Annotated in this window: 39 protein-coding genes (1 of these 39 running past the window's edge); 29 read left to right on the forward strand and 10 right to left on the reverse strand. The window is 40.1% G+C overall.

Translation table 11 applies throughout. The features are described 5' to 3' along the window. The 3 genes from ACTHN6_RS01650 to ACTHN6_RS01660 form a co-directional block, all read right to left on the reverse strand. Positions 1 to 260: class I SAM-dependent DNA methyltransferase (locus tag ACTHN6_RS01650; RefSeq protein WP_440433968.1), on the reverse strand; the 260-nt coding region annotated here is incomplete at its 3' end. Positions 261 to 722: 462 nt separating this feature from the next. Next, entirely contained in the window at positions 723 to 1,337 is a 615-nt protein-coding gene (locus ACTHN6_RS01655) for a response regulator (protein WP_440433969.1), read from the reverse strand. Between the two features lie 27 nt (positions 1,338 to 1,364). Then, positions 1,365 to 3,305: a tetratricopeptide repeat-containing sensor histidine kinase gene (locus tag ACTHN6_RS01660; protein ID WP_440433970.1), complete on the reverse strand. Its 1,941-nt coding sequence runs from the start codon at positions 3,303 to 3,305 to the stop codon at positions 1,365 to 1,367. Between the two features lie 691 nt (positions 3,306 to 3,996). On the opposite strand from ACTHN6_RS01660, the gene ACTHN6_RS01665 reads away from it, so the two are divergent. The 20 genes from ACTHN6_RS01665 to ACTHN6_RS01760 all read left to right on the forward strand — a co-directional run bounded on the left by ACTHN6_RS01665 (position 3,997) and on the right by ACTHN6_RS01760 (position 37,933). Further along, positions 3,997 to 7,185 carry a SusC/RagA family TonB-linked outer membrane protein gene (locus tag ACTHN6_RS01665; protein ID WP_440433971.1) on the forward strand — a complete coding sequence of 1,063 codons (3,189 nt, stop codon included), beginning with the start codon at positions 3,997 to 3,999 and terminating at the stop codon, positions 7,183 to 7,185. A 53-nt stretch (positions 7,186 to 7,238) separates the two neighbouring features. After that, positions 7,239 to 8,978, forward strand: a complete 1,740-nt coding sequence (locus ACTHN6_RS01670) for a RagB/SusD family nutrient uptake outer membrane protein (protein WP_440433972.1) — start codon at positions 7,239 to 7,241, stop codon at positions 8,976 to 8,978. A gap of 93 nt (positions 8,979 to 9,071) precedes the next feature. Further along, positions 9,072 to 10,235, forward strand: coding sequence for a hypothetical protein (locus ACTHN6_RS01675; protein WP_440433973.1), 1,164 nt, complete (start codon positions 9,072 to 9,074; stop codon positions 10,233 to 10,235). Positions 10,236 to 10,332: 97 nt separating this feature from the next. Beyond that, positions 10,333 to 11,490, forward strand: a complete 1,158-nt coding sequence (locus ACTHN6_RS01680) for a glycoside hydrolase family 172 protein (protein ID WP_440433974.1) — start codon at positions 10,333 to 10,335, stop codon at positions 11,488 to 11,490. A 69-nt stretch (positions 11,491 to 11,559) separates the two neighbouring features. After that, positions 11,560 to 12,033: a TlpA family protein disulfide reductase gene (locus tag ACTHN6_RS01685; RefSeq protein ID WP_440433975.1), complete on the forward strand. Its 474-nt coding sequence runs from the start codon at positions 11,560 to 11,562 to the stop codon at positions 12,031 to 12,033. A gap of 47 nt (positions 12,034 to 12,080) precedes the next feature. Beyond that, on the forward strand, positions 12,081 to 13,103 hold the full coding sequence (locus ACTHN6_RS01690) for a LacI family DNA-binding transcriptional regulator (protein WP_440433976.1): 1,023 nt from the start codon (positions 12,081 to 12,083) through the stop codon (positions 13,101 to 13,103). Positions 13,104 to 13,204: 101 nt separating this feature from the next. Next, on the forward strand, positions 13,205 to 15,202 hold the full coding sequence (locus ACTHN6_RS01695) for a glycoside hydrolase family 97 protein (RefSeq protein ID WP_440433977.1): 1,998 nt from the start codon (positions 13,205 to 13,207) through the stop codon (positions 15,200 to 15,202). Positions 15,203 to 15,380: 178 nt separating this feature from the next. Further along, positions 15,381 to 16,589: a DUF6786 family protein gene (locus ACTHN6_RS01700; RefSeq protein WP_440433978.1), complete on the forward strand. Its 1,209-nt coding sequence runs from the start codon at positions 15,381 to 15,383 to the stop codon at positions 16,587 to 16,589. A gap of 101 nt (positions 16,590 to 16,690) precedes the next feature. Then, positions 16,691 to 18,463 (forward strand): L-fucose isomerase, encoded by a 1,773-nt coding sequence (locus ACTHN6_RS01705; RefSeq protein ID WP_440433979.1) that lies wholly within the window; start codon positions 16,691 to 16,693, stop codon positions 18,461 to 18,463. A gap of 105 nt (positions 18,464 to 18,568) precedes the next feature. Further along, complete coding sequence (locus tag ACTHN6_RS01710; protein ID WP_440433980.1) at positions 18,569 to 19,858, forward strand: sugar MFS transporter; 1,290 nt, start codon at positions 18,569 to 18,571, stop codon at positions 19,856 to 19,858. 215 nt (positions 19,859 to 20,073) lie between these two features. Beyond that, positions 20,074 to 22,020 carry a glycoside hydrolase family 172 protein gene (locus tag ACTHN6_RS01715; RefSeq protein WP_440433981.1) on the forward strand — a complete coding sequence of 649 codons (1,947 nt, stop codon included), beginning with the start codon at positions 20,074 to 20,076 and terminating at the stop codon, positions 22,018 to 22,020. Between the two features lie 405 nt (positions 22,021 to 22,425). Next, positions 22,426 to 25,410, forward strand: coding sequence for a SusC/RagA family TonB-linked outer membrane protein (locus tag ACTHN6_RS01720; protein ID WP_440433982.1), 2,985 nt, complete (start codon positions 22,426 to 22,428; stop codon positions 25,408 to 25,410). 19 nt (positions 25,411 to 25,429) lie between these two features. Beyond that, complete coding sequence (locus tag ACTHN6_RS01725; protein ID WP_440433983.1) at positions 25,430 to 27,025, forward strand: RagB/SusD family nutrient uptake outer membrane protein; 1,596 nt, start codon at positions 25,430 to 25,432, stop codon at positions 27,023 to 27,025. A gap of 353 nt (positions 27,026 to 27,378) precedes the next feature. Beyond that, positions 27,379 to 30,501, forward strand: a complete 3,123-nt coding sequence (locus ACTHN6_RS01730; RefSeq protein WP_440433984.1) for a GH116 family glycosyl hydrolase — start codon at positions 27,379 to 27,381, stop codon at positions 30,499 to 30,501. 29 nt (positions 30,502 to 30,530) lie between these two features. Beyond that, a complete protein-coding gene (locus ACTHN6_RS01735; RefSeq protein ID WP_440433985.1) occupies positions 30,531 to 32,198 on the forward strand; it encodes a ribulokinase in 1,668 nt (555 codons plus the stop codon). A gap of 35 nt (positions 32,199 to 32,233) precedes the next feature. After that, positions 32,234 to 34,861: a GH116 family glycosyl hydrolase gene (locus ACTHN6_RS01740; RefSeq protein WP_440433986.1), complete on the forward strand. Its 2,628-nt coding sequence runs from the start codon at positions 32,234 to 32,236 to the stop codon at positions 34,859 to 34,861. Next, complete coding sequence (locus tag ACTHN6_RS01745) at positions 34,861 to 35,220, forward strand: hypothetical protein (RefSeq protein WP_440433987.1); 360 nt, start codon at positions 34,861 to 34,863, stop codon at positions 35,218 to 35,220. Before ACTHN6_RS01740 ends, ACTHN6_RS01745 begins: the two co-directional genes overlap by 1 nt. A gap of 65 nt (positions 35,221 to 35,285) precedes the next feature. Then, positions 35,286 to 36,362 (forward strand): GTP-binding protein, encoded by a 1,077-nt coding sequence (locus tag ACTHN6_RS01750; protein ID WP_440433988.1) that lies wholly within the window; start codon positions 35,286 to 35,288, stop codon positions 36,360 to 36,362. Further along, complete coding sequence (locus ACTHN6_RS01755; RefSeq protein WP_440433989.1) at positions 36,359 to 37,018, forward strand: MIP/aquaporin family protein; 660 nt, start codon at positions 36,359 to 36,361, stop codon at positions 37,016 to 37,018. The genes ACTHN6_RS01750 and ACTHN6_RS01755 overlap by 4 nt, the downstream gene beginning before the upstream one ends. A gap of 135 nt (positions 37,019 to 37,153) precedes the next feature. Further along, positions 37,154 to 37,933, forward strand: coding sequence for an SDR family oxidoreductase (locus ACTHN6_RS01760; RefSeq protein WP_440433990.1), 780 nt, complete (start codon positions 37,154 to 37,156; stop codon positions 37,931 to 37,933). Between the two features lie 74 nt (positions 37,934 to 38,007). On the opposite strand, the gene ACTHN6_RS01765 is transcribed toward ACTHN6_RS01760, so the two are convergent. Beyond that, positions 38,008 to 39,480: a M28 family peptidase gene (locus tag ACTHN6_RS01765; protein WP_440433991.1), complete on the reverse strand. Its 1,473-nt coding sequence runs from the start codon at positions 39,478 to 39,480 to the stop codon at positions 38,008 to 38,010. Positions 39,481 to 39,773: 293 nt separating this feature from the next. Here ACTHN6_RS01765 and nhaA point away from each other — a divergent pair, with 293 nt between their 5' ends. From nhaA to ACTHN6_RS01780, 3 genes are all read left to right on the forward strand, one after another. Beyond that, positions 39,774 to 40,928 (forward strand): Na+/H+ antiporter NhaA, encoded by a 1,155-nt coding sequence (nhaA, locus tag ACTHN6_RS01770; protein ID WP_440433992.1) that lies wholly within the window; start codon positions 39,774 to 39,776, stop codon positions 40,926 to 40,928. A 126-nt stretch (positions 40,929 to 41,054) separates the two neighbouring features. Further along, on the forward strand, positions 41,055 to 42,464 hold the full coding sequence (gene lpdA, locus ACTHN6_RS01775; RefSeq protein ID WP_440433993.1) for a dihydrolipoyl dehydrogenase: 1,410 nt from the start codon (positions 41,055 to 41,057) through the stop codon (positions 42,462 to 42,464). A 175-nt stretch (positions 42,465 to 42,639) separates the two neighbouring features. Further along, positions 42,640 to 43,023 carry a response regulator gene (locus ACTHN6_RS01780; protein ID WP_440433994.1) on the forward strand — a complete coding sequence of 128 codons (384 nt, stop codon included), beginning with the start codon at positions 42,640 to 42,642 and terminating at the stop codon, positions 43,021 to 43,023. 72 nt (positions 43,024 to 43,095) lie between these two features. On the opposite strand, the gene ACTHN6_RS01785 is transcribed toward ACTHN6_RS01780, so the two are convergent. Further along, complete coding sequence (locus tag ACTHN6_RS01785; RefSeq protein WP_440433995.1) at positions 43,096 to 43,512, reverse strand: hypothetical protein; 417 nt, start codon at positions 43,510 to 43,512, stop codon at positions 43,096 to 43,098. Between the two features lie 302 nt (positions 43,513 to 43,814). Between ACTHN6_RS01785 and ACTHN6_RS01790 the strand changes: the two genes are divergently transcribed. Together ACTHN6_RS01790 and ACTHN6_RS01795 are read left to right on the forward strand one after the other, a co-directional pair. After that, positions 43,815 to 44,993 (forward strand): galactokinase, encoded by a 1,179-nt coding sequence (locus ACTHN6_RS01790; protein ID WP_440433996.1) that lies wholly within the window; start codon positions 43,815 to 43,817, stop codon positions 44,991 to 44,993. Positions 44,994 to 45,141: 148 nt separating this feature from the next. After that, on the forward strand, positions 45,142 to 48,312 hold the full coding sequence (locus ACTHN6_RS01795; RefSeq protein ID WP_440433997.1) for a glycoside hydrolase family 2 TIM barrel-domain containing protein: 3,171 nt from the start codon (positions 45,142 to 45,144) through the stop codon (positions 48,310 to 48,312). Between the two features lie 102 nt (positions 48,313 to 48,414). On the opposite strand, the gene ACTHN6_RS01800 is transcribed toward ACTHN6_RS01795, so the two are convergent. Together ACTHN6_RS01800 and ACTHN6_RS01805 are read right to left on the reverse strand one after the other, a co-directional pair. Continuing rightward, a complete protein-coding gene (locus tag ACTHN6_RS01800) occupies positions 48,415 to 49,197 on the reverse strand; it encodes an alpha/beta fold hydrolase (RefSeq protein WP_440433998.1) in 783 nt (260 codons plus the stop codon). Between the two features lie 51 nt (positions 49,198 to 49,248). Then, positions 49,249 to 50,091: an N-acetylglucosamine kinase gene (locus ACTHN6_RS01805; RefSeq protein ID WP_440433999.1), complete on the reverse strand. Its 843-nt coding sequence runs from the start codon at positions 50,089 to 50,091 to the stop codon at positions 49,249 to 49,251. A 77-nt stretch (positions 50,092 to 50,168) separates the two neighbouring features. Between ACTHN6_RS01805 and ACTHN6_RS01810 the strand changes: the two genes are divergently transcribed. Then, the gene (locus ACTHN6_RS01810) at positions 50,169 to 51,785 is read left to right on the forward strand and encodes a S41 family peptidase (protein ID WP_440434000.1); all 1,617 of its coding nucleotides are present in this window, start codon (positions 50,169 to 50,171) and stop codon (positions 51,783 to 51,785) included. A gap of 98 nt (positions 51,786 to 51,883) precedes the next feature. On the opposite strand, the gene ACTHN6_RS01815 is transcribed toward ACTHN6_RS01810, so the two are convergent. Continuing rightward, positions 51,884 to 53,746, reverse strand: a complete 1,863-nt coding sequence (locus tag ACTHN6_RS01815; protein WP_440434001.1) for a CocE/NonD family hydrolase — start codon at positions 53,744 to 53,746, stop codon at positions 51,884 to 51,886. Positions 53,747 to 53,902: 156 nt separating this feature from the next. Here ACTHN6_RS01815 and ACTHN6_RS01820 point away from each other — a divergent pair, with 156 nt between their 5' ends. Then, a complete protein-coding gene (locus tag ACTHN6_RS01820; protein ID WP_440434002.1) occupies positions 53,903 to 54,280 on the forward strand; it encodes a Dabb family protein in 378 nt (125 codons plus the stop codon). 84 nt (positions 54,281 to 54,364) lie between these two features. Here the strand turns inward: ACTHN6_RS01820 and ACTHN6_RS01825 are convergent, their stop codons facing one another. After that, on the reverse strand, positions 54,365 to 54,976 hold the full coding sequence (locus ACTHN6_RS01825; RefSeq protein WP_440434003.1) for a YdeI/OmpD-associated family protein: 612 nt from the start codon (positions 54,974 to 54,976) through the stop codon (positions 54,365 to 54,367). 321 nt (positions 54,977 to 55,297) lie between these two features. Between ACTHN6_RS01825 and ACTHN6_RS01830 the strand changes: the two genes are divergently transcribed. Together ACTHN6_RS01830 and ACTHN6_RS01835 are read left to right on the forward strand one after the other, a co-directional pair. Next, positions 55,298 to 56,455, forward strand: a complete 1,158-nt coding sequence (locus ACTHN6_RS01830) for a homogentisate 1,2-dioxygenase (RefSeq protein ID WP_440434004.1) — start codon at positions 55,298 to 55,300, stop codon at positions 56,453 to 56,455. A 61-nt stretch (positions 56,456 to 56,516) separates the two neighbouring features. Further along, positions 56,517 to 57,278, forward strand: a complete 762-nt coding sequence (locus tag ACTHN6_RS01835) for a transporter (protein WP_440434005.1) — start codon at positions 56,517 to 56,519, stop codon at positions 57,276 to 57,278. Positions 57,279 to 57,396: 118 nt separating this feature from the next. Here ACTHN6_RS01835 and lysS read toward each other — a convergent pair whose 3' ends face one another. Further along, positions 57,397 to 57,671: the 3' end of a lysine--tRNA ligase gene (lysS, locus tag ACTHN6_RS01840; RefSeq protein WP_440434006.1), read on the reverse strand. 1,249 nt of this gene lie beyond the right edge of the window; the window shows 275 of its 1,524 coding nt (coding positions 1,250-1,524); its start codon lies beyond the right edge, outside the window; the stop codon is at positions 57,397 to 57,399.

The raw sequence follows: 57,671 nt of genomic DNA on the forward strand, positions 1-57,671 counted from the left end.
AGAAAGCTAACACTGCCTTTATATGTTTTACCCCTGGCCTTGTTCAGCATTTCTTCCGACAGGTCAATTGCCACAACTTCTTTGGCGTTTGCAGCCAGCCACTCTGTGTTTTTACCTGTTCCGCAACCAACTTCCAGGCAACTGGTAAAACCAATATTACTTAAGGTTTGCCTTAAAGAAACTGCTTCAAGATCACGGGTTTTATTCAGGTCAGTATCGTACTGTGCCGCCCAATTATTGTAGGCATCCTTTACATTCATTATGATAAAGTTTTAAATAGTTTTTTGCCAAATGTAAATGATGCACGCAATACAACATTTCAGACCGTCAACAGTTTAATAAATGACTTATTTAAATTATTGCCTGCTCTTAATCCTGCCGGCAGGCAGCAGATGCATCAACACTTGCTTACTGCATGACGGCAGTGATAGCTGTTTCTGACAGCTTAAAATAAGGTATGAGCATTGGCGATGAATGCCCGGCATTGGTGAGCACCGCACTCTCTTTTAAGTTTAATAAAAGGCGTTGCCGATGAATCAGGTTCTTTGAGCTTTAAATATTGCAACAATAAAAGCAGGTATGCGTTCTCAACAACCAACATTCTTAATTTTAAGATTGATGATAATTATGGAGCGGTTGATGACCCGCGGTAGCTGTGGTGGAGACTATGCAGGTTATTGGATCGTTGGCATCAGGCGAGTACAAATGTTTACCAACGCCTTCTATAAAACCCCGCTTTTAATGGCTTTGCCTATAAGTGCAGCCGTATTTTTTACTTCAAATTTTTCCAGGAGACTTTTACGATGCGTATTTACGGTGGGCACGCTGATGAAAAGCTTCTCTGAAATTTCTCCATTGGTAAGGCCTTCGGCAATTAATTGCAACACTTCTTTTTCACGGCGGGTAATAAGCGGTTGCCGTTGCTTTGATTCCCGTAATGCAAGCGCTGTTTCAAAACTGAAATATTTTTTGCCGTTCAACACTACGCTTATTGCTTCCAGCAATTCTTCTTTGGTTGCATTTTTTAAAACATAACCTGATGCTCCGTTTTCCATCATATCCTGAATAACGGTTTGTTGGTTGAAAGTGCTAAGCCCTAACACAAACACCGATGGATGCAGTTGCTTTACTTTTTTACATAAATCTATACCGCTCATATCGGGCAGGTTTATGTCCATTAATATTATATCGGGCTCTTGCAGTTTCAGGAAACTCAGGCACGACGCGGCGTTGGTGGCATGGCCCATCCATTCAATATCATTTTCATTTTGCAATAACGAACGAATGCCTTCAATTACCATATAATGATCGTCTACTATAAAAATGCCTGTTTTCATTTACTGAAGTTATTAAGATAAGTGCTGTCAAATAGTAAATTCTATCATCACCGACGTGCCCTTATCAACCCCGGATTGAATATCTAATTTGCCATTTAAAAATTCCACCCGGTTTTCAATGTTGTGCCAGCCCATGCCGCCAGATTGTTTCAGCGAAGCAACATCAAAGCCTTTTCCATCATCTTCCACAGTAATGGCCAGCAACCTTTCCTTTTCAGCCTGGTGCAACTGCACCAGTAAATTTTTTGCCTGTGCATGTTTAATGGCATTATTCACCAGCTCCTGTACAATGCGGTAGATAGTAACGGCTGTGGTTTGTTCTATGCCGGCATTGTTCATGCCCACAGACTGATAGCTTACACTTATTGCTCCACTGCGGTCAATCTCGCTGCAAAATTCTTTCAACGCTTTGTCAAGGCCGTACTTTACCAATACTTCTGGCATCATGTTATGGGCCACACGACGCATTTCTTTTATAGAACTGTCAAGCATATCAATGCTGCGTTCAAAGGCCTGCGCATTTTCAGGGGTCATAATTAAATTCTCTTTCATATTGCTTAATGAAAATTTTATACCGCTGAGCATTCCGCCCAGTCCATCGTGCAGGTCTTTCGCAAGCCGGGTACGTTCCTGTTCTTCCCCTTTTAATACGGCCTCTGTGGCGGTAAGTTGTTTTTCTGTTTCCAGTTCATCAATCTTTGCCTGTTGTAATTTTTGACGGTTGCGATAATTGTGGTAAGTGAGCAGTAAAATAACCAGCAGCGCTGCTGCTCCGCCGATGAGGAAATAATTGAGTATATTTTTTTGATGGATTTGTGCTTGTTGTATTTTTATCCGGGCTTCTTTTTTCTCCGTTTCATATTTTTTTTCAAGTTCTGATGATTGCTTCGATAATATGCTTTGATTATAAGAATCCTCGAAATCCTCAACCTCCATTCGTAATGAATATGCTTTTGCAGGCTGATCCAGTGCAAAATAAATATTCGCCAGTATGCTTTTGATTTCAATAATACCGAGTTTGTCTTCGGTTTTTTCCCGGATGTAAAGCGCCTCCGTGGCGTATTTCTCTGCTTCTTTATATTGCCTTAGCTGTGCATATATTGATGCCAAAGCCGCAAGCGTTGAAGACTCAATACCCTTGTCGCTGTTTTGCCGTGCTATTTCCAGGCACATCAATCCATACCTCAGCGCTTCATTCAATTTTCCTGTTCGCAGATTGATAGAACACAAATTATAAAGTGCATACGATTCAATTCTTTTTTCCCCGATTTCCCGGCTCACTTTTAATACATTTTCTGATACGGCAATGGATTTATCAAAGTCTTTTGTAAGATTATAAGTATAGGCAAGGTTGTAAGATTGCGTTGCTTCCTTTGCCTTATTATTCATTTCCCTGGCCAGGGTTACTGCAAGCTTCCCGTATTGTATAGCTTTATCAAATTCAGAGCGGGCCAGGTAAATTCTTTGCAAAGCTGAATAGGCATCCTGTAATAAACTTTTTTCATTTAGCCGTTCAGCAATCTGCAAACCTTTAAAACAAAATTGTACACTCCTTTCATTATCGCCATTATTGTCATATACTTCTCCAAGATTTAAGTAGCCGGCAGCGATATAAAAAGAATCTTTAAGGCTTCCTGCAAGCTGCACAAAAGTTTTACATTTCTCCAAAGCCAGACTGTCTTTTCCTTCAATCCTTATAAGCGATATTTCATTGATCAATGCAAGAAACCGGCCCTTGTTATAACTTATTTTTTCGCTAAGAGCTAATGCATCTGCAGTATATTTATACGAAGCAGCTATATCACTGTTTTTAGTGGCCTTTGCCAGATTATTGAGCAACTTTACTTTAGCGGTATCTTCTTTTGCAGCAGTTAACAAATGTAGCAGGCTGTCTTTGTTAAGCCCATTCTGCGCTGTAACAATAAAGCCTGCAAGCAAAGCGAATAATATAAGCAGCAATTTTCTCATTCCGTAAATTACAGTTTTTCTGTTACTGCAAATAAAGGCTTGTAAGGGTTTATTTTTTCTCCTCTTTTTAAATGATTTTTTTGGAAGAACAGGAGTTTCCTGTTATTTTTTTTTGACGTCTGTGTAAGCAACAATCATTCAAGCATAGCTGTTGCCACATTTCCGGAATAAAAAATATATAATTATATTAATAAGTTTTAAACAGGCGGTGGCCTCGCACGCACAGAAATTATCTGTGACATTTGGCATAACGCTTAAATTGTTTGAGCCGGCCTGTTTTTTATAAGCTTAAAAATAATTTTAAAAAAAATTTGCTTAAACGATTAAATGCTCCTACTTTCGTTTTTGTCTGCTGTTTTTGAAATGTGTTTGCCCGGTTGCTTAAACGATTAAATATTATATTTTCGGCTTTAAAACTGTATTGGCTCGGTCAAAATCAAAATTTGCTTAAACGATTAAACTCTCCTCTATGCATTGCTTAACCAAAATCGAAAAAAAATTCCGGGAACTTTCATTCCCGCAATTAATTGCAATCCCTTTTAGCGGCATGAAGGTGCTGAAGAAAGCTGCTTTCTGAATCACCGGCCTTCATGTTATTTAATTGCCCGGCTTATACATAAGCCAATAAGCACTTGCTTATATCATTAAGCAAGCTGGTAAGCTCTTGTTCTCTCATCTAAAATTAACGTACATGCATTTCAATCTAACTGTTCAGCGCTGCGTATGGTTACGCGGTTTTAAATTTAAAAAAGGCGCCCTCAAATATGGGTTAACGCTTTTTTTCGCTTTCCTTTTATCGCACACTGTGCTCTTTGCCCAGCAAACAATTACAGGCAAGGTTATAGATGAAAAATCAAATCCTCTCGTAGGCGCTACTATAAGGGTTTCGGGTAGCCGCACAGCGGTGCCAACAGGCCCGGACGGCTCATTTTCCATCACTGCTTCAAAAGGACAGGTGCTGGAAATATCTTATGTGGGAAAGGCAGATGAAAAGGTGACGGTTGGAGATAACACAGTTATTAATATTACCTTGAAAGACCAGGGTGCATCAGACCTTGACGAAGTTGTTGTTACAGGTTATATGACCCAGCGTAAAGCTGATTTAACCGGCGCTGTTGCCGTTGTTACCCCGAAAGAATTAAGTAAAAGCCACGGCCAGACCAATGTAATGCAATCATTGCAGGGCGTGGTGCCGGGCCTTCATGTAACAACAGATGGCAACCCGGCAGGTAATGTAGGCATACAGGTAAGAGGTATGACATCTTTAAATGGTTCAAGCCCATTGATAGTAATAGACGGTATGCCTAGTTATATGAACCTGCGTGATATCAACCCCGATAATATTGCTTCCATGCAGATATTAAAAGATGCCTATTCTGCGAGTATTTATGGAACGCAGGGCGGCGCTGGTGTTATTCTTATACAAACCAAAAAAGGCCAGGCCGGCAAAGCCAAAATATCTTATAACGGTTCTGTAGGATTTTCTCAATGGAGTAATAAGCCTGATATGCTGAACACAATGCAGTATGGTACTGCTTTATGGCAGGCTGCAGTAAATGGAGGCCAGGACCCAAATACGGCAACACAGATTTATAGTTACGATTGGCATGAAGATAATAATGGCATCCCCGTACTGGATAAGGTTACACCTCGTCAATATTTAAATGCCGATTCTACCATGATTGCTGCCAATACCAACTGGCTTGACGCTATATCACAAACAGGTATTCAGCATAACCACCAGCTTACCATTTCAGGTGGTAATGAAAAATCCACATCACTTCTTTCTTTAAACTTTTTGCAGAATGAAGGAACACAGTTATATACAGGGTTTAAAAGGTTCACAGTTCGCGTAAACACAGAATATAAAGTGATAGGCGATCATTTTACCATCGGTGAAAATATTGAAGCCTCTCATTTAATAGACAACAACCAGAATGTAACGCACCTGGCATTGGTGGAACCTTCCATCATCCCTGTACATTCTACTGATGGCGGCTGGGGCGGCTCTGCCGTTGCATTAGGTATGGATGATTACTGGAATCCTGTAAGGGAGCTTAGTTTAAATAAAGACAATGGCAATAAATACAATAAAATTTATGGCGATGTACATGCTAACGTAAAGTTCCTGAAGAACTTTAATTTCCGCTCTCAACTTGGTTTAATTTACACAGATGGTTATCACAGAACTATCCAGTTTACTTTCCAGGAAGCGGGTGGAAAATTCAATCCTATCAACAGTGTTGATCAATGGTACTGGAGAGAAACCACGCTTGATCTTACCAATACACTTAATTATAAATTGAACACGGGTAAGCATAACCTGGATGTACTGGCAGGTATGGAGGCCAATAAATATATTACTGAATTTATGGATGCCAGTCGCCAGACACTTGCCTTTGAAAATTATGACTACGCTTATATAAGCACGGCTACAGGAAATATGACATTGGGAGGTGGCGGCGATAAATACAACCTGCTTTCTTACTTTGGTAAGTTTAACTATTCCTACAATTCAAGGTATCTTTTATCAGGATCATTAAGGTATGATGGTTCATCAAAATTTGGTTCTAATGAAAGGTTTGCTTATTTCCCGGCTGTTTCTGCCGGATGGCGCATAAGCCAGGAAGATTTCCTAAACGACAGCAAAGTTCTTTCTGATTTAAAACTCAGGGTAAGCTGGGGCAAGAACGGAAGCCTTGCCGGTATAAATTCATTAAACGCCCAAACTTTCTTTGCACCAAATTATGGTTTTACATCTTATGCCATCGGCGGCAATGAGACCGGCGGCAACCTGCCTTCCGGCTTCTACAGGGTGCAAACAGGCAATGCAAATTTGAGATGGGAAGCTACTTCTCAAACCAACATTGGTATCGACTTTGGATTTCTTAACCAGAAACTTTCCGGTTCATTGGATTTCTACAGGAAATATACTGACGGTATGTTGATACGTCCACCTTACCTCGGCACATTTGGTGAAGGCAGTTATCAATACATTAATGCCGCAAATATGACAAATAAAGGTTTGGAACTTTCTCTTGCGTATAATGGTAATGCAGGTAAGGATTTTACTTACCAGGTTAGCGGCAACATTGCTTATAATACAAATAAAGTAAACGATTTGCCACAAACCGTTACCTACACATGGGGCGGTACTTCACAAAAGGAAGATGGTATTGCGGGTCATCCCTGGGGGGCTGTGTATGGCTTTATTGCTGATGGTATTTTTCAAAACGAGGAGGAAGTGGATAATGCTGCTGCGCAACCCGGCAAGGGAGTTGGAAGGCTTCGCTATAAAGATATTTCAGGCCCCGACGGCAAACCCGATGGTGTGATTGACTACAATTATGACCGCACCTGGATAAGCAACGGTTCTATCACTCCAAAATTTGAATACGGGTTTTCTATCAACCTTGCTTATAAAAGCTTTGACCTTTCTATGTTCTGGCAAGGTGTTGCAGGTGTTGACGTGTATAACGGATGGAAGAGCTACAGCGATTTTTGGAATGTATGGATACAAAATGGCTTCAACCATCCAACACGTGTGTTAGATGCATGGACGCCAAGTAACACCAAATCCACCATTCCTGCTTTGTCATTGAATAACGTAAACGATGAGCTTAGAACATCTACTTACTTTGTTGAGCCGGGACAGTATTTAAAACTCAGGAATATCCAGTTAGGATATAGCCTTCCCAAAACGTTTGCATCAAGGTTAAGCATGGATAAATTCTATGTATATGTAATGGCGCAGAACCTGCTCATGTTTAAGAGCTCGAAGTTTACCGGCCCTGACCCGGAAAACCCGGAAGGCAGTGACTATGCAAATCCTTACGTAATACCAAGAATTTTTAAGGCAGGTATTGAAATATCATTCTAACTAAGCCGATGATCATAAACAAACATCTGATCAAATCAATAAAATACAAACAGATGAAAAAAATATCAAATTATTTATTCTTATCCATAATCCTTCTTTCAATAGCCAGCTGTAAAAAGTTTTTGGATGTAACGCCGCAGGCCGTTGTTACAGAAGGGAATGTAAGCACGCCCGATAATATAGACGGGCTTGTAATTGCAGCCTATGCATGGTTGCCACACGAAGGGATTATTAACCAGAAATTAAGCCCCTGGCTGGCTGATATAAAGTCTGATGATTCTTATAAAGGCGGTGGTGGCATTGGCGACCAGATACCCTGGTATCAATGGGAAGTGTTTTCCTTAAATACACCAAGCACAGGTAATAACGATGGCATATGGTATGCTGAATATGAGGGCGTATCAAGGTGTAATACCGCAATAAGAGCGTTGAATGTTTTGGATGCTTCAACTTATCCGCAAAAAGATCAGCGGATTGCAGAAATGAAATTCCTGCGCGGTTATTTTTTCTTGGACCTGAAAAAATGGTTTAAGTGGATTCCTTATTTTGATGAAAATGTAATGAATGATTCCATTGCAAAAATTCCAAACCGTCCTGCAGATGCACAAAATGATCTTGATATCTGGCAACATATATACGATGACTTTGCCGCTGCTGCAAGCATATTGCCTCCAACACAAACCGAACCGGGCCGGCCAACAAAATATGCAGCCGAGGCAGAAATGCTGGAATGCCTGATGTGGATGGCTTATGAGCAGGATATAAATAATAAAGTGGTTAATATTAATACGGAAACATTATCCAAAGCACTCACCATTGCTGACGATATTATCAACAGCGGCAAATACAGCCTTGCACCGGATTTCGCTATTAACTTTTTATTCGATTACGATAACAAATCGCCTGAATCAATATATGAATGGCAATATTCGCATGATGATGGAACCACCAATGGTAATTTAAACGGTGGCACGCCATTGAATGCGCCCTGGTGGCCTCCATATTTCAGTTGCTGCGATTTTCATAAAGCTTCATACAATATGGTGAATGCATTTAAGGTTGATGATAAAGGCATTCCAATTTTTGATGATTTTAATAATGAAGAAATCACCAATAAGCAATCTTATTTTGCCAATAATGAATGGGATCCGCGCATCGGCCACACAGTAGCTATCCCGGGTTTACCATGGAAGTATCAGCAGGAGCTGTTATTCGACAGCAGCGGTGCAAGAGACCCGGCTAACTATGGTTACTTCAATTCACTCAAAGAAAATGTGGAATCAAACAGCCCCGGCCTTGTTAATCTTTTCTGGATGTGGAATTCAAAGAATGAAATTGCCATTCGCTACGACAGGATATTATTGCAGAAAGCTGAAATACTCATCAGGCTTGGAAGGGAAAAAGAAGCATTGCCTATTATAAACTCAATACGCCAGCGTGCCGCCAATAGCACGGGCCGTTTAGTTTTCTCAAATGGTAAGCCAACACTGGATTACAAAATAAGCCTGTACCAGGATGGCATTAACTGTACATGGACAAAAGATTTTGCATGGAAAGCATTAATGTGGGAAGACCGTTTAGAGTTTGCAATGGAAGGTGTGCGTTGGTATGACCTTGTTCGCTGGGGCGTTGCAGAACCTGTCTTAAATGCCTACTTCGCAAAAGAATACCCGCGCAACAGGTCATGGATGAAAGATGGAAAATTTACTTCAGGGCGTGATGAATTTATGCCTATACCGCAACCGCAAATGAATTATTCATTCGGCGTGTATAAACAAAATGTAGGCTATTAATTTATAACAATGATGGTTTGTCTCTTAAGAAATGGGTATGGTGCCTGCACAGGCAGGCATCTGCCCATAATTTAAAAAGTTGCGGATGTATTAATGATTAATATAAAAAAAACAGTTATAATAGATAATTCACAGATGCATTTCTGCTTCTCACATAAAAAATTCTTTTTGCTTTTTGCCTGGGCTTTCTTCATCATAAAAAATTCTCAAGCACAGGCAGTACCAGCGAACGTAGAATGGATAAGGCCAATTAATGAAAAAAGCCCTGCCGTATGGGGCATTCATAACGGAATTGTTTTTGGCCTATGGCCATATGACATTGAAAACCCGGTAAAAGAAAAAGAAGGCGGTCCGCGGGGTTTGATACGGGTGGGTTATGAATTCAAAGGGCATATTGATATGATCAATTTTATTGCAGTGGAACCTGTGGTTAATGGTAAAATGGAGTTTAGTGAAATCTCTCCGTCACGTGTTGACGGCAAATGGGGAAAGCTGATGTGGGCAAGCGACAGCTCAGGCCCCGGCCGTTATTACCCTGCTGCCATAAGCCGCGGTGTGATCACGCATCCTGATCCTCTGCATGCTGATGTGGAAGAACTTTCTTTATATGTTTTTATGGAGCAGTTTTTAAACGGTGCGCATCCTTATTTTAAAATAAGTATTCGAAGTGACCGGCCAGAAGAATTGTGTTTTCAAATATTTAATGAAGAAAACAGTGCGCCTATGCAGCGGTGCGCATTAACTGCCACAATGGGTAATTATTCAAGGCTTCGTTTATTATACTTAAAAAATAAAATTGTAAAAGCAGGAGAATTATACAACGGGTTTGATGGAATTGATTTTATAGAAAAGAAAACATATCCGCTCAATGAATTATTAAAAGATAAAAATGATGATTATATTGTTCTCGCTGAAACTAACGAAAGTTTTGCTTCGCTTTCATCATGGCCGCAGCAGCAAGCTTATTATGCAAGATGGGGCTGGCGCTATCGTCCTTTTTTCAAACTAACGCAATACTGGAAAAAAGAAAAACAGCAGGCCGATACATCATTATGTGTACGTGTAAACGGAAGAGCAAAATATTGGAGTGGCGGCAGCGTTAACAAAAGCAATTATATAGATATACCGGGCGGCGTGGCATTTGAGAATTTTGAAATGAGAGAAAAATATTATTCAGGTCAAAAGTTTTATTTTGGGCTAAGCAGGAAAACGCCGGCGGAAATAGCGCCACAGATTGCTGAAATGAACAAGCCATAAAAACATAACAAGTTTCAAAAAACCAAACCGTCTTAATGAATTAAATATTTATAATCGTGGTCAAAATCTATGTACTAACAAACCAAAAAATACACACATGAAAAAAAACTTATTATTTGTTTTAGCAAGTTTTATATGTGCAGGCGCTTATGCACAGTCGTTCAACGGCATTAATTCAGATCTCAGCAACATTTTTATGATGTCTGATGCCAAAACACGTTCTATCAGTCCTGAAAACTTCAATGGTGAAAAAGGCAAGGGCGGTATGGCAACAACAGGTACCGGCCTTAACGCATCAAGAGATTTAGGTAAAGGATGGAAGGTAAGTCCCAGTGTTGTTATTAAAGCGCATACAACCTTTACGGTTGCGGAAATTTCCGGCCCCGGTGCTATTCAGCATATCTGGATGACGCCAACCGGCAACTGGCGTTATTCCATCCTGCGTTTTTACTGGGATGATGAAACCACGCCATCCGTTGAAGTACCTGTAGGCGATTTCTTTGGCATGGGATGGGGTAAATACGCCCAGATAAATTCCCTGGCTGTGAACGTTAATCCGGGCAGCGCATTCAACTGCTATTGGCCAATGCCTTTCAGAAAAAAATGCAGGATTACCATGGAGAATATTGATGATAAAGACATGGTATTGTATTACCAGGTTGATTATACATTAACCGATGTGCCTAAAGATGCCGCTTATTTCCACGCACAGTTCCGACGCACTAATCCATTGCCTTATAAAACAGATTATGTGTTGGTTGACAGCATCGTTGGTAAGGGCCAGTATGTAGGCACTTATATGGCCTGGGGCGTGCATAATAACGGATGGTGGGGCGAAGGTGAAATTAAGTTTTTCATGGATGGTGATAAAGAGTATCCAACCATTAACGGCACGGGCACAGAAGATTATTTCTGCGGCTCTTACGATTTTGATACCAGGAAGAAAAACGATGCCGGCGTGGAAGAAGTGAACTATACAGAATTCTCTACTCCGTATGTGGGCCTTCACCAGGTAATTAAAGGAGATGGCCATTACCAGATTGCACAAAGATTTGGCATGTACCGCTGGCATATTGCAGATCCTATAAGGTTTGAAAAAAATCTTAAGGTAACGATACAGGCGCTTGGCTGGCGCGATGGCGGCCGCTATCTTCCGTTGCAGGACGATATTGCCTCAACAGTTTTCTGGTACCAGGCAGAACCGCATAATGCATTTCCGGCACTGCCTGACAAAGATCATCTGGAGGTGAATTAAGCAGGAATAGCATTGCTTCTGTAATATTGTAACCAATTACAATACAGTTCACCTGAAAATGCAGTTACAGTGAAAAAAAGTTTTGTCCTCGTTCTTTTTGGTTTGTTCATATACATGCAGTTGTTTTCTCAGGGGGGCAATAGCAGTATTGCTCCCTTTAAAATAAGACTCACAAACGGGCAAGGTTATACGTATGAACAGCTTTCCAAAAACAAACCTGTTGTTTTAATTTATTTTTCACCCACCTGCGATCATTGTAAGGAATTTACTGAAGCTATGCTGAAACGCATAAATAAATTACAGGACAAACAGTTTGTAATGATTTCTTATGAAAATTTAAAAGAAGTAAAAGCCTTTGATGATAGGTATAAATTATCCGGTCATCAAAATATAAAAGTTGGTTCAGAAGGTTACACCTTTGTTGTGCAGAAATATTATGACATTCAGCGCTTTCCTTTTGTTGCGGAATATGATAAAACAGGCAGGCTGAAAAAAATAATACGCGGAGATGTAGATCCGGAAGATATAGCCAGCCGGTTATAGAAAACTTTTAGCTTTTAAGTTATAAGATCACACCTAATACTCATATAGTGGAAAAGAAAGTAGCACTTAAAGATGTAGCACAACATATTGGCGTATCCGCAGCATTGGTTTCTTATGTATTGAATGGAAAAGAAAAGGAAGCGAGGGTAGGAGCGGATATGGCCAAGAAAATACGGAAAGCTGCTGCTGAATTGAATTACCAGCCAAACCTTATTGCCAAAAGCCTTAAGATGGGCAAAACAAAAACAATTGGGTTAATTGTAGCTGATATCTCAAACCCTTTCTTTTCAACTATAGCAAGAATTGTGGAAGATGAAGCAAAGAAACATGGGTATGTAGTAATTTTCGGCAGCAGTGATGAAAGCGCAGAAAAGCAGCTTGATTTGATTGACGTGTTTTCAACAAGGCTGGTTGACGCTTTTATTATTGCGCCTGCATCCGGTACGGAAAAACAAATTGAAACCATAGTAAAAAGAGGCATACCGGTTGTTTTAATGGACCGTTTTTTCCCGGGGTTAAAAGTTGATTGCGTTCATATCAACAACTTTAACGCTGCCGGTAAGGCGGTAAAGCAGCTTATTAAAAATAACCGCAGGAGAATAGGCATGGTAGCCTATGATACAATGCAGTCGCACATGCAGGATAGAAAGCAGGGATATAAAGCAGCATTAAAAGAGAATAATATACGCTTTAAAAAGCAATGGCTTATTGAGGCCAGCTACCAGAATATTGAAAAAGATGTGGCCGCAAAATTAAAAGCATTGCTTAAGCCTTTACAGGTTGATGCTTTGTTTTTTGCTACCAACTCGCTGGCCGTTGCAGGGTTGAAAGAAATAAACAAACTGGGTATTAAAGTACCTGATGATTTAGCTATTATTTCTTTTGATGAAAGCGGTGCCTTTGATTTTTTCTATTCGCCGGTTACTTACGTGAGCCAGTCGCTGGCAGATATTGGTAAAGAAGCCATAAAACTTATTTTGAACAGGCTGCATAATAAAAGTAAAAAGAATGCTGATGTTATTGTGGAAGCAAGATTAATTGTTCGAGAAAGTTGTGGCAGTAATTTATAAATAATTGAATGCATGATAGCTGTTGCTTAAACGATTAAAACGTTAATGCGCGAATATATCATTAAACAATAGATCGTCAGTTCAGAATACTTAACAGACAAATGAAAATAACTATCATACAATATTTCAAAGACTTATTTTTAATAGCTGTATTATTTTTTGCGTCTCCTCTTTTTGCTCAAAAAAAGATTAATCTTACTTCGCCAAACGGGCATATTGAGTTTAAGTTTATGCTTACAGATTCGCTGCCTGTTTACAGTATTCTTTATAATAAACAAATAATTATTGAACCTTCTTCATTAAGCCTGGATTTTGCTCAAACCGGGTTATTTGGCAAAAAATTAAATGCAGGTAAAGCTGCATACCGCGCAGGCGTTGACGATTATAATTTAATTGTTGGCAAAACAAAAAAAGTGCATGATGAATACAATGAAGTTTCTATTCCGTTACAGGAAAGCAAAGGCGATAAGCGGTTAATAAATTTAATTGTAAGGGCTTTTAATGATGGCATTGCATTCAGGTATGAAATACCAGCGCAGGCAAACTGGCATTCTTATGAACTGGCATCTGAAAACACAACTTTTAAATTTACAGGTAATCCCATGGTGTTAACAGGTTTCTTGCCTGATTATACATCATCACACGAAGCGCGTCATCAATGGCTTTCGTTAAATGAAATAAAAGAAGATACGTTAATGGATATGCCAACGCTGGTTCAGTTTCCGGGCAATATTTATATGGGAATAACTGAAGCAGAGCTGGTTGATTATGCAGGTATGTATCTTGTAAAAAAGAATGGAGTATTTGAAAGTAGTTTATCGCCGCTTCCCAATCAAACAAACATAAAAGTAAAAGCAACATTGCCGCATCAATCTCCCTGGCGCGTTATGCTCATAAGTAACAGGCTTGGCAATTTAATAGAATCTAATATTATTACAAGTTTAAATGAGCCATGTGCAATAAAAGATGTATCGTGGATTAAACCCGGTACTTCAGATTTTCATTGGTGGAATGGCGATATATTGCCTGACACAACTTTTCCGCCGCAGGAAGATTTTAACTTCAATAAATACTACATAGATTTTTGTTCACGTAACCAAATTACCTATCATTCTGTTATCGGGTATGGGGGCTATCCCTGGTACACAAGTGATGCAGAAGGGTATGGAGTTATTGGCCCGAATACGGATGTTACCAAACCTGTTCCAACAGTTAACATGGATCAGATTTGTGCCTATGCCAAAAGTAAAAATGTTGGTATTAGATTTTGGGTGCACTGGCAAGCCATTTATCCTGATCTTGAAAAATCATTTGCGCAGTTTGAAAAATGGGGTCTTAAGGGAATGATGGTTGATTTTTTAAATCGTGATGACCAGGAAATGGTAAACATTCAAACGCAGATATTGCAGGCTGCAGCAAAACATCATCTGCATATTCAATTTCACGGAGCTTACAAACCAACAGGGCTTAGCAGAACTTATCCCAATGAGTTTACCCGTGAAGGAACCTTAAATTATGAGAATGATAAATGGGGCGATATAATTACACCTGATGATGATTTAGGCGTGGTGTTTACAAGAATGCTTGCCGGCGCAACAGATTATCATTTGGGTGGTTTCAGGGCGGTACCGGCTTCTAAATATAAAATTCAATACACAAGGCCATTAGTGGTGGGCACACGTTGCCACATGCTGGCAATGTATATAGTGCTGGAAAGTTATTTGCAGATGATATGCGATTATCCTGAAGCATATGAAGGCCAGCCGGGTTTTGATTTTTTAAAGAACATTCCAACAACCTGGGATGAAACAAAAGTGTTGAATGCAGAAGTAAATAAATATATAACCATTGCAAGAAAGAAAAACAATAATTGGTATGTAGGGTCTATTACAAATCATGAAGCGCGACAGTTAAAATTGAATCTTGATTTTTTACCTGACGGAAATTATGCGGCTGAAATATATGCCGATGCTGCAGATACAGACGAAAGCCCAAATAACCTTACGAAAAGTATTTCAGATATAACCAATAAAGATATAATTACAGTAAGCCTTTCCGCTGGAGGAGGAGCTGCCATCCATATTTATAAAAAATCATAAACATGATCGCTGATAAATAGGTATATCATTTAATTAAAACAAATCATCGCTTAAACGATTAATTATGAATTCAACAAAAAGAAACCTGCTGTTATGTTTTTTGGGAGCAAAATCTCTTCATGCCAGGCGCTCTTCCATAATGCAAGCAATAATTTTTATATCATTAAGTACGCTCTTTATGACATTATCTTCATGTTCAACCTCAGAGAAAAAAGAACCCGCCGAAAATGCAGATTCGGCAAATTATGAGCAAGGAACATTTGGTTACGATTTGAATTTTCTGCAGCAGCATGATAGTGTTATCATTTTAAAATCCAATAACGGCAATGCACAGGTAATTGTATCGCCTAAATACCAGGCAAAAGTTTTTACGTCAACTGTTGACGGCGAAAGCGGTTTTAGTTTCGGCTGGGTAAATTACAAGGCATTCAGCGGCCCCGAAGATGCGCACATGAATGCTTATGGCGGGGAAAACCGTTTGTGGCTTGGCCCTGAAGGTGGCCGCTTTTCTTTATTCTTTAAACCCGGCGATTCAATGGTTTTCGATCATTGGAAAACACCGGCTGCATTTGATACGGAAGTATGGAAGGTAACGGCACAAACTGATAATAGTGTTACCATGCAAAAAGATATGCAACTCACCAATTACCATAACACGCCATTACAATTATCGGTTACCAGGTCGGTGGCTATTTTAAATAATGATGAAATACAATCCAACACCGGCATAACACTGGATGCAGGCGTTAAGGCTGTGGCGTATGAAACAACCAATACATTAATCAATACAGGCAAAGATGCCTGGACAGAAGCAACCGGCATGCCTTGTATATGGATATTGGATATGATGAAGAATACGCCTTCAACAGTAATTGTTGTGCCTTATAAAAATGCTAAGGGCGCCAACTTTGAAGATGTAGCTACAACAAATTATTTCGGCGAAATTCCTCCCGACAGGTTAAAGCATGATGATGATAAACTTTTCTTCAAAGCTGATGGCAAAAGCCGTGGCAAACTTGGCATCAAACCTAAATATGCAAAGCCCGCTATCGGCAGTTATGATCCTGAAAATAAAGTGCTGACGATTGCTACATTTGAACCAGATGCATCGGCTAAATATTTAAACCAGGAATGGAATACAATAAAACCGCCATTTTCCGGCGATGCAGTAAATGCTTATAACGATGGGCCTTTGGCCGATGGTTCGCAAATGGGGCCTTTCTATGAAATTGAAAGTGTATCACCTGCTGCTTTCCTTCAGCCCAGTCAATCACTCGTGCATAAACAATCGGTATATCATTTCACAGGCGATCAAAAGGCATTGGATGCTATCAGCCAGCAACTATTAGGCGTGTCTTTGAACGAAGTAACGTCAACATTTAAATAACGTCAATCGTGAATCGCCAAACGTGAAAGTTCAAATGTCAGTAATGATTCTTATTCACGTCTCATGATTCACGCATCAACAACTCAATAACAAAACAGACTATGAATAAAACAGATTATCCAAAGATTGGCATTCGCCCGATTATCGACGGGCGGCTAGGTGGCATTCGTGAATCACTGGAAGAAACTACCATGAAGATGGCGCAGCGTGTCGCTGCATTTTATACAAGCGAATTGCGTTATCCCGATGGTTCGCCTGTGCAATGTGTGATAGCAGATTCCTGCATTGGTGGCGTGCAGGAAGCAGCGCAATGCGCTAAAAAATTCGAAAGTAATAATGTTGGTGTGTCATTATCTGTTACGCCCTGCTGGTGTTACGGAAGTGAAACAATGGATATGAACCCTTATTTGCCAAAAGCTATATGGGGTTTTAACGGAACGGAAAGGCCTGGTGCTGTTTATCTCGCAGCAACGCTGGCTGCGCATAACCAGTTTGGTTTGCCGGCATTTGGAATTTATGGAAGGGATGTGCAGGATTTGGGTGATGAAACAATTCCTGCAGATGTAAAAGAGCGCCTGCTAAATTTTGCACAGGCAGGTTTGGCGGTAGCCATTATGCGTGGCAAATCTTACCTCGCCATTGGTTCTGTATGCATGGGTATTGCAGGTTCTATTGTAGTGCCTGATTTCTTTCGTGAATACCTCGGTATGCGCAATGAATATGTTGATTCAACTGAAGTCTTGCGCCGCATAGAAAAGAAAATCTATGACGAATCGGAATTGGAAAAAGCATTGGCATGGGTAAAGAAAAATTGTAAAGAAGGGGATGATTTAGCAAATGAAGAAAACAAGCAATCATCAAGGGAACAAAAAGATAAAGACTGGGAATTTGTTGTAAAAATGACGCTGATAATACGTGACCTGATGCAGGGTAACCCGCATTTAAAAGATAAAGGTTTTGGTGAAGAAGCATTAGGCCATAATGCAATTGTATCGGGCTTCCAGGGCCAGCGTCAATGGACGGATTTTTTGCCTAATGGCGATTTTTCTGAAGCGATTTTAAATTCATCATTCGACTGGAACGGCGTTCGTGCACCTTATACCGTGGCAACAGAAAATGATTGCTTTAACGGAGTAAGCATGTTGTTTGGATACCTGCTTACCAATACGGCACAAATATTTGCTGATGTAAGAACCTACTGGAGTCCGGAGGCTGTTGAACGCGTAACGGGGTGGAGGCCGGAAGCTTCAGCAGCCAATGGTTTCATTCATCTTATTAATTCCGGTTCAGCCACATTAGATGGAACTGGGCAGCAGCAAAGAGATGGCAAACCTGCCATGAAACCTTTCTGGGAAATTAAAGAGGAGGAAGCAAACGCGTGTCTGGATGCAACCACGTGGTATCCGGGCAATAAAGGCTATTTCAGAGGTGGGGGCTTCTCTTCAAAATTTGTAACCAGGGGTGGCATGCCGGTAACTATGTGCCGCATTAACCTGGTGAGAGGACTTGGCCCCGTATTGCAGATAGCAGAAGGAGAAACCATAGATCTTCCGCAAAATGTTCATGATATTTTAGATAAGCGCACCGATATTACCTGGCCCACAACCTGGTTTGTGCCGCGTATAACAGGCAAAGGCGCTTTCACAGATGTATATAACGTTATGTTGCATTGGGGTTCCAATCATGGCGCTATAAGCTATGGCCATATCGGCGATAAATTAATAACATTGGCTTCTATGTTGCGTATTCCGGTTTGTATGCATAATATTGGCGAAGAAAGAATTTTCAGGCCTTCTGCATGGAATGCATTTGGATCGGAAGGTGAAGGGGCAGACTACCGTGCCTGCGAAAATTATGGTGCCTTGTATAAATAACCTTAAGGCCACTTGAGAAAGAGGCTTATTAAAAGGTTAACTTATAGTATCAATTTAAATTAAATCAAAAAAAGTGCTCTCCGCCGGAGAGAATTCAGGAAGGCTATGAAAGATAAAAGACCATCACTCTTTGTAAAAGACGGCATTAATTATTTTGGCCCATTTGCAGCAATCAGCGCCTTATTTTTTCTGTGGGGTATAGCACATGGCATGCTTGACACACTGGATAAAAATTTCCAGATGATGCTGCATTTGGAAAAATGGGAATCGAGCTTTATTCAATTTTCCCTGTATGGCGCTTATTTTGGAATGGCAATACCCGCGGGCATGTTTATAAAAAAATACGGCTATAAAAAAGGGATAATTCTTGGGCTTTCGCTTTTTGCAGCAGGGGCTTTGATAGCTGCAGGTACTGCCACCTTTCAATCCTTCATTTTATTTTTGCTTTGCCTGTTGATTATCGGCGCAGGCCTTGCAACGTTAGAGACCGCTGCCAATCCATATACAACAAAACTTGGTCCTCCTGAAACAGCAGAACGGCGCATTAATTTTTCCCAGTCTTTTAACGGGCTTGCCTGGGTTATAGGGCCATTGATCGCTCTATATATTTATGGCAACCAAAGCCATGTGGAAGGCGAAAAAATGATTTCCATTATTCTGCCTTTTGCTATAATTGGATTGGTGGTTTTGGCTATTGCATTCATTTTTATGCGCATAAAATTGCCGGAGATAACAGAAGCAGATGAAATAGCCGCGCATGGCGGTGCGGTAACGCAAACTTCAGAAACCGGCATAGTAACAAGCGTTGATGACCCGGCATATATATCTCCCAAACCATTATGGAAGAATACGCATTTCACCATGGGCTTTGCTGCCCAGGCATGCTATGTGGCTGCACAAACCGGTGTTTTTAGCTACCTCATAAATTTTGTTACTGATCATGATATGCATCCCCGTTTTGATGTGGAATATGCGCCTTACTTTTTATCGCTTGGCTTTTTATTATTTATGATCGGGCGTTTTTCGGGCAGCTCTATGATGCGATTTTTTAAACCTACCAAAATGCTTGCATTGTATTCACTTGCAGTGTGCATTCTATTGCCTATAGTATCATTTGAGCTGGGATGGGTTTCACTGATTGCGCTTTACGGTGTTTTCTTTTTTATGTCCATTATGTTTCCCACAATTTTTGCATTAGCAATTAAATCGCTTGGACATAATACTAAGGAAGCTGCATCTTTCCTGGTAATGGCAGTTGCGGGTGGAGCAGTGTTTCCGCCCATAATGGGTGCTGTAGCCGATAATTATGGTATGGCAACGGGTTTTCTTGTACCAATACCTTTATTTCTATTCATATTATACTATGCACTGAAAGGACATAAAGTGTTGGCATGATTGAATGAAATCAGAATAAAACTTAAGATGATAACGTGTAAATTATCAGGTTAACTAAAATTTACAGAGACTCATTTATTGATACGGGAAATCTTTAGTATCAGCAGTAACTTATTCAGGAGATATCTCCTTGCGCCAGGATGAGGTTTCAAAGCCGTTATATTTAACAATCACCCGCTTTGTTGGTAGCATAAAACATAAATAATATCACTATAATGAAATTAATCCTTTTATGCATATCGTTATGCGCTGCAACATGTTTGTTTGCACAAAAAACGATCACAACAGCTGACGAATTAAAGCAATTGTATAACGTAGGCGATTTGCCTGCGTATCGCTCAAACACTTATTCCGCCCAGGTTTCAACGTATGATACCACCGGTGGTAACAACGATGGTTTTGGCGGACAGTATTCATTCATCAGAAGGAATGCCGACAGCAGCCTTGTTATTTTTGATGTAAAAGGAACGGGTGTTGTCAATCGTATCTGGACGCCAACGCCCACTACAGATACACTTGATTTTTATATTGATGATGCAAAGCAGCCGGTATTGTCTATTAATTATATGGATCTTTTCTCCGGCAAGGTTTACCCGTTTGTGCAGCCGCTTTGCGGTAACCAGGTTGGAGGTTATTATTGTTACTTCCCCATACTTTTTCAGAAACATTGTGTAATCGTTAGCAGGGGTAAGAAAATGATGTTTCATCAAATTGGTTACAGGTTGTATAACAAAGGAACTGTGGTTCAGCCTTTCACAACAAACATTGACAGCGGTATAAAAGATGCATTGAATGCAATAAGCAGTTTATGGAAGGGTAACGAAGTGAATAAAGCAAAAGCAATTGCCGCAAACAATGCCGGTACAAAAATTACTGATACATCTTTTTCTATTAAACCGGGTGATACAAGGCAGGTATTTGCATTGAATGCCGGCGGCAGGATTACGGGTATTGAAATCAGCCCGTCCAGCAGTTTTGCATCGTTGTACAAAAATATTATCATGCGTGTGTTTTGGGATGATGAAAAATTGCCGGCCATTGATTGCCCTGTTGCAGATTTCTTTGGCTTTGCATTTGGAAAACCTTCCATGCAAAGCTTGCTGGCAGGTTCAGAAAATAATATTTGTTACAGTTTTATTCCAATGCCCTTTGATAAAAAGGCGCGTATTGAATTCAGTTTTTTGAATGCAAAAGACAGTGTGTTGGCAAGCGTTGACCTGCATGCAAAAATTTATTACACACTTCAGCAGCGGGATGCAGGTAAAGAAGGAAAATTTTATGCATATCGAAACAGTGAAGAAACAAAAGACGGGCAGCCGCATGTTTTTCTTGATATAAAGGGCAAAGGACATTATGTGGGTTCTGTATTGCAGGCACAAGGGCTGCATACAGGCATGACAATTTTTTTTGAAGGTGATGATTCAACGATTATTGATAATGAAATGCGTTTTCATGGCACCGGCTCGGAAGATTATTTTAACGGCGGCTGGTATGCTTTGTTAAACCGTTGGGATTCAAAAATGAGTTTGCCATTGCATGGCGCTTTGGATTATTCACTTGCTTTTGCAAGAACGGGGGGCTACAGGTTTTATCTCTCTGATAAAATGTCGTTTGAAAAAAATATTTATCAAAGTATAGAACATGGTGGTGAACATAATGCGATACCTGGATTATATACCTCTGTAAGTTATTTCTATTGCGACAGGCCGCTGCAGTTATCATCATCCAATACGAACGAAAATACAAAGGTTTACATACCAGATACTATCAATATCTATCCACAGTTTTCCGGTATTGAAATTGGTTCTGATATGAATATTAAAGCTGTATGGGATAAAAATGATATAGGGCAAAGCTTTGATATAACCGCCCCGGATAAAGGGATGTTGAAAGTAAACCTGGGTGATATACCTGCGGGCCATTACAAACTTTTTATTTCTTATGTAAAGCAACCGGGCGGCTGCGATTTTTCTGTATGGCAAAGACAAACTCAAATATCAGGATGGGTGTCATCCGGTGCCCCAGAAAAACAGGCGGCGTTTGAATATACAGGTGATATTCCTGTAACCGAATTAAATAATTCAGCTACCATTCAGTTTAAAACAACAGATAAGGCTAATAGATTTTTGTGGGTTAAAATGATGCTGGTAAAGAAAAAATAATTCTGTTTTCGTAATAACATTCACAATGCCAGGTGCTACTAATTTAATTTTCAAAAAAAGTCTGAAAAAGTTTGCTTAAACGATTAAATAAATATATGTTTGAGGCACAGATTTGCTTAAACGATTAAACAGCCATTTTCCATGAATTTTTTTATCCATTAATTATTTAACAAGATGCTTGCCTGATAATTACACGCTTTCCTTCGGCGGATTAATGGTTTTAAAAGATAGCTGTGATTCTCTGCAAATGGTTTAAGGCCTGCTCAAATATGCACAGTCAATAACTGTACACTAGTTCTTTCGCTTATCATTTCATATTTCTTCAAAACAAAAAACAACGCTATGGGTTCTCTTTTAAAAATGCCACCAATGTTGCTGCGATGCTTATTGCACTTCAGGACGGCCATGAAAAAAACATTTTTTATTGCAGTTTCTCTTACCTGTTTTCAGTCTTTTCTTTTTGCGCAACAATCTGCCATTACAGGAAAAGTAACAGATGAAAATGCTGCTCCCCTGGCCGGGGCTACTGTTAAAGTATCCGGCAGCAACACCGCCGTGGCTACAAATGCTGATGGCACTTTTTCTATCAGTGCATCCAAAGGCCAAACGCTGGAAATAACTTATGTGGGCAAGATGGATGAACAAGTGGTAATTGGCGATAATCATTCTCTCAATATCACATTAAAAGATGCAGACGCTGGTTTGAATGATGTGGTTGTTGTAGGATATGGTACACAGGCAAAAAAAGATTTGACCGGTTCTATAGGTGTAATATCACAATCAAAAATGGAGAACCAGGCAACCGTAGGTATCGGGCAAAATCTCCAGGGCAAACTGGCCGGTGTTCAGATAATTCAAAATAATGGAACGCCTTATAGCGGCACTCAAATCAGAATAAGGGGAACGGGTTCTTTTGGAGCATCCAGTAATCCGCTTATAGTAATTGATGGTATGATCACCAATGATGGATTAGCAAATCTTAACCCGAATGATGTAGAGAACATAACGGTTCTTAAGGATGCTGCTTCCGCTGCGATATATGGTTCAAGAGGGGCTAACGGCGTTGTAATTGTAACAACCAAGAAAGGCAACTTTGAAGCACCGATGAAAGTTAATTTCTCCGCTTATGCAGGAGTGGATCAGGTTCGTTATAAAATACCAACATTAACTGCAAAGCAATATGCCGTTCAGGTAAATGATTATTATGGAGCTGCAAATTTGCCTCAGCCTTTTACACAGGAAGAAATTAGTTCGTACGGGAAAGGAACTAACTGGGTTGATGAAATAACACAATCAGGCTTTAAGCAAGATTACTCTTTATCGATTTATGGAGGCACCAAAAATAATGCATATGCAATAGCTGCAGATTATTTTGATGGCCAGGGCGTAATTAAGAATACAAATTTTAAGCGTGGTAATATTAAGATAAGTGATGATAACCGTATCCTGCCCAATTTAAAATTAGGCATAAGCCTGAATATCAATTATGGTGTATCGAACAATACAGACTGGGGCCAGGCAATTGACCGCGCCTTGATATTTCCGCCTACAGAACCAGTTTATGACGCAAATGGAGATTATAGCGCCGCCATACATAATGGAGAGCCCGTAACCATGCTCAACCCCTTAATAGCAGTAAACCTTTGGAAGTACAAGCAAACATGGAAAAAATTATTGGGAACAGCTTATTTGGAATGGGATATTATTAAAGACCTGAAATTTAAAACTTCGCTTAATGCAGAATATTATGGATGGAATCAGGACCACTTTATTCCTTCTTACACTTTTGGCCCTGCAGGATTAATAGGCGACCATCCGATTGCAGAGCTTTATGTAGATCAGAATGAAAATGTTAACTATGAAATTGATAATATCCTTACTTATACCAAACGCATAAACCAGGATCATAATTTAACAGTTATGGCCGGTTATACATTTCAGCAAACAAATGGATCTAATTTAAATGCCTCAAGAAATGACTTTTTAAATAATGATCCAAACATGCAGGTAATAGATGCCGGTAACAGTAACATTAGTAATGGCGGCAATAAATATGCATGGGCCATTCAGTCTTATCTTGGCCGTATAAACTATGCCTATAAGGACAAATATTTACTGAGCAGCAGTTTAAGAATTGACCAGACATCACGTATCGCCTCAACGCACAGAACAGGTGTGTTTCCGGGAGCATCGGCCGGCTGGGTTATTTCAAAAGAAAAATTTTTTGAAAATGTATCTGCTGTCAATAATTTGAAACTTCGTGCAAGCTGGGGTATTTTAGGTAACCAGGATATTGGAACATATCCATATCAAACCACACTTAATTCTACCGGGTTGTATTATCCATTTGGTGCAGGCGGCGACGGCACCACATATACCGGTGTTGGACCAACCAGCCTGGGCAACCCTAATATCCGCTGGGAGAAAACATCAACTTACGGTGCGGGATTAGAAGCTTCTTTTTTGAATAACAGGTTATCTTTTATAGCAGATTATTATAAAAGAAATACTTCTGACATTCTTGTTCAAATTCCTTTGCTTGCAACTTCCGGCGTTAATAATGCACCTTACCAGAATGCCGGCAGCGTATCAAACACAGGCATTGAATTAACATTAGGTTATTCCGATCAGATCGGTAAATCTTTTAAATATGATGTTAGCGTTAACTGGACGCATAATAAAAATATTGTTACAAAAGTTCCGTCGCCTATAGTGAATTCTTTTAGTCAAACTACAGTTGGCAATTCCATAAATGAATGGTATGGCTATGTGCAGCAGGGCATTTTTCAAACACAGGAAGAAATTGATAAAGCGCCAACGCAACCAAATGCTGCACCCGGCGATATAAGGTTTAAGGACTTAAATAATGATGGTTTAATTAATTCTGATGACAGAACATTTATAGGATTGGCAGTAGCGCCTAACACCTATGGCGGCAGTATTTCCATGTCTTACAAAGGCTTTGATTTGGTTACAAGTTTTTACGGGCAAACCGGAGCGCTGAGAAGTATAGATCAGGTTGGTTTTGCAATAACAAGAGGCGGCGAGCAAACTTCTGCATGGATGTATAATCAAAGATGGACAGGTGAAGGAACAAGCAATTATGTGCCAAGAGTTGTAGCAGGCGACCCGAACGATAATTATCGCCGGTCTACTTTCTGGTTAAGATCATCTGACTTTTTCAGGCTTCAAAATGTGCAGATTGGATACGACTTTACCGGTTTATTAGGCAATAAGGCTGCTACCACAATACATAAACTGCGCTTTTATGTGGCAGCGCAAAACCTTTTCTGTATTAATTCTTATCCGGGATGGGATCCTGAACAAAGTATTAACGGTGGATATCCAATGCCCAGGTCTTTTTATGGCGGTATAAATGTGCAATTCTAAACAGAATAAACTAATCATCATGAAAAAAGTAATCTTCTTTTCAATATCTCTTCTAACATTCGCTGCTTGTAATAAGCAATTAGATAAAATGCCATATGGTGTTGTATCAACCGATAATTTTTATAAAACCGCTGATGACGCTCAAATGGCAGTAACCGCAGCGTATAAATCCTTCCAGTTATTAGATGGACAAAATGGCTGGAACACCCAGGCTGGTTATACACCGATGGGAGATATTACAGGTCCCGATGTGCAGGCGCACCCGGATCTCGTTGTTTATTATCAAATACAGCAATCCATTATTTCAGCAAGTTCAGACCAGATGGAGATGTTATACCAGCGTTGCTATAAAGCCCTTTTGCTGGTTAATGAAGCTATAGAAAAAATACCGGCGATTGAAATGGATGAAACATTAAAATCCAGGTACATGGGTGAACTATATTTCATAAGAGGCTTTTGGTTGTTTCGTTTAGGATATATGTTTGGTACAGCACCCCTCGTTGCAGCTCCATTAGGTATTTCAGAATTAAATGTTCCGAATTCTGTTAGAACAGCTGAATTTGATAACAGCAAAAATGTAAATAATTATACAGTTACCAAGAGCAATTTGTTTGACCAGGCTGAGGCTGATTTTAAATTGGCGCTGCAATCATCTATAGCAGACAGGAACACAGGTGATTTAATGGGAAGGGCGGATAAAGGTGCAGTGAAAGCATATCTTGCCCAGATATATTTGTACGAGCACAAATGGAATGATGCCAAAGTTTTGCTGGAAGATATCATGTCTTATGGTTATGCATTGCTCCCTGATTATAATGATATATTTAACGGCACACACGATAATAGCAGTGAGGCGGTTTTCGAAGTTCAGTACACAGCATTAAATCAAAAAGGCACAGATAATTTTGGTACAGTGCTTAATGCGCCAAACGGAGAAGGATACGTTGCCGGCGGTGGCTGGGGATGGACACGCCCTACACAAGACCTGGAATGGGAATATGAACAAGGCGATCCACGCTTAACAGCCTCTATTTTTCGTAAAGGTAAAGACGATTTTTTCGGCCAGGTTTTTATGGATAAAGTAAACGGAACGGGCCTCGGCATCAGGAAATGGTGCATTGGTAATCCTCCAAATAATAATGGTGTTACAGTTGACCAGGTTAGCTGGAATAATTCAAGTAACTACACTTTGGTTAGGTATGCTGAAGTATTGTTGTGGTATGCTGAAGTAATGAATGAATTAGGCGATCGTGCAAAAGCAGCGGAATATGTAAACAAGGTAAGAGCCCGTACCGGTACAACAACAGACCCCAATACTGTTAATCAAAACAATATAAAACAATTAGCACCGGTATCCTCCACATTAAGCTATGAAGATATGTTTTGGGCAATTGTCCACGAGCGCAGGGTTGAGTTTGCCTTTGAAGGAAAATTTGGCTGGGATTTAAGAAGGTGGGGCATTGCGAGTGAATACCTTACTGATCCCAAGAGATGGCAAAACCAGGTAACACCGGGATATTTTAAATATAAAATTGGAAAAGATGAAGTGTTCCCGATACCACAAATTGAAATTGACAGATCTGGTGGTGTTTTAACACAGAATCCTGGTTATTAGTAATAACAATAAGTTTCAATGCCAAAGCGCGGGAACATTATTATTAACGAGAAAATAATAGACAGCTTTAAGTTAAGCTTAAGATCGTTCAGTATAAATACAAGCTCTCAACTCTAAACTGCTTAAAAACAGGCAGTATTGAGAATGGTTTTTTGCAGGATTTTTTTCAGACACTTGGTTTTTACAAGGAGCAACCTTCTGGTTGCTCCTTTCCCTGCAAAAAAGCATTTGCTTAATCCGTTTAATTGGAAGGAGAAGATAATTAACTGAGTGGAAATTGATTGGTAAAAAAGAAGCAAGTTAGATTGATGATTGCTTTAACATGCCAAATATCTCCATATAAAAAATTAGGTATGAAACGAACCTTTTTATTCATCTGTTTTTTTTCCATTGCAGCCATTGCATTTTCGCAACCTGTTGATCCATCGCATCACGTTCCTGGAAATAAAAACCTGCCTGCGTCATGGAAAACTTCTTTATATAACAATCAGAAAAAAGTTTTTAAAGGTGATGAATTGCTTACCATCGGTATGCCCTGCGGTGGTATTGCAGCAGGCCAGTTATATGTAAGGGGGGATGGAACATTAGCTAACTGGTGGATATATAACAATGCTTACAATACAGGTTATGGCATTGACTCGCTTACGCATTTTAATACGGCGCTTGGCCCGTGGACAGTTTGTTATAAAACGTTTGAGCCTAAAAGTTATGTTGACCAGGGCTTTAATATAAAAATTAAGCAAGACGGCAAAACAACAAGTGCTAACCTGGATAAAAAAGATTTTGATGATATATCGTTTGTGGGTGAATATCCAATAGCAACCATCAACTATAATTCAACAAAAAAAAAATTACCGGTTACTGTTTCATCAGAAGTGTATTCACCATTCATTCCTATGAATGCTAAAGAATCTGCAACGCCAGGAACCATTTTGAAATATACGGTTAAGAATACATCTTCAAAACCAATGCAGGTAAGCCTTTCAGGCTGGCTGCAAAATTTTGTTTGTTTGGATATAGCTGCTGAAATACGCGCTGACAGGCAAAATAAAATCGTTAAAAAAGATGGGCTCACTTCTCTTGTATTGAGCCTTACGCCGCAAACGGGAAACATTATTGAAAAGCAACCAGCCATCACCGTTTTTGATGACTTTGAAAATGGATATAAAAAATGGAAGGTTACAGGCCATGCATTTGGCAATGCACCTGCAACAGGAAGTTTTGGCGGAGATCAAAGCCGGCTTACAGGGTTTACCGGCAAAGGCGTCATAAATTCTTTTTTAAACGGTGATTCTTCAACCGGTAAAATGGTTTCAGATGATTTTGTTATAAAAGATGATTATATCATATTTAAATTAGGTGGTGGCAGGCATCCGCAAACAACTTGCCTGAACCTTGTTGTTGATGGTAATATCGTTCGTAATGCAACAGGATCAAATACTGAAACACTCGAGCAAAAATATTGGGATGTAAAAGACCTGAAAGGGAAGAAGGCGCGTTTCGAAATTGTTGATGCAGCTAAAGGCGGCTGGGGCCATATTAATCTGGATGATATTGGTTTTAGCGATATGCCTGTTGTAAAAGAAAAATATTATCCTGAACATCATCCATATTTTGGTAATGCATCACTAAGCATTTTATCAGGTAATGCTTTTGCAGATGCAGATTATAAGGGTGTTGATGATAACACTAATGCAAATTCAGCATCAGCACCGGCAATGTATAAACTAACCGGCAGTGTTGGTGAATCTTTTGATTTGAAGCCTGGTGAAACAAAAGAAATTACATTTCTGCTAACATGGTATTTCCCTAACCGGCCTTCTTATTATTATGGCAGCGATGTAACCGATGTTATCGGGAACGACTGGAATACTGCATTGCCGACAGATGGTGCAACTATCATCGGCAACATGTACAGTAACTGGTTTAATAATTCGGAAGATGTGGCTTTGTATCTTCAGAAAAATTATGACCGCCTCTCCAGATTAACCCTTCTTTTTCATGATACTTATTATAACAATACAACTGTTCCTTACTGGCTTAACCAACGTTTGCTGATGCCGCTTTCTACGTTGGCAACTGAAACCTGCCAATGGTGGGCAAATGATAAATTCTGGGCATGGGAAGGTGTGGGTTCTTGTGTTGGAACTTGCACGCATGTTTGGAATTATGAACAGGCTTTGGCGCATTTCTTTCCCGAACTTGAACGCAACATTAGAGAACGTACAGATTTTGGTGAATCTTTTCAAAAAGATGGCAGCGTGCTTGCCCGCAACGGCTGGGGTGGTGTGTTGATCGATGGCCATGCGGGTGCAATTTTAAAAGCGTATCGAGAATACCTTAATTCAAAAAATGATATTTTTTTACACCGGAACTGGGACAGGATAAAACGTGCAACAGAATTTATTATTAATGAAGATGGCAATGAAGACGGATTGATTGAAAAAGTGCAGGCAAATACATATGATATTGCTTTTTACGGAGCGAATACCTATGTTGGTTCATTATACCTTGCTGCACTAAAAGCTGCTGCAGCAATGGCTTCCGTTATGAATGATACAGCGTTTGCGCAACGTTGTTCAACCATTGCAAAGGCAGGGGAAGATAATACGGTAAAGCGTTTATGGAACGGTGAATATTTTGTGCAGGATGTTGATTTAAAAGAACATCCTGAATACCAGTATAAAGACGGCTGCTTGAGCGACCAGTTATTTGGGCAAACATGGAATCATTTAAATAATCTCGGTTATATCTATCCAAAAGATAAAGTGAAACAAACGCTGGAATCGATATGGAAATACAACTGGGCGCCGGATGTTGCGGTACAAAATAAAATTCATCCGCCGGAAAGAACCTATGCAAGTTTTGGCGAACCGGGATTGCTTGTTTGCACCTGGCCAAAAAGTGAGCATATGGGTGAGAAAGGTGTGCGTTACCGCGATGAAGTTTGGACAGGTATTGAATACCAGGTTGCCACCAGCATGATATACAATAATATGATTGACGAAGCCTTATCCATTGTAAAAGCCGTTGATGAAAGGTACAGCCCGCAAAAACATAATCCGTGGAATGAAATTGAGTGCGGCGATCACTATGCAAGGGCAATGGCTTCATGGGGCGTGATGCTGGCCCTGCAAGATTATTATTACAACGGGCCTGAAGGTATTATCAGTTTTAATCCTAAAATGCAGTCGTCACATTTTGAAGGATTTTTTACAACGGCTGAGGCCTGGGGAAATATTAAACAGGATATACAAAACAACCAGCAAAAAAATTCAATAGTTGTGAAGTATGGCGATCTTACATTACAACAAGTAAAATTGCATTGCGATAAAAAACCTGCAGCTATAAAAATGCTTGTAAATAACAAGCCCGTTAAAAGCAGTTTTTCATACGATAATAATACGGCTTCTGTAATTTTTGATAATATTTCACTGCAGGCTAATGATAATGTTGATATATTGATCGCTTATTAAAAGACATTATTGGCTGTTAATATTTGTATATGAATAAAGCTTATGTTATTGGCGTTGATTATGGAACAGATTCGGTGCGTACGATTATCGTTGATGCAGGCAATGGCGCTGAAATAGCTGCTTCAACATTTGAATACCCAAGATGGAAAAAACAGTTGTACTGTAATGCAGCAATCAACGAATTCCGTCAGCACCCGCTGGATTATATAGAAGGTTTGGAGTTTACAATAAAAGAGTGCCTGCAAAAAGCAGGCGATAATATTCGTCATAACATCAGGGCTATTTCAATTGATACAACCGGTTCTTCTCCTGTTGCCGTAGATGAAACAGGAACGCCATTGGCATTGCACGAAAAGTTTGCTGATGATCCTGATGCTATGTTTGTTTTATGGAAAGACCATTCTGCTGCGCAGGAAGCGGCAGAAATAAATCAGCATGCAAAAAACTTCAGCATTAATTATCTGAAATATGTTGGCGGTGTTTATTCATCAGAATGGTATTGGAGTAAATTGTTGCATGTGCTGCGTGTGAATAAAAAAGTAAAAGATGCCTGTTATAGTTGGGTGGAGCATGCTGACTGGATGCCCTTTTTATTAACCGGTGGCAAGCATATCAGCGAAATGAAACGTGGCGTTTGCACGGCTGGTCATAAAGGTTTGTGGGCGGAAGAATGGGATGGGTTCCCGCCTGAAGAATTTTTTACTTCACTGGATCCTTTATTGACCGGTTATGTTTCCAAACTTCCTTCAACAACCTATACCGCTGATAAACCTGCCGGGAATTTATCACAGGAATGGGCTGATAAATTAGGCTTATCAACGGGCGTCATTATTGGTATTGGTGCGATGGATGCACATATGGGCGCAGTTGGCGGGCAGATTGAACCTTATTATTTGAGCAAAGTAATGGGCACATCCACCTGCGATATGTTGGTAGCACCTGTTGAAGATATGCAGGGTAAATTCGTACAAGGCATTTGTGGATTGGTAAACGGTTCTGTTATTCCCGCAATGATTGGCATGGAAGCAGGGCAATCTGCATTTGGCGATGTGTATGCCTGGTTCAAAAATTTATTGTCCTGGCCTTTGCATCTTGCAACGGATGTGCTGGATGAAAATACGATCAAATCAATCACAGATAAAATAATTCCTGCATTAAGCAAACAGGCATCTATGGTGCCTTTGCATGAAAGCAATGAATTAAGCCTTGATTGGTTCAATGGCCGCCGTACACCCAATGCAAATGCGTTATTAACAAGCACCATTACCGGTCTCGATTTAGGCAGTGATGCCGTAAAAATATTTCACTCTTTGGCCGAAGCTACCTGCTTTGGTGCGAAGGCAATTGTTGAATGTTTCACCCATCAAAATATTCCTGTTAAAGGATTAATAGGCATTGGCGGCGTTGCAAAAAAATCGCCGTTCATTATGCAGATGATGGCAGATGTAATGAATATGTCAATCAAGATAAACAAGTCTGAACAAACCTGTGCATTGGGTGCGGCTATGTTTGCAGCTACTGTTGCCGGTGTTTACAGTAAGGTTGAAGATGCCATGCAGGCAATGGGGCAGGGTTTTGATGTTGAATATTATCCCGATAAAAATAAAGTTGATATTTACCAGCACCGTTATAAAAAATACCTCGGGCTGGGAACTTATATAGAAAGCAATATCGCGAAAGAAGCGGTGAATGCCTAAGTCATCAGAAACTATCATTCATTAAATAAATTGATATGAATAAATTTCAAAAACGCCGTTCTTTTTTAAAGTCTGTTGTACTTGGCGGAACAGGCATTGCCGTTAGCCCGGCTATCATAAGGGCAGAAGATACAACTACGGGCATGCCTGGAAGCATTGAGCAAAAAAATGTTCCGTCCACGGGAAGAAAATACAACAGTCCATACACAGGTGAATATTTAAACCGCATTGCATTCCCCGTTGGTGGTTTAGGTGCAGGCATGTTCTGTCTCGAAGGTACCGGTGCTATTTCGCACATGAGTGTCCGCAACAGGCCGGAGATTTATCATGAACCCTCGCTGTTTTCCGCCATTGCCATTAAAGGCTTAAAAAATGGCGTTAAAGTGTTGGAAGGGCAGGTGCCTGACTGGAAAATGTTTGGCGCAAGAGGAACGGGTAATGGTGCGGCGGGCACCACCTATGGTTTGCCGCGTTTTCAAAATGCAACATTCAAAACGCATTTCCCGTTTGCCAGTATTGAATTGCAGGATGATGATATTCCTTTGCAGGTTGCTGTAAAAGGATGGAGCCCCTTTATTCCAACAGATGAAGATAACAGCAGTTTGCCTGTTGGCGCTTTGGAATACACTTTCACGAATAAAACAACGCAAAATTTTGAAGCGGTTTTTTCATTCAATACAAAGAATTTTTTAGCGAATACGGAAGGTGCTGTTAATAAAATCGCTTCCATTAATAACGGGTTTATATTGAAACAGGATGCTGTTAAAGATAAGCCCGAAACTGAGGGCAACTTTGCCGTTTTCACTGATGATAATAATACAATCGTTGATCATTGCTGGTTTCGTGGCGGCTGGTGGGACCCTTTAACCATGGCATGGAATACAGTGCACGATGTGAAAACAAGGGCCAGTGAACCGGTTGAAAAAGATGCGCCCGGTGCATCGTTATTTGTGCCTTTTACATTAGCTGCAGGCGCATCTAAAACAATTAAATTAATGATGACATGGTATATCCCGGAAACATCCATGCATATAGGCCAAATTGTTTTAGATGAAAAGAAAGACTGCAGTCCTGAAAGCGGTTGTTGCGCAGCACCGGAAGACTTGGGCGTTGCAAACGGAAAGAAAAGCCCTTCATCCAATTATAAACCCTGGTACAGCAGCCGTTTTGCAAATGTTGAAGAAGTAGCGGATTACTGGAAAAAGAATTACAACGATTTACATTCAAAATCAAAATTGTTTTCTGAAGCTTTTTACACGAGCACACTGCCGCCTGAAGTAATGGAAGCCATTGCCGCTAATCTTACTATCTTAAAATCACCAACCGTACTCCGTCAATATGATGGCAGATTATGGGCATGGGAAGGCTGTGGTGATGATGGCGGATGTTGTCATGGTTCCTGCACACATGTATGGAATTATGCGCAAGCCATGCCGCACTTGTTTCCTATGCTTGAAAAAAGTTTGCGCAATACGGAATTTTGTGAGAACCAAAATAAAGAGGGCCACCAGGGTTTCAGGGCCAATCTTCCTATCAGTCCTTTAAAACATGATTTTCATGCAGCATCCGACGGGCAGTTGGGTGGCATTATGAAAGTTTACAGGGAATGGCGCGTAAGCGGCGATAATGATTGGCTGCGCAAAATATATCCTGTTGTAAAAACAAGCATGGATTATTGCATTGCAACCTGGGATCCTAAAAACAAAGGCGTGATTGAGGAGCCTCATCATAATACTTACGATATAGAGTTTTGGGGGCCCGATGGTATGATAACATCTTTTTACCTGGGTGCATTAACGGCTATGATTTTAATGGGTAAACATTTAAATAAAGATGTAAGCAGGTATGAAGATTTATACAAGAAAGGCAAAGTGCAGCTCGAAACAAATTTGTATGATGGTGAATATTTTATCCAGGATATTGAATATAAAAACCTGAAAGCAGAAAACCCTGCAACAGCCCAATCATTTGGCGGAAGTTATTCAGATGAGGCAATTGAAATTTTAAAACAGGAAGGGCCAAAATATCAATATGGCAAAGGCTGTTTGAGTGACGGTATTTTAGGTGCATGGATTGGCAGCATGTGCGCATTGCCGCCATTTGTTGATAATAAAAAAGTAAGCAGCCATTTACTGGCCATTCATAAATACAATTTAAAAACGTCTTTAAAGGAGCATGCAAATCCGCAAAGGCCTGCTTATGCATTGGGCGATGAAGGCGGCTTGCTGTTGTGCACATGGCCTAAAGGTGGTAAACTGTCATTGCCATTTGTTTACAGCGATGAAGTATGGACAGGCATTGAATACCAGGTAGCCGCACATTTAATGGAAATGGGTCACGTGCAACAGGGTTTGGATATTGTAAAACTTTGCCGCAACCGTTATGATGGCAGGGTGCGTAATCCTTTTAACGAATATGAATGTGGCCATTGGTATGCGCGTGCCATGAGCAGCTATGGCATGTTGCAGGCACTGACAGGTGTGCGTTATGATGCTGTTGATAAAACATTGTATGTTGATTCAAAGGTTGGCGACTTTACCTCATTTCTTTCAACGGCAACGGGTTTTGGAACCATAACATACAAAGCCGGCAAACCATCTGTAAAAGTTGTGTATGGTAAGATCGATATTAATAAAACGGTTGTTGGCAATAAAAAAGCATAATGGAGAATTTGTGCGCAGCTAAAGACAGGGTAGTGGCTTTGCGGTATATTATGCGCAATGGCAACGGCGAAGTACTGGCAGATACAATGCAGACATTACCGGTAAATTATTTACATGGATCAGCGGGAATTTTGCCGGCGCTTCAGCAGCAAATAAGTGGATTAAAGGCAGGTGATAAAAAGAAAGTATATCTTTTCAAGGAACATAGCGACACTGATGATGATTTTGAATTTGATGTAATTATTGATGATGTGCGTGAAGCGCTTCCAGAGGAAATTGTGTTAGGCTATGCTGTACAGATAACAACAAACACCTGTGAAGATGATTGCCGATGTTACACCGACGAATCACCGGCATAAATTCCTTGCGTCTTCGGGATCAGAAAAATTGATGACGAGAAAGCTTATCATATAAAAACTGTTCAATGAACTTACATTTAATAAGCGGGTTTTTAGGCAGCGGTAAAACAACGGCTATTCAAACCGCATGTAAAACATTAATGGCAGAAGGTATGCGCGTTGGTGTTATTACAAACGACCAGGGAATAAAATTGGTGGATACCGGTTTTTTTGAAAGCCATGCTGTTCCAAACCGGCAGGTAATTAATGGATGTTTTTGCTGCAACTATAACGCACTCGATGAAAATATCCAATCGCTTATTCAAACAAATGATCCGGATATGATTTTCGCAGAATCAGTTGGCTCCTGCACAGATATTGTTGCTACAGTAATGAAGCCTTTGCTGCAATTCAGGAAAGATGTAACGGTAACTGTTTCAACCTTTGCCGATATCCAATTGCTTTACATGCTTTTTATTGAAAAGAAACATTTGTTTAATGATGAAGTGCAATACATCTATCAAAAACAACTGGAAGAAGCAGAAATAATTATTGTTTCAAAAATTGATCTTGTAAATGAAGAAACGATAAGCAGTGTTCAGCATTTTCTGAAGGATCAGTATCAACATAAACGCGTTATTTATGTAAACGGCACCAGCGAAGAAAGTACAATGCAATGGCTGAATTTGATAACTGAAAAAAATGCAGCAATTGCGCCGGCTTCATTAGATATTGATTATGATATATACGGGGCCGGTGAGGCAATGCTGGCATGGCTGGATGAAGAATTTGAACTGTTTAGCAACAATGACAGTGCTGTTGAAGATGCCGTTTCTTTAGCAAACAACATTTACCGGCAATTAATAAATAATAAGCTTTCTATAGGGCATTTTAAATTGCTTATTAACCAACAACTGAAAATAAGCTATACCGAAATGCATGCCGCACACATTCCCGTGACTATTCCGGAAGCTGCCAGGGCGGAAGTTGTTTTGAATGCAAGGGTTCAAACTGATCCCGAAACATTAAGAGAAATTATTTCAAACGCAATGGATGATTTGCAAAAGGAAAAAAATTGCGGCATCAAGGTTACGAATTCAAGTGCATTTATACCCGGGTATCCGCGGCCAACACATCGCATCATCAGCAATATGATGGCATGAAAAAATATGTGGCTGAAATGATAGGCACTTTCGCCATTGTTTTTTGCGGAACGGGTGCCATTGTTATAGATGCAGCAACCAATGGAAATATTTCGCATGCAGGCGTTGCGCTTACCTGGGGTTTGATTGTTATGACCATGATCTATACGTTTGGCAGCAATTCCGGTGCGCATTTTAATCCTGCAGTGAGCGTGGCATTTGCCCTGGCAAACCGCTTCCCTTACAGGTTATTATTGCCCTATATCATCAGTCAATGCGCAGGCGCCATCGCAGCAAGCGCCTTGTTAAGATTTTTATTTCCATCCGATATTTTTTTGGGCGCTTCATTGCCCGCAGGTGCCGCAATGCAATCGTTCATACTTGAATTGATTTTATCTTTTTTATTAATGCTGGTTATTTTACACGTTGCCTGCGGCAGTAAAGAAGAAGGTTTGTTCAGTGGAATAGTTATCGGTGGTGTGGTAGGTTTGGAAGCCATGTTCGCCGGGCCTGTTTGTGGTGCTTCCATGAATCCCGCACGTTCGCTTGGCCCTGCTCTTGTATCAGGCCATACGGAATTTTTATGGTTGTATTGGGTTGCCCCGTTAAGCGGTATGGCACTGGCAGTGCCTTTATTTAAGTTTATGAAGAAAGAAGCAATACTTACCCAGCCATAACCTTTAACACATAAGTAAGCCGTGCACGCTCACCAGAAGAAATTATTTTAAAATTATATTGCTTTGTTTTCTGGCCTAATCTTGTGCATCAACTTTAGACTAAGATTTATATTTTGTGCATAATTCAATATAAAGATGGATTTGAATTTAAGAGATAAAGTAATAATCGTAACAGGTGGTGCAAGAGGCATTGGCGAAAGCATTGTAAGAAAACTTGCGAATGAAAACGCCATTCCCTGCATCATTGATATTAATCAGCAACTGGCTGATAACCTTGTAAACACATTGCAGCAAAACAACCAGCAAGGCTTTGCTGTGATTGCTGACTTAACCCAGCCTGAACAATGCAAAAAAGCTATAGACAATATCATTGAAAAGTTTGGAAGCCTTGATGGAATTGTAAATAACGCCGGTTTAAATGATGGCGTGAGCCTTGAAAACGGCACGTACGAAAAATTTATACAATCGCTGAAAGTGAATGCTGCCCACTATTTCAGCATTACGCATTATGCTTTAAATGTTTTAAAAAATAGTAAGGGAAGTATTGTAAATATTTGTTCGAAAGTGGCGCAAACCGGGCAGGGCGGCACCTCTGGTTATGCTGCTGCCAATGGTGTAAGGTTTGGTTTAACCACGGCCTGGGCGCAGGAACTGGCTGCATTCAATATTCGTGTAAATGCAATTGTGGTGGCAGAATGTTATACGCCGCAATACGATTGGTGGATTAAACAACAGCCCGATCCCGAAGCATCACTTAATGCCATTATATCCAAAATACCTTTGGAACAAAGGATGACTTTGCCGGATGAAATTGCTGATACCGCCCTCTTTTTATTATCATCAAAATCAACCTCTGTGAATGGAGAATTCTTTTACGTTGACGGCGGCTATGTACACTTAGACAGGCGCATTTAATTGTTCCTAAAAAAAATTGGGTTGACATGCAACCCAATTAAAATTATAATCAAAATTATTAACCTTAAACGCTGTTATCTTTTCTCCGCATTTAAAGGCAGGTCTCTTTTCAACATGGCATCGCGGTTAGCCATATCCCAGGCTGTATAGAAAACCAGTTTCACGCGTTTTGCCATCAGATCAAAATTTATTTTATCAACCGTGTCAGTAGGCCTGTGATAGTCGGCATGCACGCCATTAAAATAGAAAATGATAGGAACGCCTTTATCTGCAAAATTGTAATGGTCGCTCCTGTAATAAAAACGGTTGGGATCGTTGGGGTCATTAAACTTCCGGTCAAGTTCCAGGTGCGTATAAGTGTTATTAATGCTGTCTGAAATAGGCATCAGGTCGCTGCTTAATTTGTCTTCACCAATAGGATAAACATAATTGGTTGAATCGCCATAAGTGCGGTCCGGATCAATCCTGCCCACCATATCAATATTTAAATCAACAGAAGTTGAATCCAGGTTAAACAATGGATGATCCGTATAATATTCGCTTCCCCATAAACCTTTTTCTTCACCGGAAACGGTCATGAAAACAATCGTGCGTCTTGGATTATGGCCCTTATCACGTGCTGCCGCAAAAGCTTCTGCCATTTGTAATACACTCGTGGTACCGCTGCCATCGTCATCAGCGCCATAATAAATTACAGAATCCTGCTTACCCAAATGATCATAATGTGCCGTAATAAAAACATACTGGCTTTTCTTATCTGTTCCGGGCAACACGCCAATTACATTCGTGCTCTGCAGGTTATTGGTCTGTTTTGAAATATGTAACTGCGCCGTTGTTGAATAATTTTTATGCGCCGTATTTTCATCAATGGGCGCATTTAATAATGCTTCAGCCAGTTGCCTTGAAATATTGAGCAAAGGTGTTTTTACCTGCGGAGGTTTAAGGTACATACGCCCTTTGTAAACAGATTTTCCCTTTGGAAAATTATCCGACACAATCAATACGCCTGCCGCCCCGGACTGTGAAGCCGTAATTAACCTGCGGTAAAAGCTGCGAAAGTTTTTTTCATCATCCGCAGATGCGGTAATCATTACCCATTGCTGTTTGGTATCAAGGCTGTCATAATCATTATGTGTAGAATCTTTTATGCCTTTGCCTGCAAAAACAATATTATTGATAGTAAAAGCGCCCTGCGGAATACCGCTGCCTGCTATGGAAAAATCTGTTGCAAAATCAAATTTTTTGCCGGCTACCTCAAAAGCCGCATCCGTTATCGAATCCTGGTAAACGGGATAAGGCATTTGATATTTCCCTGAATCTCCGGGCAGCAATTTCAGTTTTCTGAAATGATCTTCAATGTACGCCGCTGCCCTGCGCTGGCCTTCTGTAGTCGTTTCGCGGCCCTGCATTTCTGCGCTGGCTATTACACTAAGTTTGGCCTTTAACGCCTCCGGCGTAATAGTGGCGGCAAATTTTTCTGCTGTTTTGTTTTGTGCAGATGCATTTATTGATGCCGTAAGCAATAATAAGGGTAACAATTTTTTCATGGTGCGCAATATGATGAAAAATGCGCAAATCAAAAGCGAAATTTGGATGAAGAAGGGCAGTAGAAAGCGCAGGCGCTCCCGGAAAATCCGGGAGCCGGTTGAAAAACTGCAAGCCCTATCCTAAAAATTTGGGATGCTATTTGCAAGTTGGAAAACCCTATACTAAAAATTTAGGATGCCATTTGTAAAAATGCCAACCTTATCCAATAAGGCATCCCGTCGATCTTTTTTACTGCTATCGAACGAAAAGGAAATCGGTATTTTTGAATCACCACTTTATTTAAAAGAATCAAATGCAGTTAACACGGTTATTCAATGAATTTTTTAACAGCGAAAAAGCATCGGGCATCATTTTAATTTTTGTCACCATCCTTTCCGTAACAATCGCCAATTCTTCATTGCAAACACCTTATCTGAACTTTTGGCACACCAATATCGGCAGCCACGATATTGTGCACTGGATTAATGATGGCCTGATGACAATTTTCTTTCTACTGATCGGCCTTGAACTGGAACGGGAGATTTATCATGGCGAATTATCAAATTTCAAAACAGCATCGTTGCCCATCATTGCGGCGCTGGGCGGCATACTCATCCCGGCCGGCATTTATTTATTGCTGAATTATGGCACAGCAACACAATCCGGCGCAGGCATTCCCATGGCTACCGACATAGCTTTTGCCATAGGCATACTTTCACTATTGGGCCGCAGGGTACACCCTTCGCTCAAAGTGTTTTTAACCGCGCTGGCTGTGATAGACGACCTTGGCGCCATCATCATCATTGCCATATTTTATGCGCAGGCCATTTCATGGTTAAACCTGTTGATTGCATTGGCCATTTTTGTGGCATTACTTATTTTAAACCGTTTAAAAGTGCTCAACCTTGTACCATATATTTTGGGCGGTATTTTAATGTGGTGGTTTATGCTGCATTCCGGTGTGCATGCAACCATTTCGGGTGTGCTGCTGGCTTTTGCCATTCCTTTTAAGAAAAATGATGAAAAATCGCCATCGTACATGTTGCAGCATTTTCTTCATAAACCCGTTTCTTTTTTAATACTTCCGTTGTTTGCTATTGCCAACACCGGCATTGCCATACCGGGCAACTGGGTTGAAGGATTGATGCAGCTAAGCAGCATCGGCATTATTGCGGGGCTTGTAATTGGCAAACCGTTAGGCATATCATTGTTTTCATTTGCTGCCGTTAAAGCAGGTTTGTGCCAACTGCCTTCGCAGGTTAGCTGGACAAATATTATCGGGGCGGGCGTACTGGCCGGTATAGGGTTTACCATGTCTATATTCATCACCATGCTGGCTTTTAACGATGCGGCTATTGTAAACAGCGCTAAAATTGCTATTCTTATAGGCTCCGTTATTGCAGGTATCACAGGGCTTTTGTGGTTAAGATTAAGTTTGAAAAAACAAAATATACCCACGGAAGAATAGCAAAATGTTTTACCCTATATATTCACGTAATAAACCGTTCACATTACCTAAAATTGAAGAATTCCTTTTTAGCATTTACTTTCGCATGGTTGGAATTGCTAATTCAAACAGAAAAATAAAAATATTATGGCATACGACGTAATCGTTATTGGCAGCGGCCCGGGTGGTTACCCGGCAGCTATACGCGCCTCTCAGTTAGGGTTTAAAACAGCAATTATAGAAAAAGAAAGCCTCGGCGGTATTTGTTTAAACTGGGGCTGCATTCCTACAAAAGCTTTAATTAAAAGTGCCCAGGTATATGATTATATGAAGCATAGCAGCAATTATGGCTTGTCTGCAACAGATGTAAAGCAGGATTTTGGCGCTGTGGTAAAACGCAGCAGGGGTGTGGCCGATAAAATGAGCAAGGGTGTTTCTTTTCTCATGCGTAAGAATAAAATTGATGTGGTAATGGGTTATGCAAAAATTACAGGCAAAGGCAAGATTGAAGTAACTGCCGCTGATAATTCGAAGCAAACGCTGGAAGCAAAAAATATAATTATCGCAACCGGCGGCAGAAGCCGTGAATTGCCCAACCTTAAACAGGATGGCAAAAAAATAATCGGCTACCGCGAAGCGCTGGTGTTACCGCAACAACCAAAAAGCATGATCATAGTAGGCAGCGGCGCCATAGGTTCTGAGTTTGCTTATTTCTACAACAGCATGGGCACAAAAGTTACCATTGTTGAATTTATGCCGAGAATAGTGCCGGTGGAAGACGAAGAAATTTCAAAAGAGCTCGAAAAACAATATAAAAAACAGGGCATTGATATTATGACCAATGCTTCTGTAGAAAAAGCCGATACTGCAGGCAACGGCGTTAGGGCCACGGTAAAAAAACAGGACGGCAGCACTGTAACGCTTGAAGCAGATATTTTGCTGAGCGCTGTGGGCGTGGTAGCCAATGTGGAAAACATAGGGCTTGAAACGGTTGGCATAAAAACAGACCGCGGCAAGGTGGTTACCGATAAATATTTGCAAACAAATGTTCCCGGCTTTTATGCCATCGGCGATTGTACGCCAAACCAGGCCCTGGCGCATAAAGCAAGCCGTGAGGGCATTGTGGCTGCAGAGCATATTGCTTATACAGAAAAGAAAACCACGCATTTGCCCGAGCCGTTGGATTATGGCAATATCCCGGGTTGTACTTATTGTGTACCTGAAGTATCAAGTGTAGGTATGACGGAGAAAGCCGCAAAAGAAGCCGGTTATAATATTAAGGTGGGTAAGTTCCCGTTCATGGCCAGCGGTAAGGCTACTGCTGCCGGTGCCACTGAAGGTTTTGTAAAGATGATTTACGATGCCAAATACGGCGAACTGCTTGGTGCGCACATGATTGGTTTTAATGTAACGGAAATGATTGCCGAAGTGGTTACAGCACGTAAGCTGGAAACAACCGGGCATGAAATTCTTACAGCCGTGCACCCGCACCCAACCATGAGCGAAGCGGTGAAGGAAGCAACGGCGGTTGCTTATGGGGAGGCAACAGATATTTAGTACTGTTATCAAGAAACCTCTGTATAACCGGTTAGCCGTAAGGTTGGCCGGTTTTATTTTTTATTTATGTACGATTATACACATTCTTAATGGGTTTTCTTACGTTACAGGCTGAATCTGCACTGGCAGTATTTTTGGTAAGACTATTGCAATATAATCCGAAAACAAAAAATTTATGTTGAATACTAAACTGCCGCCTGCCCAAACGAAAAAAATTTTTATTGTTGAAGACGAAGGCGATATGTGCCTTTTACTGAATATCATGTTACAGGAAAAATCTATTGAACTGGAGCATGTAAAAACAATTGCTGCCGCACAGGAGTATTTAAAAAAGGAAGAACCTTCAGTGGTTATTCTGGATAACAAACTGCCCGACGGGTTTGGGATAGACTTTGTAAGTTATATCAAACAAAACCATCCTGATGTAAAAGTGATAATGATCTCCGGGTATACACCGGAAGCAAAAGATATTGCGCTTGAAAACGGCGCCGACCTTTTTCTTGAAAAACCATTTACAAGGGAACAATTATATTCTTCAATAAAAGAATTACTGAATTAATTCAGTTCTCTAAAAAAGCAAGGCCGGAGATTGAATGTCTCCGGCCTTTTATTTATGCAATTATTTTTGCGGTTAGAAACCGGTTGCGATCATTCTTTTAAAAAACGTTCCGGTATTGCTGAAAAACTCTGTCAGCGTTTCCTGTAATGAATATTCTTTCACATCCGGCATACCTGCACTTTCTATATATAATACCTTAAACTGAACGGTAAATTCATTACTGTTGTTGAACCATGCCGTACCATGAATATTCATACTGAATGGCACACCTTTCTTATAGAAATAAAGTTCGGCCCCAAATACATTCCATGTATTTTCCAGTACCGGGAAATGAGATACAGAAAATTCAAGCAGGTTAGTATTTACAATTTTTACGTTGCTTACAACACCAACAGCCATTCGCTCGGAAGACTGATTAATGCAATAAAAAACCGCATGTTCAAAACGGCTGATATTTTCAAGATTGGTTATGGGTAGCGTATTTATCATATATAAAATTTAAGACAGGTTCTCCAGATTTTTAGCTGCTTTTTATGCAGCAAATCAATAATTATTTTTAGATTAAAATCAAACATTGTGCCTTTGTGGGATAGAGAATTTTTTGTGCTTTTTCGCAGGTTTAATCGTTGAAAATGTGGCGGTAGAAAACATAAATACCCCGTAATGGGGAATTTTTTAAAAAATAAAATGCATTTGGTAAGCCCGGCTAATTTTTTTAACGCATTAAACCCTATAAACTTTTACCTGCATGAAATACCTTTGGCCAAAACATATTTTAAATTAAAAATTTGATGGAAAGCAAAATTGCGGATCAGTTTATAAAAATTTACCCGGCTGCAGGAGATCGGCTTATCGTGCGTTCGCCCGGCAGGATAAATATTATAGGAGAGCATACAGATTATAATGACGGTTTTGTGTTACCTGCTGCTATTGATAAGGCGGTTTACGTGGCCGTATCCGGGCGCAATGATGAAGAAATTCATTTGTATGCAGGCGATTATAATGAAAGCCATGTTGTAAATACAAAGGCTGTTGAAATAAGTGACAAGCATTGGCCCAACTATATTTTAGGTGTCGTTGACCAGTTGCAGAAAAAAGGGTTTTCCATTGGCGGGTTTAATTTATTGATTGATGGTGATGTGCCGCTTGGCGCAGGCTTATCATCTTCTGCTGCCGTTGAGTGCGCAACGGCTTTTGCTTTAAATGAATTGTTCGGGCTTGGCTTATCAAAACTGCAAATGGTGCAAACAGCGCAAAAAGCGGAACATACATTTGCCGGTGTAATGTGCGGCATTATGGACCAGTTTGCTTCCATGTTTGGGAAGAAAGATCATGTAATACAGTTAGACTGCCGTTCTCTTGAATATGAATATGTACCGTTTGAATTAAAAGACTGTAAAATATTGCTGCTGAATACCAACGTAAAACATTCGCTTTCTTCTTCGGCTTATAATGAACGCAGGCAGCAATGCGAACAGGGCGTTGCCTGGATAAAAGAACATCATCCTGAAGTATCAAGTTTAAGAGATGTTAGCATACAAATGCTGAATGAATATGTGCTGCCCAAAGATGCATTGATTTATAAAAGATGTAAATACATAGTGGAAGAAATTCAGCGTTTGCTGCAGGGCTGCGCCGATTTGCAGCAAAATAACGTAGAAGCATTGGGTAAAAAAATGTTTCGCACACACGAAGGCTTAAGCCGTGAATATGAAGTGAGCTGTGAAGAGCTTGATTTTTTGGTAGATGCCGTAAAAGAAAATCCCGATGTAATAGGGGCGAGGATGATGGGCGGTGGTTTTGGCGGCTGCACCATCAATATTATTAAAGAAGATGCCATTGAAAGCCTGGTGCAAAAACTAAAGCCTTTATATAAACAGGCATTCAATAAAGAACTGGATTATTATATTGCAAGCATCGAAAATGGAACATCGCTGGTTACTCAAACTGTTGTTGCATCAAATGTTTAACAGCGCGATATAAACTAACGAAGCGATACCGGGTATTTCCAAAGGAAATTATATTCTCCCGGAATAATTTTGAGAGATATGTTAAGATTAAAAGAGTGATGAAAAACTAAAATCATTAAGCACAATCATTATACTGATAAAAATTAAAATGGTAAAGAATAAAATGCCTGAAATATTCTCAAAAGCCTCGGTTAAACGCTTTAGAGTTTGCATATTGCTTGCGTTGCAATTTGCGTTGCCCTTTATATGTTTTGCGCAACAGCAAAATAACCCATGGGAAGATGAAATTGTTTTTGAAAAGAATAAAGAAAAACCGCATGCGTCTTTTATGCTGTATGCAAACGAGGCAGATGCTATAAATGATGATTACAGCAATTCACCGTATTATAAATCTTTAAATGGCATCTGGAAGTTTGTGTACGCCGCAGATCCGGATACCCGTATAAAAAATTTTTACGAACCAGGCCTGAATACACAGGCATGGAATGATATAACGGTTCCTTCCAATTGGGAAATGAAGGGTTTTGGCACGCCCATCTATACCAATATTATTTATCCGTTTCCAAAAAACCCGCCTTATGTTGGCAACAGTAACCCTGTGGGAACTTACAGGCGGGAATTTACAATACCGGATGAATGGGATGGAAGACAGGTATTACTGCATTTTGGCTCTATAACGGGCTATGCCGTTGTATATGTAAACGGCCGTGAAGTGGGCGTAAGCTCTGCAGCCAAATCGCCGGCGGAATTCAACATAACACACTATCTTAAAAAAGGCAATAATTTATTGGCCGTACAGGTATTCAGGTGGAGTGCTGCCAGCTATCTTGAAGACCAGGATTTTTGGCGCATAAGCGGCATTGAGCGTAATGTATTTTTATACGCTTTACCAAAACTTTCCGTTTGGGATTTCTTTTTAAAAGCAGGCCTTGACAATTTTTACAGGGATGGATCATTCAACAGTTATATAACGTTAAGAAGATTTACCGGCGATACCACAAACTATGGCAGTGTAACCCTTGAAATATTCAATAAATCGGGCGACAGGGTTTTTTCGCAACAGCAAAGTGTAAAACCGTTTAATGAAAGTTTAAGGGTTGTACAGTTTAGTGGCACGATTCCCAATCCTGCGAAATGGAGCGCAGAAAAACCCAGTTTATACAGTTGTATTATCACGCTTAAAACAGCCGATAATGTAGTTTCTTACACCGGTGCCAAAATTGGTTTCAGGAAAGTAGAAATAAAGAATTCACAGTTGCTGGTAAATGGCGTTCCTGTGGTGGTGCATGGTGTAAACCGTCATGAGCACGATCCCGCAAATGGTCATGTGCCTTCAAAAGAATTGATGATACGGGATATCCGGTTAATGAAGGAATATAACATTAATGCAGTGCGTTGCTCCCATTACCCCAACGATGAACTGTGGTATAAGTTATGTGACGAATATGGATTGTATGTGGTTGATGAAGCTAACGTGGAAGTGCATGGCATGGGCGCAACAGGGCAGGGGCCATTTGATAGCACTGCACACCCGGCATATCTTCCGCAGTGGGCGCCTATGTTTATGGACAGGGAAAGGCGTTTGGTGGAACGCGATAAAAATCATCCTTCCGTTATTATATGGTCGCTGGGTAATGAATGTGGTAACGGCCCGGTATTTCATGATGCTTATAAGTGGATAAAGCAAAGAGATGATACACGCCCCGTTCAATTTGAACAGGCTGGCGAAGACTGGAATACAGATATTGTTTGCCCTATGTACCCATCTATAAACCACATGAAAAATTATGCTTCCGACAGCAGTAAAACCAGGCCCTTTATTATGTGTGAATATGCACACGCAATGGGTAACAGCAGTGGCAACTTCAGAGAATATTGGGATATAATTTATAGCAGCAAAAGAATGCAAGGTGGTTTTATATGGGATTGGGTAGACCAGGGCATGCGCGCAAAAGATGCAGCAGGCAATGTGTATTATGCTTATGGCGGCGATTTGGGCGGATTTGATTTGCATAACGATGAAAACTTCTGCGCTAATGGTTTGATTGCGGCAGACCGCACTATTCATCCCGGCCTGAATGAGGTGAAAAAAGTTTACCAGGATATTTATTTCAGTGCAAAAAATATTTCAAAAGGCATTATAACCGTAAAGAACCTTTTTGCCTTTACCAATCTTAATGAATATAATTTTAAATGGCAGTTATATAAGAATGGCAAACAGGCGAAAGAAGGAAATTTCGCTGTTGAATTAAGCCCAAGGCAGTATAAAGACGTTACATTGCCAATTCCCCCCATAGATTCAACTGGTGATGAATATTTTCTGAATATTACAGCTACTTCAAAAAATGCAACCAGCCTTATTCCTTTAGGGCATGTTGTGGCCACTGAACAGTTTAAATTATCCGGTGATTATTTTACAAGGAATTATTCAACCGCAGGCGATTTACAGGTTACAAAAGATTCGTTCAAACTCAATTTCCAATCAGGCCTTATATCCGGAGAATTTGATTTGCGAAGAGGTGTATTTACAAGTTATAAAAGCTTAAATGTAAAGTTGAATGGCTTGCCGCAACCTTATTTCTGGCGTGCTCCAACCGATAATGATTTTGGAAATAATATGCCGAAAAGACTTGGTATATGGCGCGATGCACATGAAAATATTATTGTAAAAAACATTACTGTAGGCAACCAGGATTCAAACGGTGTAAGCATAAAAGCTGATTATGAACTGGCCGGCATTAATGTGCCTTATACTGTTGAATATTTTATTCAGAACGATGGCAGTATTAAGGTAACAGCGTCTATAGATATGACCGGGCGGGACTTGCCCGAATTGCCGCGTTTTGGCATGCGTACTGAACTGCCTGAACAATATCATTACCTCGATTATTATGGCCGCGGCCCCTGGGAAAATTATAACGACAGGAATGAATCTGCCTTCGTTGGCTTGTACAGCGACAGCGTGGAAAATCAATATATATATAATTATATAAGGCCGCAGGAAAGCGGCTATAAAACGGATGTGCGCTGGTTTGAATTAACGGATATCAAAGGCAATGGCCTGCATGTGGAAGGCGTGCAGCCCATATGTTTCAGCGCTATCCAGCACCGGGATGAAGACCTTGATCCGGGCAATACAAAAAAGCAACAGCATCCGTCTAACCTTCCACCGTATAATGCTATTAATGTTCATATTGATTTAAAACAAAGAGGCGTTGGCGGCGATAATAGCTGGGGTGCTTTGCCGCATAATCAATACCGGTTGCTCGATAAACAATATACATACAGTTATATTATTAAACCGGTTGACGGGGAGTAATATTTTGTAACTATAATTTTATTTTGATAAACTATAAGGCTGCATATTATGCCGCCTTTTTTATTAGTGCAATCTCCTGTATTAATGTATCGGGAGTTTATATTAATCATTCAAAAATTCATTGATTATATCAACAATATAATGATGCGTCCATTTCCCGTTATCCAGGAACTCTACCGCGCCTATATAAGTGCCATGTTTGCCCGGCAGCACTGCAAGTTGTGCATCAGGCATAATGCGGTACATTTCCACGGCGTGTTCTATTGAACCAACATCGTTGTTGCCATTAATGATAAGGGTGGGAAAGCTGATAGATTGTATTTGTTCCTTATCCCAACCTTTAAAGTTTTTCATTCTTTGCACATCTTTATTAAACATGTTTAATAAAGCACTTTCATCATTGTTCACTTTTAAAAAAGCATTTTTTAAAGATGTTGGCATTACATCAATTGTTGCATGATCAAACCCTTCCCAAAATTGCGGTGGTGCCGCGTTGCGGTTGTAAAATGCCGAAGCGATAATCAACTTGTTAACTATATCCGCATGCCTGAGTGCAATCTCAAATAATGTTTGGCCACCATTGCTATAACCTAAGAAATCTGCTTTCGTAATATTTAAATTGTTTAGCAACATGGCCACATCATCTGCATCCTGCTCAAAGCTCAGGCCGCCTGCACGGTCGCCGGTACGGCCATGTGCCTGTAAATCCATAGCTATAACCTGCCTGTGTTTGAAAAGCAGGGGAATAAGGTTGCCGAATGTAGTTTGAATGGTGGAACCACCGCCATGGATTAAAACTATAGGCTTGCCTTCGCCATAAATTTCATAGTACATGTTAAGCCCGTTTACATCAGAATAACCACTTTGAAAATTGGTTTCGTTCATATTACTAAGTTTAGATTTGTTTGCAACAATCCGTATAAAGCAGGCGAACTATTATTTTGAATGATATTTCATCAGTCCATCCATGGGATGCTTCAGCACTGTGCCCATTTCCATTTCATAGCTATGGCATAAATTCTTCAGCACATCTTTAAATCCATACGAAATACTCCCTGCAAAATGAACAGGGTACAGCCAGCTTTCCGTGTATTTAGAAAGATGTGTAAAAAAGAAATCATTAAGCCCGTCTTCAATAATATTTTCTACCATGTAATGGCCGCGGTTCTCTGCAAGAAACAATGCATAAGAAGCGAGATAACGGTTAGGCTGCGGCTTTGTATAAACATTCATAATAATCTCATCGGCATTGGTATTATATTTTTCATTGAAAGCAAACATCAATTCTTCGTCGAAAGTATTGTATAGAAAATACTGTATCACTTTTTTACCAAGGTAAGCGCCGCTGCCTTCATCGCCCAAAATATAACCTATGCCCGGACTGTTCTTTATAATTTTTTTGCCGTTGTAATAGCAGGAATTCGATCCCGTACCCAATATGCAGCACACGCCTTTTTCATTAATGCTTAAAGCTCTCGCCGCGCCTAATAAATCTGTCTGCACTTCTGCTGTTGTGTCCGGAAAAACCTTTTTCAGCACATTTTTAATCAGCCTTTTATTGGCATCATCTTTCAGGCCCGTACCATAATAAAACACTTCATCAATTACTGTATTTTTAATTTTCGGAAGCAATTCTTTTTCTAACAGAAGCTGTATTTGACCGGCGCTCAAAAAATAAGGGCTTATACCGGTTGTAAAAATTTTTTTGCTTTTTCCTTCATTCAGCAGCCGCCATTCACATTTGGTGGAGCCGCTGTCTGCAATTAAAACTGTTGCCATATTTACGTTTAACAAGTAACAATTAATACTAATTGCGATATTCGCGCTTTCAATTCAAGATACAAAGAGAAAATTTTATGGCGCGAAAAAAACTGCAGGTTTGGCTTCCACTTATATTTTCAGTTGTTATGATTATTGGTATGATGATAGGTTACCAGCTTCGGGCAAAAACCACGGGCGGTAATTCTTTCCTGCAGAATACTATCTCATCGCCGTTGCAGGAGGTAATAAGCCTTATTAAAAATAAGTATGTTGATAATGTAAATATGGATAGTCTTGAAGAGCCTGCCATTACCGGTGTGCTTGAACGGCTTGACCCGCATTCTGTTTTTATTCCGGCACAAGACCTGCAGGCTTTAAACGAAGATTTGCAGGGTAATTTCCAGGGCATTGGTATAGAATTTCAAATGATCAATGATACGGTGAATGTAATGAACGTTATTCCCGATGGCCCTTCGTTTAAAGCCGGTATCCAGATTGGTGATAAGATTGTAAGCGTTAACGATACGGTGAATTTAACCGGCAAGGATGTTAACACAACAGTTATCCGCAGGGAGCTAAGAGGTGAGTATGGTTCAGTTGTAACTGTTGGCGTTTTTCGCGGCAAGGAATTGAAAAAAATAAAAATTACCCGTGGCATTATTCCTTTGTATTCACTGGATGCGGCCTATATGTTAGACAGCGTTACTGGTTATATAAAGCTAAACAAATTTGCGGAAACCACTTACCGCGAATTTATGCAGGCTATGGAAAAACTACAGGCACAGCATATGCAGCAACTGGTGCTTGATCTTCGCGAAAACGGCGGCGGCATTATGCAGCAGGCCATTAATATTGCCGATGAATTTTTAAATGAAAATAAACTGATCGTTTATACAAAGGGAGAACATTCTCCGCGAGCCGATTACCGTTGCAGCAAAGATGGGGTTTTTGAAAAAGGTAAACTGGTAGTATTAGTTGATGAAACTTCTGCATCAGCGAGTGAAATAGTTGCCGGCGCTTTGCAGGATTGGGACAGGGCTACTATTGTGGGCAGAAGAACTTTTGGCAAAGGTTTGGTACAACAGCAATTTAACCTGAGCGACAGATCGGCTGTGCGTCTTACCGTAGCACGTTATTATACGCCGCTCGGACGAAATATTCAGAAGCCTTACGATAAAGGCCGCGAACAATACCAGGAAGAATTAATGAACCGTTATCATGACGGCGAACTTATTGTTGGCGATACATCAAAACCCAAAGGCCAGGCATATAAAACACCGTCCGGACATTTGGTATATGGTGGTGGCGGTATTACGCCCGATATCTTTGTGGCATATGATACCACCTCGCAGCCACGAAAAGTGATTGAATTATTTACAAGAGGCACACTTAGAAATTTCATTTACAATTATTACATAGAACACAAAACCCAGTTAGAACAATTTAAATCGCCCGGTGAATTGATGAAGAAATATACCATAGGTGAAGATGAATGGAAGCAGTTGGAAAACTTTGCTATAAGAGATTCCCTGGATATAAAAAGCTTTGATGCATCTGCCAAAACCTTTGTAATGCAGCAAATGCAGAATTTACTGGCGAGGCAAATCTGGCGCAGTGAAGGTTATTATGAATTTGCCAATACAACTGACCCCATGATTAAAAAGGCATTGGAAGTATTGAGCCAGGACTCGCCGGCGGAACTTTCTAAGTAGTTGTTAATCGTGAATAAACAAACAAATAAACCTTCAGTCTTTAATAATTAATTCCAAAGATTTCTTCTTTAAAATTAATTCTTTAATAAGTGAGTATACTACTTCACTATTGGCAATACCAGCTTTGAAGCATTGCCTGCATCGTGATAAACCTTGATATCTGATTTTATAAAGTCACTGTCTTTTGCATGATAGATGTCAAGAAATTGTTGTGGATTTCTGTCAGTTAAAGGAAACCAGGAGCTTTGTACCTGCACCATTATTTTATGGCCTTTTTTAAACGTATGCGCCACATCGGGCAATTCATATTTTACCTGTGTTATTTTACCCGGCACAAAAGGTTCAGGTTTTTCAAGGCTGTTACGAAATTTGCCGCGCATAATTTCAGCACGCACCAGCATTTGATAGCCGTTCATTAAATATGTATCGGTATCGCTGTATTTAAAATCATCGGGAAAAACATCTATCAGTTTTACAACAAAATCAGCATCGGTAGTTGAAAGGCTTACCATTAAATCTGCTATAACAGGCCCGGCCAGCGTTACATCTTCTGTTAATGTATTTGTTTCAAAACTTAATACATCTGTCCTGCGGGAAGCAAAACGCTGGTCATCGGTCATATATTCCCTTGTGCGGTGGTCTAATTCGCCTTCAGCGTATGGAACCGGGTGCGCAGGATCGCTTATATATTCAGAGAAATTTTGTTTGGTGACGGTTGGTTTGGTAAAGGAAAGCTGCCTGTTATCACCCAAATAAATATCCGTCATTTTCACATCAGCCGGCGGCCAGCTAACCAGTTTATGCCATTGGTTTTCGCCGGTGAAAAACACGGTTGCTTTAGCCAGGCTGTCAACAGAACCTTTGCCTTTCAGATAATAATTGAAGAAGGGAAATTCAATATGCTGTTCATACCATTCTGCCGTATTGCTGCCAAACTGCACATTGCCTAAATTAAAACCTTTTTTACTTGCCCACTGGCCGTGATACCAAGGGCCTTCCACAATTCTTAGATTGGTTGCGGGGCTTTGTTTTTCTATGGCTTTAAAAGTTTGCCATGCACCAAAACAATCTTCCGCATCAAACAAACCGCCCACTACCATTACAGCAGGTTTTACATTGTAACAACCAGCCCTGGCATTGCGGGCTTTCCAGAACGCATCATACGTTGGATGGCTCATTAAAGTATCCCAAAACCAAACACTGTCTGCTTTTGCAACGGCAGTTAAGTTAGGTAAGGCGCCTGTCTTTAAATAATAATCATACTTATTGTTAGTGAAAAACTGCTTTGCCTCTGGCCCAGCCGTTGTTGGTTTTGGCCTTGGCTTGCCAAAACCTCTGCCGATATAAAACTCATAGGCATCCATGGCAAAGAATACGCCGTTGTGATGAAAGTCATCGCCTGCAAACCAATCTGTAACGGGGGCCTGCGGGCTCACTGCTTTTAATGCAGGATGGCCGCTTAAAGCTGCTTCTGTTGAATAAAAACCCGGATAAGAAATACCCATTACACCCACATTGCCATTGTTGCCGGGAATATTTTTTACCATCCAGTCAATAGCATCATACGTATCGCTGGCTTCATCAATTTCTTTGCCTTCTTTATTGGCATTGAATGGACGAACATTAGCAAAATCGCCTTCGCTCATCCAGCGGCCACGCACATCCTGCGTTACAAATATGTAGCCTTCATGTATGTATTGCGTGAAATAGCTCAGCCAGTATTTTTTATAATTATTCTCGCCATAAGGCGCACATGAATAGGGTGTGCGGGTTAACAGTATCGGGTGTTTTTCTGCACTGTCATTCGGGATATAAAAAGAAGTGAACAGCTTAACGCCGTCACGCATTGGTATATAAATTTCTTTCTTGGTATAATGCGTAACAAACCATGTTGAATCGATCGTTTGCGCCGGCAGGTTACTGCATATAAACAATAAAATAATAACGATGAACTTTTTCATAATACTGATTTAGCGGGATAAAATGTGTGCATCAAAAATATTGAATATGATGCATTGAATATTATTTGCAATATTTGTTTTGTGCATCATGGTTTAGAAAGAAATACCAATCAGTAAAATTTCATTTAACATTGTTATCATTTTAATCAACATATCATGAAAAAAATTACATTGCTTGTAGTTTGCGTGGCTTTGTTTTCAACTTTTTCTATGACACAATCATCAACAAAAATGTTAAGGCATGTTGTTTTATTTGGATGGAAAGCTGGCGCCGATTCAGCAACCATTGATAAAACAGTAAAAGCTTTTGCCGCATTACCCGGCGAAATCAGCCAGATAAAAGCCTTTGAATGGGGAACCAATAATAGTCCTGAAAAATTAAACCAGGGTTTAACGCACTGCTTTGTGCTGAGTTTTAGCAGCGAGCATGACCGCGATGCTTATCTTGTGCATCCAGCGCATGTTGCGTTTACCAAAATACTCTCACCCATATTGGATAAAGTAACCGTGGTGGATTACTGGGCGCAGCAGTAAGCTTGGAATTTGGAATCAGGGTGCAACTGATAAAAGTTGATAAGTTGAATTGTTGATTGATTGCAAGTTGAAAGGCCTCTTCACTTATTTCTCGTATTTCCAGTTGCGGCTTTTGCCTTCAGCAATCCATTCAACAGCCGTTTCTATGCGCTTGAGTTTTGTAGGTTCTGTTTTGGCTTCGGTTATCCAGAGAATATAATCTTTTCTTTTGCCCGGCGGAAAATTATCAAACACCGTCTGAGCTTTCTTATTCTTTTTTAAAGCGGCAGTAAAATCAACAGGTATTTCCAGGTTAACAGGCGCCGGTTTCTTTGGTTTAATTATTTTAATATTCTCTTCATTCAGCTTCATCGCTTCTTTTATATAAGCTGTCAATATTTTTTCAGGAGGAATTTCTTTTACTGATGTTATCCTGCCGAAATTGCCCATGCCATCCCTTTCCGAAACCTGCAAAATGCCTTCTGGATCTTTCAGCAATTTAGCTTTCCAGAACATGAATGAACAATGTTCTTTAAAGGCCGCCATAGCACATAATGTGCTGCCTTTATAATCAAAAAAAGGCATACTCCATTTTATGGTTTCTTCAACATCAGGACAAGCCTTATGAACTATTTTTCTTAATTGATTTAAAATGGGCTTTGCAAAAGCTGCTTTCTTTTCAATGTAGGCATCAATACGTTTATCAGTGGCTGGCATAAGCAATAATTTATATTCAAATTTATAAAGAGAAGTTGATTAGTTGAATTGTTGATTGTTTGAAAGGTGAGAAAGGGATATATGCTTGAACTTGTGAACAAGTGAACCAATGATAACTAACCGGGAATTGGAAACAGCCTGCTTATTTATATTACATTTGTTGTCAGAAATGATTCATGCCATTCTTTAGAAATTTTATATACTGGATTGATAAACGCAGGTGGAAATATTTTTTCCTGCTTGCCTCACTTGAATTATCCTCTCTGTAAGCTGTCTTCTTTATTGATGATTCATCTTATTTGTAATTTTTAAAAATTTTTTATGCCTTATTATTATACGCTCGGAAATATTCCGCATAAGCGCCATACACAATTCCGTAAACCCGATGGCGGTTTATATTCAGAACAATTGTTCAGCACGGAAGGTTTTAGTAATGATTATGCTTTACTGTATCATGTGCATCCGCCAACGCGCATTATTCAAACCGATGAAGCCATTGATGTAACGCCAAAAATTGCTGAAGAAAAAATGTTGAAGCACCGCAGTTTTGAGGGCTTTAATATCAAACCCCAAAATGATTTTCTTAAAAGCCGCATGCCTGTTTTAACCAATGGCGATTGCACCATCACTTTGGCTGCACCAAAAGGCGGAACAGAAAATTATTTTTATAAAAATGCCGATGCAGACGAAGTAATTTTTGTGCACGAGGGCAGCGGTTCTGTTTTTACGCAATACGGAGAATTGCCCTTTAGTTATGGTGATTATATTGTTTTGCCAAGAGGAACTATTTATCAAATAAAATTTACAGATGAAAATAACAGGTTATTTATTGTTGAATCGCATCATCCCATACGGTTTCCAAAAAAGTATTTAAGTAAATATGGCCAGTTGATGGAACATTCGCCCTACTGTGAACGTGATATACGCCCGCCGCAAAATTTAAAAACATTCGATGAACCTGGTGATTTTATAATTAAAACAAAAAAACAAAACCAGTTATACGGCATTCATTATGGTCATCATCCTTTTGATGTGGTGGGATGGGACGGCTGCTGTTATCCATTCATTTTTTCCATACACGATTTTGAACCTATAACCGGCCGGGTGCACCAGCCACCACCGGTACATGAAACCTTTGAAACAAATGCTTTTGTACTGTGCAGTTTTGTACCGCGTTTATTTGATTATCATCCGCAAAGTATTCCTGCGCCTTATAACCATAGCAATATTGACAGCGATGAAGTGATTTATTATGTGGCCGGTGATTTTATGAGCCGCAAAAATGTTACACGGGGGATGATAACCTTGCATCCGGCGGGTATTCCGCACGGGCCGCATCCCGGCGCTGTTGAAAAAAGTATTGGCGCAAAGGAAACAAAAGAACTGGCTGTAATGGTTGATACATTCAGGCCTTTAATGCTTACGCAGGCCGCACTTGAAATTGAGAACCCGGGTTATATTATGAGTTGGGCGGAATAAAAAATTATAATTAGATTATATTTAAAATATTTTTAGATTTGTCTAAATTTATTGAAAATATATGTCTAAATATATTTATCCGGGTATACTTATATTCCTGCTCGGCAACACCGATACTTTTTCCCAGGAAAGAATTGCTACCGACAGGCCTGATCAGACAGAAACGGCGACACTTGTTCCCAAAAATTTTTTCCAGGGAGAATTTGGTTTTGGAAAAATATCAATACATAATAATGAGTACACAGTTGTTCATCCAACCGGCTTGCTTAAATATGGCTTAACCAAAAATTTTGAATTAAGGCTTGAAGGAAATTTTATTACGGAATATAACCAACTGATACCGCAACCTAAAACCACCAGAGGCCTTGAACCTTTACAAATTGGTTTTAAGACGGCGCTTTTTGAAGGGAAAAATATCATTCCCAGGACTTCGTTTATAACGCACATAGCCTTGCCTTTTCTTGCAACACAAGAATTTAAAGCGCAATATATAGCACCATCTTTTGTACTTGTGATGGATAATGATATTACCAACACGATGGATATCGGCTATAACTTCGGTGCGGCGTGGGATGGTTTTTCAACAACGCCTGAATGGATATATACAGTATCTTTTGGGTTTGATATGAGCAAAAAGTTTTCAGGTTACATAGAAACATTTGGCGCTTTAAAAAAAAATGAACCGGCAAAACACAGCATTGATGGCGGCTTATGTTATTATATAAGCAACGATGTAAAGCTGGATGCATACGCAGGTTCCGGCGTTTCCAAACATGCAGATAATAGTTTTTTTGGCATTGGAATTTCGTTCAGGTTTAAGTGAGCCTGAACGAAAATTTTAAAAAATATAGATGAATGCCGTGCTATTCTTTTCGGCTTACGTTCAAGTCGCATGTATTCACTGAATAATATCTTATCACCGTTGTTCCTGCGGTGGGCGCTTACTCGGTTTGCCTTTCAGGCCGCATTTGAGGAAAGAATAAAACATCCTGTATAGAGGGTTGATTTGTCATCAGCATACACAAACGATCAATGCCAATGCCAATACCACTTGTGGGCGGCATACCATATTCCAGCGCACGTAAAAAATCTTCATCAATATACATGGCTTCATCATCGCCGCGTTCCATTAAACGGCTTTGCTCTTCAAAACGTTCACGCTGATCAACAGGATCATTTAATTCTGTATAAGCATTGGCCAGTTCTTTACCGTTAA

Origin of the sequence: Parafilimonas sp., assembly GCF_051953455.1 — a bacterium.
Classification (GTDB): Bacteria; Bacteroidota; Bacteroidia; order Chitinophagales; family Chitinophagaceae; genus Parafilimonas.

What these genes read in the sequence shown, in the direction of transcription:
- ACTHN6_RS01655 (WP_440433969.1), bottom strand. Translation starts at nt 1,337, where the DNA reads ATGAAAACAGGCATTTTTATAGTAGACGATCATTATATGGTAATTGAA.
- ACTHN6_RS01660 (WP_440433970.1), bottom strand. Translation starts at nt 3,305, where the DNA reads ATGAGAAAATTGCTGCTTATATTATTCGCTTTGCTTGCAGGCTTTATT.
- ACTHN6_RS01665 (WP_440433971.1), top strand. Translation starts at nt 3,997, where the DNA reads ATGCATTTCAATCTAACTGTTCAGCGCTGCGTATGGTTACGCGGTTTT.
- ACTHN6_RS01670 (WP_440433972.1), top strand. Translation starts at nt 7,239, where the DNA reads ATGAAAAAAATATCAAATTATTTATTCTTATCCATAATCCTTCTTTCA.
- ACTHN6_RS01675 (WP_440433973.1), top strand. Translation starts at nt 9,072, where the DNA reads ATGATTAATATAAAAAAAACAGTTATAATAGATAATTCACAGATGCAT.
- ACTHN6_RS01680 (WP_440433974.1), top strand. Translation starts at nt 10,333, where the DNA reads ATGAAAAAAAACTTATTATTTGTTTTAGCAAGTTTTATATGTGCAGGC.
- ACTHN6_RS01695 (WP_440433977.1), top strand. Translation starts at nt 13,205, where the DNA reads ATGAAAATAACTATCATACAATATTTCAAAGACTTATTTTTAATAGCT.
- ACTHN6_RS01700 (WP_440433978.1), top strand. Translation starts at nt 15,381, where the DNA reads ATGACATTATCTTCATGTTCAACCTCAGAGAAAAAAGAACCCGCCGAA.
- ACTHN6_RS01705 (WP_440433979.1), top strand. Translation starts at nt 16,691, where the DNA reads ATGAATAAAACAGATTATCCAAAGATTGGCATTCGCCCGATTATCGAC.
- ACTHN6_RS01710 (WP_440433980.1), top strand. Translation starts at nt 18,569, where the DNA reads ATGAAAGATAAAAGACCATCACTCTTTGTAAAAGACGGCATTAATTAT.
- ACTHN6_RS01715 (WP_440433981.1), top strand. Translation starts at nt 20,074, where the DNA reads ATGAAATTAATCCTTTTATGCATATCGTTATGCGCTGCAACATGTTTG.
- ACTHN6_RS01720 (WP_440433982.1), top strand. Translation starts at nt 22,426, where the DNA reads ATGAAAAAAACATTTTTTATTGCAGTTTCTCTTACCTGTTTTCAGTCT.
- ACTHN6_RS01725 (WP_440433983.1), top strand. Translation starts at nt 25,430, where the DNA reads ATGAAAAAAGTAATCTTCTTTTCAATATCTCTTCTAACATTCGCTGCT.
- ACTHN6_RS01730 (WP_440433984.1), top strand. Translation starts at nt 27,379, where the DNA reads ATGAAACGAACCTTTTTATTCATCTGTTTTTTTTCCATTGCAGCCATT.
- ACTHN6_RS01735 (WP_440433985.1), top strand. Translation starts at nt 30,531, where the DNA reads ATGAATAAAGCTTATGTTATTGGCGTTGATTATGGAACAGATTCGGTG.
- ACTHN6_RS01740 (WP_440433986.1), top strand. Translation starts at nt 32,234, where the DNA reads ATGAATAAATTTCAAAAACGCCGTTCTTTTTTAAAGTCTGTTGTACTT.
- ACTHN6_RS01745 (WP_440433987.1), top strand. Translation starts at nt 34,861, where the DNA reads ATGGAGAATTTGTGCGCAGCTAAAGACAGGGTAGTGGCTTTGCGGTAT.
- ACTHN6_RS01750 (WP_440433988.1), top strand. Translation starts at nt 35,286, where the DNA reads ATGAACTTACATTTAATAAGCGGGTTTTTAGGCAGCGGTAAAACAACG.
- ACTHN6_RS01755 (WP_440433989.1), top strand. Translation starts at nt 36,359, where the DNA reads ATGAAAAAATATGTGGCTGAAATGATAGGCACTTTCGCCATTGTTTTT.
- ACTHN6_RS01760 (WP_440433990.1), top strand. Translation starts at nt 37,154, where the DNA reads ATGGATTTGAATTTAAGAGATAAAGTAATAATCGTAACAGGTGGTGCA.
- ACTHN6_RS01765 (WP_440433991.1), bottom strand. Translation starts at nt 39,480, where the DNA reads ATGAAAAAATTGTTACCCTTATTATTGCTTACGGCATCAATAAATGCA.
- nhaA (WP_440433992.1), top strand. Translation starts at nt 39,774, where the DNA reads ATGCAGTTAACACGGTTATTCAATGAATTTTTTAACAGCGAAAAAGCA.
- lpdA (WP_440433993.1), top strand. Translation starts at nt 41,055, where the DNA reads ATGGCATACGACGTAATCGTTATTGGCAGCGGCCCGGGTGGTTACCCG.
- ACTHN6_RS01780 (WP_440433994.1), top strand. Translation starts at nt 42,640, where the DNA reads ATGTTGAATACTAAACTGCCGCCTGCCCAAACGAAAAAAATTTTTATT.
- ACTHN6_RS01785 (WP_440433995.1), bottom strand. Translation starts at nt 43,512, where the DNA reads ATGATAAATACGCTACCCATAACCAATCTTGAAAATATCAGCCGTTTT.
- ACTHN6_RS01790 (WP_440433996.1), top strand. Translation starts at nt 43,815, where the DNA reads ATGGAAAGCAAAATTGCGGATCAGTTTATAAAAATTTACCCGGCTGCA.
- ACTHN6_RS01795 (WP_440433997.1), top strand. Translation starts at nt 45,142, where the DNA reads ATGGTAAAGAATAAAATGCCTGAAATATTCTCAAAAGCCTCGGTTAAA.
- ACTHN6_RS01800 (WP_440433998.1), bottom strand. Translation starts at nt 49,197, where the DNA reads ATGAACGAAACCAATTTTCAAAGTGGTTATTCTGATGTAAACGGGCTT.
- ACTHN6_RS01805 (WP_440433999.1), bottom strand. Translation starts at nt 50,091, where the DNA reads ATGGCAACAGTTTTAATTGCAGACAGCGGCTCCACCAAATGTGAATGG.
- ACTHN6_RS01810 (WP_440434000.1), top strand. Translation starts at nt 50,169, where the DNA reads ATGGCGCGAAAAAAACTGCAGGTTTGGCTTCCACTTATATTTTCAGTT.
- ACTHN6_RS01815 (WP_440434001.1), bottom strand. Translation starts at nt 53,746, where the DNA reads ATGAAAAAGTTCATCGTTATTATTTTATTGTTTATATGCAGTAACCTG.
- ACTHN6_RS01820 (WP_440434002.1), top strand. Translation starts at nt 53,903, where the DNA reads ATGAAAAAAATTACATTGCTTGTAGTTTGCGTGGCTTTGTTTTCAACT.
- ACTHN6_RS01825 (WP_440434003.1), bottom strand. Translation starts at nt 54,976, where the DNA reads ATGCCAGCCACTGATAAACGTATTGATGCCTACATTGAAAAGAAAGCA.
- ACTHN6_RS01830 (WP_440434004.1), top strand. Translation starts at nt 55,298, where the DNA reads ATGCCTTATTATTATACGCTCGGAAATATTCCGCATAAGCGCCATACA.
- ACTHN6_RS01835 (WP_440434005.1), top strand. Translation starts at nt 56,517, where the DNA reads ATGTCTAAATATATTTATCCGGGTATACTTATATTCCTGCTCGGCAAC.